Here is a 57,671-nt window from a genome sequence, read left to right on the forward strand (position 1 = left end):
CTATACCGAAGCGTTCGTACAAGAAACAGGTCAGTCAATAGAAAAAAATACAGCTGATCAAATATTGATACAGGGGACGCTCGTAAATGATACTTCAGCATCTGTACATATCCAAGGAGGGGTTTATCCTTCTTTTCAATTAGAAATTAGGGGCGAAAAGGGAGCATTTCGCTTAACACAGAAAAATTCCTATGGCCATATCCAATTTGGGAATCTTATCATTGAAAAAATGATCCATCCAAATAATTTGTTTAACTCTAAAGATATTTTAATTGAAGATGTAAAAATATCAGAACAAAATAATGACGCTATAAGTTATGTGAATCAAGCTTATACGATGTTGGCAAAAGATATTGTTGAGAGCAGAAAGCATATTCCCGATTTTAATGACGCTGTCAAACTGCATCGATTGTTAGATGTAGTTCGAAAATCTGCAAAGACTGGTAAACGAATATTCATAAAGCAACTATAAAAGAATATTTCACATTGTATAAAACATATACAGAAAAGGGAGTAAAAAAACATTAGTGGAGGAGATACAAATGAATCAATTAATAAACGATCATCTATGTGAAACAAGAAATAACTTAGTTGAGGAAATACAATTATTAAGTGATAGTCAATTCAATGCTAAGTCTGATGTTAATTGTTGGAGTATCGCCCAGGTTTGCCATCACTTAACTTTAACGGAAGAGTCTTTTATAAAAGTAATTGCATGGGGTTTAAAACAAGAGAATAGTCAGCAAAAGGAACGTAAAAATGTTCACCTTATATTAGATAGAACAACGAAAGTTCCAGCACCAGAATTTCTTGAACCTGCTAATGACTTTTTGACAGTTCAGCAAATCATTGCGCTGCTTGACGATTCTAGAAAGAAATTTACAACTTTCCTTGATACAATTGAAGATCCATCCCTATTAACAGAAAAAATCTTTAAACATCCTGTTCTGGGCGAATTACCCCTTGATCAATGGATAGAACTAGTTTATATTCATGAACAACGGCATATTGAACAAATAAAAGAAATCAAAGCACTCATCAAAGTTGAGCATTAATGACCTAATTGGAGATTGAATACAAAGAATGAAAAAAAGAAAAGCACGACATTATGTTAAAGAAATTATAATAGAAATTTTAAATTCAATCGTATTTGAAATAATTTGGAACATCTTAATTTTTATTCCTAGAATGAGTATTAGATTATTGAAGAATATATGATGAAGGTCCAATTTCTAGTGAGCAACAAAAGAGATTGATAAATAGACATAAAAAAGAAGGAAGGGGCAAAGAGCTTTCCTTCTTTTTGTATGCTTTATGGTATAATTATTATTATTTACTATTTTTAGGTAGGAGAAGTTATGAAGATTTATAAATCAATTTGTATATGATCGTTTATTTTACTCTTATCCGGGTGTAATGCATTTCAGCTAAAACAGCAGTATCCTCTTCAAAAGTAACGTCAGAGGCTGTAAAAAGTGAACCTGTTGTCCTAGATATCACTCAAAAAGAGAAAGGCCCAGAATCAGGAACCACTCACCCAATTGAGATTGATGAAGAGATAACGTCTTCATAGGTGAAAGTAAATCATACTTTACTTATGATGGAGATGTTCCATCACTGGTACTGAAAGCTTTATATACAAAATTCGAAATGTAGATAAAGAAACAAAAGTTGTAAATGGTATTTTAAAAAGCAACGAAAGATAAAGGTAGAGGTAGAATTACTTCCTTGAATTAATATGTGAAAATAGCGAGAGCCATTGTTTTGATCAATATCAAAACAATGGCTTGTGATATGTTTTTAATCAAACTATTTAGAAATACTTGACGAAATAAACCATCTGTTATATATTAAATAAAAATAAAAACAACTGTTATAAAACAGCTTGGTTTGGAGGAATTCTAATGTCAAAGTATCGTGATGGTTATGAATTTTATTGTGAGATGTGTGAGCGCTATGGTCTTGAGCCAATTTCATTCCGCTACTATTTGCTACAGTTATCACAGCAACAACTTTCAGCTTATAATATGCAAGCCAAACAATTAGGAATTTGAAAGGTTTGTAATTAAAGGATGTGGTTATAACGGAAGCCGACGTGAATATTTTATGAAATGCCCAGCCATACTAATTTAAATGGACTGGGCTTTTGTGCATTTGAAAGAAATATCAGAAAATTCATTGACGTGGCAAACCGTCTGTTATATATTATAATTAAAAATGTAATTCTGTTATACAACAAGATATGTCAATCAATTATCACAAGAACAATTAGAATATTATAATGAAACTGTACAATTGAAAGGAAGTTATTAATATGACAGATTATCGAAAAGGCTATGATTTTTACCGACAAGTGTGCGAGAAACATGGTTTAGAGCCAATAAATTTTTACTATTATATATTAAACTTATCTCAGGAACAATTAGATGCCTACAATGAACGAGCTAAAACATTGGGAGGTCAAATACAATATGAAATCTCTTAGCTTATAAAAATGCCTCACTGTCTTTATGTGACAGTAAGGCATTTTGACTTCATATCATAAATGAAGCAATTATTCAAGTGTAGTAAAATTACAGAAGATTCATATATTATAAAGATAACTAGGCTAAACATAACATATGAATAGCACTAAGGTAATTAAAGTAATCAAAAACTATCGTATTAAGTAAGTGAAAAGACCTTATTATTAGGGGCTATTTTATTGAAAACCATCAAATGTAGATTTGAATGGTTTGATATTTGGGTTGAATTAACTGCTTTTCTAAGACTATAATATAATTACATAAAAAAGGGCGATATCCCATAACCTTATACCCCGTGGAAATATAAAATAAAAGTACCAAACCCCTCTAATGAACGGAGAATGAAAATGATGAATATCACGCCTGATAGTATCAATCAAGTTAACTATAGTCTGAAAGAATTACAAGATATTTTTTCAGTAATGAATAGTTCAATCATTGTAGCAATTACAGATCGAACTGGGAAAATAACGTTTGTTAATGATCATTTTTGCAAAATATCTAAATACACCCGTGAAGAATTATTAGGGCAGGATCACCGTTTACTCAATTCAGGTTTCCATCCAAGATCCTTCTTTAGAGAGATGTGGAAAACTATAGGCAAGGGTGAGATGTGGAATGCCGAGGTGTGTAATCGAGCGAAGGATGGCAGCCTTTACTGGGTGAAGACAACGGTATTTCCTTTTCTTGATGACAATGGTAAACCGTATCAATATATTGCTATAAGGGTCGATATTACCGCACAAAAGGATATAAAAAAGATAACTCATATTGCTTATCATGATGAATTAACAGGGCTACCAAATCGTCGTAAGTTAGAACAACGTTTAGAAAATGAATTTCATCAATCTCGACGTACAGGAGAGAAGTTTGCGTTATTTTTCATTGATGTAAATCGTTTTAAAAACATTAACGATGGACTTGGTCATATCATCGGGGATATGTTCTTAGTAGAAATGGCGAATCGTCTACGCAACGTTGATTATACATCAAATTCTATTTACCGCCACAATAGTGATGAATTTGTTATTATACTAAACGACGTTGACTGTATTGAGGACAAGGCTGATGAAATAATTAGCGTCTTTAATGAGAGTTTTGTTGTTAATTCATATGAATTTTACGCAAGTATTAGTATTGGAATTAGTACTTTCCCAGATCATGCAAACTCTCCTGAGGAATTATTGAAAAATGCAGATATCGCCATGTATGCTGCAAAATCTTCACGGGGTAATCAATACCGCTTTTATCGTCCAAATATGGAGGAAATCAACGATAAATGGTTATTACTTGAAACAAAGTTACATCAAGCGTTAAAAAAAGATAGTTTAGAATTACATTATCAACCGAAAATCAATTTAAAAACGAATACAGTGATTGGCATGGAAGCATTGCTTCGCTGGCATGACCCTGAACTAGGTTATATGCCACCGGATCGCTTTATTCCATTTGCTGAGCAATGTGGGCTCATTAATGATATAGGGGTCTGGGTGTTAAGGAAAGCATCTGCCCAGGTACGCACTTGGAATGAAGTACATAATTCAAACTTACGTGTTGCCGTAAACATTTCTCCGATTCATATTAGTACATCAGGCTTTGTTGAAATGATACATGAAGTTATAGCAGAAACAAAAATTGATCCGCAGTTTTTAGAAATTGAAATAACAGAAATGAGTATGCTGGATTATACCGAGGACTTAATTAATACAATTAAGCAATTAAAAGCACTTGGTATTACGATTTCATTAGATGATTTCGGGACTGGTTATTCATCGTTAAATTATTTAAAAACGTTCCCAGTAGATGTTTTGAAAATCGATCGTGCATTCGTCCGTGATATTGTGCCTGAAAAATCAGGCATAGCCATGATTTCAGCTATGATCTCTCTAGCGCATGCCTTAAATCTTCAAGTAGTAGCTGAAGGTGTCGAGGAAGAGGCAGAATTAAACGTACTACGTGAACATGGCTGCGAGTACGTACAAGGCTATTATTTCAGTAAGCCATTATCGGTAGAGGACTTTACACAATTGATAGTAAAAAGTAGATAGTTCTAGGTAGTTCAATATGGAGGATCTTGTCTTTAGTTTGGACAAGATCCTCTAAGTGTTTATGTAAAGGAAGGTTTAGAATATCTCGATATTTCCTATGTGCGGAGCTAACGTTAAAGTTTGGATCATCACCAAAGCATGTGGTTGATTTCCGTTCCGACTGGGCGCTTTCCTGGGGGCGTCCGATGAGCCGCTTCGCTTCGCTGCAGGGTCTCGGGCCAACACGATGTTGGTCACGAAGGCGTTATCACAGGATGTGATGCTTTTAGCCTTCGTTCCTCTATCGCTGATCCCCGAGGAGTCGCCCAGTCTCCACTCCAATCAACTATTTACATAGTAGACGTTTTAACAAAAGTCATCCACAACTTTTGGTGATGAACCTAAGGTTTTGAATTTTGCCTATGCTAAAATTTCATTTTCTATAAAGGAGATAATAACATGGTCCATTTCTATTTATCTGATTTGTTAAAACGTTGCAACTATAAATTGAATAAAACATTACTTATTCGTCATTCGCTAAAACATGAGCGTTTCATCAATGCATATCGAGATGGTTTTTTACGTGAATATACGCAAAAACAGCCACCTCATTTTTTCGATGCCTTTGATCATATCATTGTCTTTTCCTCAGATGAAGGGACGACATCGAAATACTTAACATCGTATGAAGTAAGACATGGAGAGCAACCAAATGTTTCCCCATACTGTTCGCCATTTTTGCTAGAGCCTTATAAAGATGATATCATGCATCCTTTATTTGAAATTTCAAATGATCCTTTACGTACATATGAAAGTAAATTATTTATAGAATGGGGTAAAGCCGCTGTGAAATGGTATCAAAAAGGGACAAATGAGAAAATCATTACACAGCTTGTAAATACGAGTCAATTTGTCTTTCTTGGATACGAAAACGTCCTATTAACATTTAATGAGTTAAAACAAATCATCGATGACCCTCAAACATATGCAGATTGGCACATTGCCTTAAGTTCAATCAATGCGATTTACGCAATTACAGATTGTTCTAACGGTAAAATTTATATCGGATCCTCATACAATAAAAATGGTTTACTTGGACGGTGGTCAGATTATGCCACAACGATCCATGGAGGCAATGAAGCATTTAAGCAGTTACTTGCGAAAAATACAACAGCAAATTTACAATTCCAATATACAGTTTTAAAAGTGCTACCAAAAGATATAACAGCATTAGAAGCAATCGAAATTGAAAGTAGCTTTAAACGAAAGTTACAAACCATCCCTTTCGGCTATAATCGCAATTAACGGAGCAACAAATAATGAATTACAAATCAATTGCTAAAAAATACTATGTAATTGTGCTTGCTAGATGTAATTTCGTCTATAAGTAAAATAAATTTTCTAATATTTCCCGAAAAATAATCGTTTTAATATTTGAAATTATTGAACTGTTTTGCTAAAGTTATATAAAATATAAATTGTTGATGTGGCCAAGTAAGTAAGAATAGTGAAACAGAGAATATAGCAATTGCTGAGAGCTATATCACCGCTTCTTATCTGAACCCTACCACGGAGATGTTATGCAAACATAACCGAGTCGTTTTCGTTACAAAACGTTAGAGGGTTTTAAGGTTTTCTTAAAACTAAATCAAGGTGGTACCACGTTTAGTCTGCACAAAGACGTCCTTATTTGTAGGACAGCTTTGTGCTTTTTATTTTTTAGTGGCTAAAGTTGCAAAAATGGAGGAGAGAATATGACAACACAACAAAATGATTTTTCGAAATGGTACATCGAGACAATCCAAAAGGCAGACTTAATGGATTATACACCAGTACGTGGCTGTATCGCATTCAAACCAGACGGCTATGAAATTTGGGAATATATTCAGAAAGAAATGGACCGTCGTTTTAAAGAGACAGGTCATCGTAACGCTTATTTCCCGATGTTAATCCCTGAATCCTTCTTCCAAAAAGAAAAAGATCATATCGAAGGTTTCTCACCTGAGCTTCCTTGGGTAACAGAAGCAGCAGGCGAGAAATTAGAAGAACGTTTAGCACTTCGTCCAACTTCTGAAACGATGATTGGACATCTCTATTCGAATTGGATCAAAAGCTACCGTGATTTGCCGGTCTTAATTAATCAATGGGCAAATGTTTTTCGTTGGGAGAAAAAAACGCTTCCGTTCATTCGGACATCTGAATTTTTGTGGCAAGAGGGCCATACAGCCCATATTGATGAAGAAGATGCACGTCAAGAAACAATGCAAATGTTAACGATCTATAAGGAAGTAGTAGAGGGTTTACTTGCCATTCCTGTCTATGATGGACAAAAAACACCTTCAGAACGTTTTGCAGGGGCAGTCGATACATTTTCTATTGAAGCAATGATGAAAAATGGGAAGGCCGTACAAGCTGGTACCTCTCACTATTTAGGGACAAAGTTCGCTGAAGCTTTTGATATTAAATATTTAAACAAAGCTAATCAGCATGAATACGTACACACAACATCTTGGGGCACTTCCACACGTTTAATAGGTTCAGTAATTATGGTTCATGGTGATGAGCAGGGGCTTATTTTACCGCCACGAATCGCACCAACTCAAGTTGTCTTAATTCCTGTAGGACCATGGAAAAAGAACCCTGAAATTATAGAGAAACTAGATGACCTTTTTGCAGCCCTTAAAAAGAAGGGAATTCGAGTGCGTCTAGATGATTCGGACCAATCACCAGGCTACAAATTTAATGAATGGGAATTAAAAGGTGTACCAATTCGAATTGAATTAGGACCACGTGATTTAGAGAACAACCAGGCATTGTTAAAAGCACGAGATGAAGATGACAAGCAATCCATTGACCTGAATAACATTGTTGCAGCAATTGAGGCAGAATTAATAACAATGCAAACTCGTTTATTCGATAAAGCACGTAAATTCCGGGATGAAAACGCTCATATAAATATCGATACACTGAAGGATTTACAGCAGCATATTAACACTTCCAAAGAAAATGGATCTATTTCTGGGTGGATTCTTGCTGGATGGTGCGGAGATGATGCATGCGAGGAAAAAGTGAAAGAAGAGACAAAATATACTTCTCGTAACATTCCGTTTCATCCACCAACTACGAAATCTACTTGTATTTGTTGTGGAAATGAAGCAAAGCATACAGTTTGGTTTGCTCAGGCGTATTAAATAGTTGTCAAATTTGCTTTCAAACACAAGTATTCAACTATTGGAAATATGTCCATATTTCTAATCCATTATCTGACATCTTTTCTAACTCTTATTGTTTCGTTCTAACTGTTTCGATTTCGTCTGAACGATAGGCTGTTTTTTTATTTCATTGATGAAGGTGGTCATATCATCGACAAATATTATTTGCACGTGAATGGCTCGTCATACAACTTCTTGCTATTAGCCAAGAACCATTGTAACTTTCACTATCCTTTCGCTACAGGAAAATTAGTTACAATTAGATGTTTCTACGACGAGTAATCGATTGTCACTATCCTCGTCATAAAGGAGATGTCTCAAAATAGCTTTTCAGACATCTCTTTTTGTATTTTAGACTAGTTTGAATAGGAATGTTTGTTCTATAATAGATTTAACTTGAATCTAGACATTACAGTTTCCACAAGAATTTATGAAAAATCGTTCAATTATTGAACAACTTTGAAAGCAAGTTCGAAGGCAATCCCTATTTCCGATTAACAATGGAATGTCTTAAAAATGAAAAAGTATAGCCACTAAAGCTTATAGATGGAGACATGGAGTACTTGCTACAAATTTTCGTTTTATTGATTTCAACAAGGAACGTAGAGCAGTGGTGAACAGAAAATGAAAGCTTATGCTCCTTAGTACTAGGGGCATCTAACTCCAGTAGTGCGGATAGTTGGTTTCGGTTTGGATGCTTGAGGAAACCGTAAAACATGATAAGGTCAGTTAACAAATAAGGAGACTAATACAATGACAAGTGATACTTTACAATTATCCCAGAAATGGCGAGAAGAGGGGTTACGTTATGCAAGTGAAATTAATGCCTACGTGCGCAGAGGATTAGAAACTAACTGGGAGGCACCAGGAGAGGAGCCAATTGAAGATTCACGCGGACAATTAGCTTCGCAAGTTTACCAGTTTATTAAACAGGCGAATAGAACAAAGGAACAGGAAACGCTCCGTGAACAGTTTCCAGCTGCTTCTTGGCCATTTCAGGAAACGCACAGCCAACTGATGCGAGCTGTTTATCCAATTGCATTTCTCCATGATGGTGCATTACTTGTTGCAGCGCAAAATGAAGATTTTTCACGAACTGTCTATGTGATGGATAAACAGGAAGCAAACCGTATCGAGCACATACAAGCAGCAAGTTGTTCTGCGGATGGGCGCGACATTGCTTTGATGGATGAGCTAGGAGTTCGTATCGTACGCGAGCCCGATCGAGAGTTGAACGGCACTTTGCTGGCTACATACAAATGGGCGACAATCATCGACCAATTGCACGAAAAATACCCCGATATTGAGACCTTGCAGCCAGAAAGCTATCGAAGCGCAGATGTCATTCCATTCGCTGATGGCACGAAGTTGTTGGTGGTATCGCATGATGGCATTTATTTGATTGAGGAAACTGATGCCCTCTTGTTGCACCCGTCAGTGGAAAATATAAGGGAGTGGGCAGAGGAAGAGGATGACTTCACAGCAAGTTTAGCGATGCCACATGGAGCTGTTTCGCGAAGCAGCAGATGGCTGGCTTATGGAAGTCAAGACAGCGATCATATGTTGTTAGATATGGAAAAGTATGTTATGCATTCGTTTGAACCGATGTCGAGTTATCCGCATTACAGCTTGTTCAGTGCCGATAATGAGCATGTTTGGTTCAATGCATGTCATTTTTATAATGGATGTACACTTGGTATCTCACTCCATGATCTTAAACCGGACAATAATGAAGAGCCCCTTTCAATAGATGAAAGTATGCGTGTATATGCCGGTGTTGCAGTGCAAGGGGGCAACATTTTGGGTGACGCATATGGTTATTTACGAATGATTGATTTGGAGGGGAATGAACTTTGGCGTTACTTCGTATCTGGGACAATCAGTGGCATGGCATCAAACTCTGATGAGACAATATTGCTTGTCGGTACATACAATGGAATGCTACATATACTTGATTTAACAAGTACAGAGCCAAGTCCGTTTGAGATTAGCACAAGTTCAATACGTGAATCGTACCGCTGGATCATCTGGGATACTCAGCAACCACTGTACTGGTAGTTTTTATAGGCAGATTCTTTAAGGTTTATTTTATCAACATGAATGTATGAAAAAAGCTTTTACATATCAAGACGAAAAATCAAATAAAATTTGGACAATTGATTATTCTTCTTGTATCACTTTTCCGGAAATGCAACAGGCATACTAAAGTGACAAGGCGAAAATAATACTAAATGGAATAAAAGCTATAATAAAGGAATAGAAGTATCTACTTTCATGTCCGTAAACGCGGACGTCAAAGTGGGTACTTCTTTTTCAAGTAGAGGTAGTTTAAATAGGGACAAAAGAATTACTGATATGTCCAGGCTTATTTTTAAGATTTGAATTTAATACATCAAATTTTTTAAAAAAGCATCTTGAAATACAAGTACACGGTGGAGGAGAAGCTTAGCAAATTATATATTAGTATTATTGATTAGAGAATAAAACGAATGGAAGTATCCCAAAATAAAAATTGACTGGACACTAAATGGTGTCGTATAATTAAGACACCATTTAGTGTCCAATTTAAAAGGGAGAGGAGATTTTGAGCGAGAAAAATCAAGACCGTGATGTTTATGCTGCTATTGCTGACCCAACAAGACGTCAATTAATACGCTTGCTGGCGGATGCGGAAGAATTACCTCTTCACGAATTAACGTCTCAATTTCAAATGGGGCGTACAGCAGTTTCTAAGCATTTGGCGATCCTTAAAGATGCTGATCTCGTAATTGCTCGCAGGGTTGGTAGGGAAACGAGATATCGATTGAATGCCAAACCATTGCAAGAAATTCAAGATTGGGTATCGTATTACGAAGGATTCTGGAAAGAAAGAATGGCTAGATTAAATCTTTTATTGGAGGAAGAAAAATGAAAGCAGATGTATCTTTAGATTATCAATTTACAAGTTCAATCGAGAAAGTTTGGAACGCATTAACGGATTCGGACACTCTTGAAAAATGGATCTGGAAAAATGACTTTAAACCAATCGTAGGGCATAAATTTCAATTCCGAGCTGAGCCAAATGAATGGTGGGATGGAATTGTCAATTGTGAGGTGCTCAAAGTAGAAGAACCTCATACATTATCTTATACTTGGGCAAGTGCCGGAGAAACAACTACTGTGACATGGACGTTGACAGAAGGTTCAGATGGCACTACACATTTACATCTTGATCAAAGCGGATTCAGTGAAGCAACAAAAGCTCGTCAAGGAGCAATCGAAGGAGCTAAATACGCTTGGGTTAACAATGGTAATCAGCTCGAAAAAGTGTTAGCAGAACTGTAAACTATTTCTCCATTATGATACCTGCTTTTCTAAATAAAAAGCAGGTATCATATAAGAAATGAATAAAATAAACTGTTCTTCAACAATCGGACGCTTTCGGAACATAGAAAGCGTCATTTTTTTAACTTCTTTCAGCCTTTGCTGAAAGAAGTTAAAGCCTCCGGCGGATGTCACGGAATCGGAAAGGAGTACTTTGTGCTTGCACAAAGCCGATTCCGGACGCAATTATGCCGAGGCATAATTGATTGGATGTCATAAACATAACAAATGCAGTTGAAGTTGTGCTAACATGACAATACTAAATGGAATGGAGAGAATATCCGATGAAAATAAATCAATTAATTGCTAACAATATAAAACGCTTAGATGTCAACTTGTCGGAAGATCAATCTTTAGGAATTGCTGGATTGTCGGGCTCTGGTAAAACTACATTTTGCCAAACAATTGGTGAAGAATCTAAGAAGCGTCTTGTTTCTTTATTGCCAAAGGCAGAATATCAGTATTTGTTTCCTAATATTATGGAAACGAATTTCAGTGCCATCAAGATGGAAGAAATGCCTTTAGTCCTTTTTCTCGGGAAATCATCCATTTCTGCCAATCCACGTTCGACAGTTGGTACTCATACAGGTGTTTTTAAAGAGATACGTGAAAAGTTGGCAGATAAGTTTGATCTTTCTCCTGAAGTTTTTTCCTTTAATAATGCACTGGGTTGGTGTCCTGCTTGTAAAGGGCGTGGTACGACTAAAAATGTCGAATGTAAAAAGTGTAAGGGCAAGCGCTATAATCCGGAAGTTGAGCAATATAAGTTTGAATTATGGAATCAACCACATAGTATTTCCGATATAAACAATTTAAGCATAGAAGCGATTTATTCCCTTTCAGAGGAATTGGCGATTAGCGAAGAAAGACAACGTATTCTTACAAATATTATCCATATGAATATTGGTTACTTAACGTTAAATCGAATTATGGGTACCTTGTCTGGTGGAGAATTAACTCGACTGTACTTGGCAGAATTTATGGCAGCTAGTGAAAATACGGTCATTATTATAGATGAAATTTCTGTTGGTCTTGATCATCAAACGCTGTTGAAAATTTTAGAGCAAATTAAACAATTGGGCTATAAAAACCAAATTTGGCTTATTGATCATTCTGATACAGTGCTCGATACAGCGGATGAGCAGCTGTTCTTTGGACCTGGCAGTGGGAAATACGGCGGTAAAATTGTCGAAGTATCACCACGTCCAGAACCAGTCTATTGGGAACGAAATCAGGCAATGCCTACAGACTATTATCAATTTCATGATCTTTACTGTCGTAATATTGAAATGGCTAACATTCAGATTCCAAAAAATAGACTCGTAACAGTTACAGGTGAATCTGGCTGTGGGAAATCAACACTTGTCAATGAGTGCATCTCTAAGGACTTCCTAAAACGATATCCAAAAGATAAACTAGTCATGGTAGGACAAGACCGCAACCAATCAATTACAAGCCGATCAACGGTTGCAACGTTTCTTGATATTAAAAAGAAAATGACGAAATACAGTGATGACATTGACGATATTTTCCAACGTTCCATTGAAGACATTATCGAGGAGCTTCCCCATGAAGACATCGCTCATAAACGTTTAAGTTTACTAATCAAACTTGGGCTCGGTTACTTGACGTTGGAAAGAAAAACACAATCTTTATCGACAGGGGAATTCCAATGTGTTCATCTAGTGTCTGAGCTGTTTTCGAACGCAAGAAATCCCCATACGCTGTTTATTTTTGACGAGCCTTCAAAAGGTTTATCACAAAATATTTTAAACCAATTTATTGATAGTGTTAGGGACATTCTCAAAGACGAATCCGTTTCTATCATGATGATTGAACATAATGCTTATATGATTGAGAGCTCTGATTTTATCGTTGATTTTGGAAAAAGACAGCAGGAGCCAGTTCAACACCTTGATGTTGTCGGCCATGATGATTATTTTAGTCAACTTAACAGTACAGATAGTGATGTTTCATTGCATATCTCTTCAACACTTGCTTCAAAAAGTGGCATCCATTACTTAGAAGACAATCATATTAGCTATTTTAAAAATGCCGAAAACATTTATAAAGGCGGTATTTTAAAAAGCTTGTCATCAATGGCCCGTTTAATTTATGGTGAGTATGAATCAGCAACAATCGCACCAGTCGTCGCCATCGATCTAGAAAGACACTTATATAGTCAGTATAGTTTTTTATATGAAATCGGTGGATTAATTAACCATATCGTGGCTGCACATCCGACGAATAAAGATACGAGAAGCTTCGATTTCTTTAGTCAAGAAAACCATTGTCCTAGCTGTTCTGGACGCCTGCAAATTGAAAAATTTGATTTCGATATCGTCATACAAGACAAAACAGTGTCGTTCTGGGATGGCTTATTACATCCAGACGTGATGGAAGTATTAAAATATTATCAATATCCGAAATTACAATTCCTTTTTGATGAGCTCAAGAATGAACTGGGTCAAGATATTAGTAAAAGCTACAATGAAATGACAGAGGAAGAAAGACATACATTCCTCTATGGTTATTGGGAAAAATCATTTTATGATAAAGCTAGTAAGTCCTCAAAAAAATGGGAAGGTTTTAATTTTATCCTTGGACGTTATATCGTTATTTCGAAATCAAACATTAAAGAGCAAATGAAAGAATCAAAAGAAATGATTGCCTGTCCAATTTGTCAAGGAGCGGTGCTAAACCATAAGAAAAAACTAACGTTTGGCGACACTGATATTCGCGAGATAATACATCAACCTATCGAACAGGTCATAAAAACAGTAGGGAACTTACCAGAGCTTGAAAAACTAAAAGCAATTGTAGGCGGCGATATGACTCTTACGGAAGATGTCTCCTTACTTCCTAGAGAAACACAAGTATCGTTAAAAATGCTTGAATTAGATCTAGCAAGCTTTGCTGGTTATGAAATAGTACTAAATAATGTTTTACCGTTTTGGGACAAAATTAAAGACAATATCGATGCAATCAGCAGCAAAAATTTAATAACAATTTGTGATTTTGCCAACATTGACGAAACGAGAGAAACCATCATTGATAAGTATTTCACAAATGGAAAATACAAAAAACTAACGTATGTCTATGAAGCATTTGGCTACAAAAAAATTGTGACACAAATGAATAAAATTAAAGCAAGTCATAAATGTCCATTCTGTAATGGGAAGAAAGTCATTTCAGAAGATAATCTCCACGATGGCGTCTATAAATTATCCGTACCATGTGTTAGTTGCTCTGCAAGTGGTATCAATGATGAAGGACGTAAGGAAATTGTCGATGGTGTAGACGTGCAAACATGGTTAACTGGCAAAGTAAGTGACGTTGTGGAAGAAAGCTTACGAACAGAGGCTGTTGCAGATATTCCAATTTTTAACCGTATTCGCGAGTTGAATAAACGAGATATGATGGCAATTTACCAATGCCTAGAGCAAAACAATTAGATTAACGAAAGTTACTTCAGATAGACTCATTTGCAATAATAAAATTGCAAATGAGTTTTTATGATATTCTGAAGATGAGCTTCTAAAAAGTCATTAGAAATTAAAGGGGAAAGATATGTATGACAGAATTAAAGGATTGGAAAAATAATGCTCGAGGGCAGAAATTCATCGCTTCTTTTAGCGGTGGAAAGGATAGTGTCTTAGCTTTATATAAAGCAATGAAAGTTGGAGAAGCGCTTGGATTAATCGTCATGTTGGAGGAAGAAGGAAATCGTTCCAGATCCCACGGAATGCCTCCGGAACTTATACATGCTCAAGCGAAATCTATAGGTTTACCTGTTTTTACTGCCGCAGCCAGCTGGACAGAATACGAAAAAGTATTTATGCGCCTTTTAGAAAAAGCTAAAAATCAAGGGGCAGAAGTTTTAGTAACAGGAGATTTAGATATGCCTGAACATGGCTGCTGGCATGACAAGGTTACGAAAAATGCTGGGTTAAAGCTAGGCATGCCTTTATGGGAGATGGATCATCGTGATGCTGTTGAAGAGTTCATAAACCTAGGATTTGTTACAATTATTGTAACTGTTAATTTATCTTTGGGTATGCGCGAGGAAGATTTAGGGCGGACGTTAACCTATGAATACATAAAGGAGCTTGAAGCTCGGGGTATTGACCCTTGCGGAGAAGGTGGAGAGTTCCATACTACAGTATTAGATGGGCCAATTTTCAAACAACCTATTCCAGTTCGTAAATGTGCTGTTATTAAAAACGGTGAATATGCGTTTTTACCTTTAGAACTAGATGAATAACTAATCTTATAGATAAGTGAACAAGAGTATAGTTGTAAATAGTGTAATAAATATTTCTCTTTAAATACGGTGAATAACATGGGACATCATCTATCTATTTGAGGAATCGTTTTAGTTTTGGACTAACTATATGTAGATTGGTATGTCGGTATCCTACGTGTTATGGACATATTTACATATATGAAGTAGTATGCGATTTCTCCAGCACTTGTGCACGTCATTAATTGAATAAAACACGTATATAAAGTGTTTTTTACTATCTCCAAAGCGAAACTTAGTGCCTCTCCAGATGCGACTGAATAATATACTTTTCTTTATAAAATATATAAAGGGTCACCGGAGGATAATGACCCTTTTTAAATATTCGAAGGGAAAGGATAACCTTATATTATCCTAAAAATTATGGGATAGATGGCGGTATTGGGTATTAATAGAATCCGATGAAGCTAGTGCCGACAATAATCAATAGAATGAATAGTACAACGATTAGCGCAAATGCTGAACCAGTACCATAACCACTACCGCTACCGCAATATTCAGACATAGTTATTACCTCCTTTCTACAATCTATAATATGAATAGTTGTTAAAAGGAACTGCGATATTTATCTACTCCTTGAATATAAATTTTAAAAAAACTTCCCATAGCAGTTGTTCTGTCAATTTTATCTTGCAGAAATACAATATGAATATCCTTTGCTTCAAAATCTTCCACGATTGCAACTAAACGCAAAGTCCTTCGACAATTACATTAAATTGAAGTGATAACGACTGATCTTGCGTATTAACACGCGCATACCTAAATTTCAAATCTTCCTTTCTTTATACCTTAACGATGTCAAAAAGGGGAACTTAACGTATAATTTGGGTATATTTTTGATTATATTAGTAAATTAACAATACTTAAACAATTGCGCAAATAACACTCGCTAATGTTCCATGATGTGATAAGATGGGAATGTACGTTTGATTATTGCTGAATAGTTTAAGGGGGAGAAATGATTGGGCGAAACAAAGTATAGGCAAATATGGAACTTAGATAGTTTGTTCCAAGGTGGAAGTAAATCATCACAATTACATGAACATATAAGATATTTGGAACAAGAAATTTCTGAATTTGAAGAAAAAGCAAATTCCTTTAATGTTCCACAAAAAATAAATGAATCAATTAATATTGTGGTTTTAGTTGAATACATAGGAGATATTCGAACTAATATATCTCAAGCAAATTCTTTTATAACTTGCCTTCTTGCTCAAAGTCCAAAAGATCAGGAGGCTATAATTCTCCAAGGGATCATTACGACAATAAATACTCGTTTTGAATCGGCATTGAAAAAAGTAAAAAATACTCTGTTGAAAATTGATTATCATTTGTGGCAGGGTCTACTGAATACTGATGTTTTAGCAAATTTTAAGTTTATACTGAATGAATGGCGTGAAGACGGTGAGACAACCCTTTCAGATGGAGAACAAAATTTAGTTTCAGACCTCATGGTAGATGGATATCATGCTTGGGGGCAATTTTATAGTTCTTTTATAAATAATTTTACGATTAAAGTTCAAATAAATGGAGAACAAAAAAATGTATCCGTCGGTCAAGCTATCAACTTACGTTCACATCCTAATGAAGATGTTCGTAAAGAATCCCATTATGCTTTAGAAGATACGTGGAAAGAGAATGAAGAACTATTTGCGAAAATATTAAATCATATTGCAGGCTTTCGATTACAAGTTTACAAGAAGTGTGGCTTAGATAATGTAATACAAGAATCTTTAATTAAAAATCGTATGAAGGAGGAAACGCTTCATGCGATGTGGTCTGTCGTTAATAAATTTAAAAAACCCTTCACTGACTACCTAAATCAAAAAGCAAAAATAAATGGCTATAAAAAGATGCAATCATTTAACTTTTGGGCACCTATTACAACAAAAAAACAAAAAATTGAATACGAAGATGCTGTTAATTTTATTTTGGAGCATTTTAGTGAATTCGGAACAGAATTAGAAAATTTCTCTAAAAAGGCATTTAGTGAAGGATGGATAGAAGCTGAAGATCGTGCAAATAAGTCCGCTGTTGCATTTTGTTCAGGTTTTCCACTTTCGAAAGAATCAAGAATTTTCATGACATTTGGCGGTACAATTACAGATGTATTAACACTTGCTCATGAATTAGGACATGCCTTCCATAACGATGCAATGAAATCTATTAATGGCGTGAATAAACAATATCCAATGAGCATTGCTGAAACTGCTTCAACGTTTTCAGAGATGATTATATTAGATGCGGCAATGCAAAAAGCTGAATCTACTAATGAAAAATTATTTTTGCTTGATGAGAAATTAAAGCGTAGTGTCATGAATTTAATGAATATTCATTCTCGGTTTTTATTTGAAAAGAAATTTTATGAAGAACGTAAAGAAGGAATTGTTTCATCATCACGCTTAAACGAAATTATGCAAGAAGCAATAGATGAAGGCTATGATGGTTCTCTTGATAATCCTTCACTGCATTCATGGATATGGACACCACATTATTATATGACACAATCTCCTTTTTATAATTTTCCATATTCATTCGGATATTTGTTTGCATTGAGTTTATTTGCAAAGGCAAAAGAAGAAGGTAAAGAATTCGAAAGATGTTATTTAGATTTGCTTCGCGATTCAGGGAGTATGTGCACAGAGGAATTAGTGATGAAACATTTAGGTGATGATATCACTTCGGAAGCTTTTTGGAAAAAAGGAATAGAATTATGCATTAAAGATGTGGATGAATTTATCAAATTAAGTAGAGAGTGTATCATTATTTAAAGATGACGAACCTTAATGATAAAAGAAAATAATCCAACCGCCATTTGTAAGTGGACTTTCCCAGTAGCCTTAAACTAAAGGTGCAGATGAGGTGAGGTAATGGTGTTAAAAAAATATTTAAGTATTATTTCATTGTTATTGTTTTCTTTGTTCATTATTTTCGTCTTTATTACACCAATTGAAGTGAACGGAAACTCGGAAATTGGGGACATTGTGGTTATTTCTTTAATAATCGCTTCATTTCTAACTGCATTTTTAGCCAAAAGGGGAAGTTGAGAATTTTTGCGTTAATTGTTTCCGCGATGCCGCTGCTTTTTCTACTAGGATTGATAGTACTACCGATATTTTATTTATTAGAGCAATAAGCGGGTACGTTCTTTGAAGATGGTGAAGTTATTAATATTCAATTCACGAATATCAAAACAAAAAGACAGAGTTCATTAGGTGAATCTGAAACTTTAACACCAAAATTCTTTTTAATCCTACCGATATGGGCTATTGGGGTACTATTGATGTGGAAATTTCTTACCAAAAACAAATTGGAAAATGCTTCTTGTTTCAGAATAATATTGAGCAACTCTCTGCTTTGGTTAACTATTCTTATCGGTTTAAAGTTTGCGTTTCAATTTATATAAGAAGATCGAGGAGAAGATATATTTGTTGTTTGATCACCTAAATGGGTTTGAAAATTGATAAATAGAGTGGTGATAAAGTGGACAATGCAAATCAAAATAAGTCAATTCTTTATGCCGTTTTCGAGAATGATATTCAATTGCCGATTTTGGATATTACACATCCCCTTTTCAACGCAAGTATTGATGAACAAGCGTATCATTTGAGCTGTCTCAAGTCAGCCAAGAGCATTGAATCATTAAAAAAGATGCCTGGCTTTATCCGCAACATCTTTGTGGAAATGTCGAATTTTGACAATTCCTATCTTAGCGGCATGCGTACTTTGCTGTACAAACTTGGCCCCGACTTAACCACCGGGATAAAATTAGGTTTCCGGGACAAGTGGGCGGTGAAGCAAACTTCTTTCACGGGACTTCGGATCAGGCTGAGGGATCTTTGCCGGCGCCAGTCGGAAATTTTGCTCCCCCAGCTCAAGCAATTCCCTGAACGGAACCTTTGTTTCTTCAATATCGCTGGGGGAGCCGCTACCGACAGTATTAACACCTTAATTCTCATTCAAGAATCGGACCCAGAATTATTAAAGGAACGCAAGATTGAAATCAATATTTTAGATATCGATACTTACGGCCCCAATTTTGCCAAACGATGCATCGACGTTTTGAAGAAGCCAGGGGAACGCTTTCAAGACCTGGACATTACCCTCAATATTATTCATTATGACTGGAATCAACCAGAGGCATTATTAAAGATGTGTTTAGAACGTTTCGACTGGATTCAGCTCTGTTCATCGGAGGGCGGTCTATTTGAGTACGGTTCGGATTCAGATATTATTGAAAATCTAAACCATTTCTATACTAACTCTCCGGAGGACGCTAGGGTCACGGGTTCATTAATTTTTGACCGAGCGCATGTAAATCCGGGATACTTGGGATTTACAGAGTTTGTTGGCGTGCAAATCCAATATCTTGGGCTAGAGGGATTGCAGCGGATTTTAAGCCAAACCTCGTGGGTTTTGGAAGAATCCCATGAAATTGATACGATCTATCTTCTGTTTTCATTGAAGAAGCGTGACTAAAAATAAAAAGTAGTTATACGAGGTCAGGGTTAAGATACCTAGCCTTGTTATGTTAGTCATAATATATAAGATTTTTATTATATTCAGAAAATGAAATTGACGTGAACATTAGAGCATGTTATGTTTAAACCTGTTATGTTTAATACTAATTTCATAGCAACCATTACAAGTTTGAGTGAAATAAGCTTTCATTCAATTAAAAGGAAAATGGGTGTAAATCCCATGCTGTCCCGCAGCTGTAAATGAGGAGTTTTGTTTCGATAACCACTGAGTAATTACTTGGGAAGGTGAAGCAAAATCATGATTCATGAGCCAGAATGCCTGCTTGTAAAGAGATTCATTGATGATCTACGAAAGATAGGGAGATGGATAGAGGCTTACTTAAAGTAAGTTATTCTGTCCTTATTCTTTTGGAATAAGGTTTTTTTATGCCTTCTTTCAATCTTTAAATTCTTTATTTAGTGCACCACAAACAAAGAAGGAGACAGAAAATGAGATTGACAAAGTATTTACTTCCTTTCACGCTTATTTTGATGTTCAGTTTACTCACGGGCTGTACAAGCAATGGAAAGGGAGAGACAGCATCGAAACAACAGACAGACGAAAAAATGATCACGATTGGGTGGCCATTAGATGTAGGTCCATTAAATCCCCATACATATTTACCAAATCAAATGACAGCACAAGCAATGGTCTATGAATCATTGGTTGAATATAACGATGATGGAACAATTACGCCGAAACTAGCAGAAAGTTGGGACATCTCTAATGATAAAACTGCTTATACTTTTCATTTAAGAAAAGATGTTAAGTATTCAGACGGAACAGCTTTTAATGCAGATAATGTAATACGAAACTTTGATGCCGTTTTAGCAAATCGTGATATGCATTCTTGGATGGGTATGATAAACCATATAAAAGAGGTTGTGAAAGTGGATGAATTTACAATTCGTTTGCAACTGGATGAACCGTATTATCCTGTTTTAAACGAGCTTGCCTTTGTAAGACCTTTCCGTTTTTTAGGTGATAATGGATTCCCTAAAGGTGATGCGACCCAAGATGCAATTAATGCGCCAATTGGGACAGGCCCATGGGTTTTAACAGATTACAAAAAGGATGAGTACGCTCTATTCAGTCGCAACGAAAACTACTGGGGGGAAAAACCTCTTGTAGAACAAATAAAAGTAAAAATCATCCCTGATTCAGAATCTATTTCATTGGCCTTTGAAAACGAAGAATTAGATTTAATATATGGTCGAGGCATTATTAGTTTAGATAATTATACGTATTTAAAAGATAGTGGTAAATATAAAACCGCTACGTCTGAACCTTTGTCTACAAAAGCGCTACTGTTCAATACACAGTCTGGCCCGTTAGCAGAATTGAAGGTTCGCCAAGCGATTCAATATGCAATCAATAAGGAACAAATGGTTGATAGTATTACACATGGTACAGAAAAGGTTGCCAATACACTATTTTGGGATGCTATTCCATATGCCAATATTGATTTAGTGCCAATTTTATATAATCCCAAAAAAGCGCAACAATTGTTAGAGGAAGCGGGATGGAAGCTTCAGAAGGGTGAAAAAATTCGCTCTAAAAACGGACAGCCACTAACGTTAGATTTAATCTACATTGCTACAGATGCGATTCAAAAGCCAATGGCGGAGCTAATGCAAGGTGAACTAGCAAAAATAGGGGTACAGTTGAATTTAGAAGGCGCAGATGTGATTGTAGGTCTGCAAAAATTAATGGATAATCAAGTTGATATTAATTTCTGGCGTACAAATGGACCACCAACAGATCCACATAGCTTTGCTAATGAATCAGCTACACCAAACGCTAATGGTGTCTATGAAGCAAAATTAGGCTTACCAAATGCTAAAGAAATCGATACTAAAATTCATCAATTATTAGTAGGTACAGATGAAAAAGAGCGCGTGCAACTTTATACGGATATTTTAACAAAGTTCCATGACCAAGCACTATTCTATCCTATATCTTACGAAACAAATAACGTGATTTATCAGCCATATATGAAAGATTTTGCTCCACGTGCATCTGAATATGATATTCCATATGCACAAATGGAAAAAGAAAAATAACTGTAAAAGAGAGAGTATGTCGATCAAAGACAGCTCTCTCTTTATCATAGGATTGATTAGGAAGTGACAGCATGTATGAATCAACATGGATGTTTTGTTTAAAAAGAATTTTGACATTGCCTTTTGTATTATTGGGCGTATCAATCCTGACCTTTGTATTTATTCGTTTCGTTCCAGTAGAGCCTGCTGAGGTCATTCTTAGATTGGCAAGAGTTGCGCCAACAGCGGAAGCCATTCAAGCATTGCGTGAAGAACTTGGAACTGACAAACCTTTTCTTATTCAATATTTGTTATGGATAAAAGGCATTTTACATTTAGATTTTGGGACATCTTTTGTTAGTAAATTACCAGTAGCGCATGAGCTATTCGCAAAATTACCAGCAACTATCGAATTAGCTGTTGCTGCATTTGTGTTGATTTTAGGAATAAGTATGCCATTAGGGATCATAAGTGCCTTGTATAAGCATTCCATCATCGATAAAATAATTAGACTATTGACTATCATGAGTGTATCGATTCCAACATTTTGGTTAGGTTTTTTACTACTATATGTATTTAGTCTGAAATTAGGGATCTTCCCGACAAATGGAAAGGGCACACTAGCACATCTAGCTTTACCCGCACTCGCACTATCTTTACCAACAATTGGGTTATTCGTTCAATTTATCCGTACAACCATCATTGAAGAATTACAACAGCATTATGTTCAATATGCACAGCTAAGGGGATTAAAAAACTCAGTGATCCTCGTACGTCATGTTTTAAGAAATGCTGTTATTCCGTTGACTACTGTATTAGGTATGACACTTGGTAATTTACTTGGTGGTGCAGTAATTGTGGAGCAGGTTTTTAGTTGGCCTGGACTCGGAAGGTTTTTAATCGAATCCATTATTAACAGGGATTACCCGGTTGTACAATGCTATGTATTGATTATTGCTGTCATCTATGTGCTTGCAAATTTATGCACAGATGTGTTGCATCGGCTATTGGATCCTCATCTGATGATGAAGGACAGGAGAGATTGAAGTGAGTCTATTACATAAAAAACGTGCAAATGTTAAAAGATTATTTAGTCTAACGATACTGCTGGTCATTGGCTTGTTGGGACTGTTTGCGCCAATTTTAATGCCCCATGATCCTTTAGCGGTCGATATATCAAAGAAATTTTTAGGTCCAACAGGGGACTATCCATTAGGTACAGACCATCTAGGAAGATGTGTTTTCTCACGATTACTTTTAGGTATTCGCTATTCTTTAGGATCTGCGCTCGTCATTCAAATAGTAGCCATTCTTTTAGCGATCTTACTAGGTGCATTTGTTGCGCTAAAAAGAGGGATGATAGATTATCTATTTATTCGAATATGTGATATTTTATTAGCTTTTCCTACACTTGTCCTTGCATTTGGACTTTTAGGTTTATTAGGGCCTAGCTTAAAAAATGTGTTAATCGCACTTATTTTTACGCAATTTATTTATTATTCAAGATTGATAAGAAGTTTGTTTATTGGGATGAATGAAAAAGATTTTATTCAAGCAGCAAAAATCAGTGGTACTTCAGGAATCAAATTAATCATACGCCATTATATCCCCAATTTACTGCCTCCTATCGTAACAATTGTCGTATTAGATATAGGAAAGGTTATTTTAGAAATCGCAGGTTTTTCTTTTATTGGACTTGGCGTGCAAGCCCCCATTCCTGAATGGGGAATGATGGTGAATGAAGGAAAACAATATATCCGTCAACATCCTGAATTAATGCTTTATCCTGGACTTGCCATCGTTTTTGTTGTGCTATTATTGAATTATTTGGTAAGTAGTTTCAAGAAGCTTGACCAATAAAGGGGGATTTATGGAGAAAGTTTTAGAATTGCAAGACTTAACGGTAAAAATCGGTGAGAAAAAGATAGTAACCTCAATTAATTTGACAGCCTATAAAGGGCGTGTTTTAGGGATTATAGGGGAAAGTGGTAGTGGAAAGACGATGCTGTGCCACGCCATCATGCAATCATTACCGGCTTCGGCGCAGATTACCCAAGGCCAAATTATCTACCGACAAGAAAATTTATTGAATGTATCAGCCACTAAATTGCGAACGTATCGTGGTAGGCATCTGTCGATGATTATGCAAAATCCGTCTATAGCTTTTGATCGTATTCAAACAATCGAAAGCCATTTTCGAGAATCATTAAAAGCTCACTTTGTAATGACTAAAAAAGAAATGAGACAGATTGCCCTTGATGCTATGTATAAAGTCAATTTACCTAATCCAGAACAGCTTTTGCACTATTATCCTTTCCAATTAAGTGGCGGAATGTTACAACGAATGATGATTGCTTTGTCGTTGGCGATACAAGCTTCTGTCTATATTGCAGATGAGCCAACGACAGCCCTTGACACAGTCAATCAAAAACAAGTATTAACACTATTTCATCGTATTCGCTCGGAAACGGAAGCCGCTATTATTCTTGTAACGCACGAAATTGGTGTTATTGCTGAACTAGCTGACGATGTGGCCGTGATGTATCAAGGAGAAATAATAGAGCACACGGATGTCTATAATTTTTTTGATGCACCTCAGCATCCCTATACAAAAAAACTTTTACAATCAAGAATTATGTTTTAGAGGTGAAAAAATATGACGCTGCTAGAAGTGAACAATATAGAGATGCATTATGGTCACAAACCATTCATGTTCAAACGAGGACGGAAAGACCCTGTATTACAAGAGGTGACATTTTCGCTTCAGGAGGGTGAATGTTTAGGAATCGTCGGGCAGAGTGGTTCAGGCAAAAGTACTTTAGGCCGCATTATTTTAGGAATTGAACGACCAACAAAAGGTGAGGTTCTATTTCAAGGTATTAATCTTTACGAAGCAACAAGTAAGCACAAAAAAATAATACGTAGAGATTTACAGGCAGTCTTTCAAAATAGCTATCATTCATTTAATCCGAAGCAAACGATTTTTGAGATAATAGAAGAACCCCTCCTTAATTTCGAATGTTTCAGTAAAACAGATAGACAACATAAAGTAAAGGAATTACTAGACTGCGTGGAGTTAGAAAGTACAATTGCTCAAAACTATCCTTCACAACTTAGTGGCGGGCAACAGCAACGTGTCAACATCGCAAGAGCTCTTGCTTTAAATCCAAAATTGATTGTCTTAGATGAAGCCATTAGTAGTCTTGATATGATCTTGCAGAAGCATATTATACAATTACTACAAACACTTCAAAAAGATATGCAACTTGCTTACATTTTCATTTCTCATGACTTACAAGCAACACGTTTTATGTCAGACCGAATCCTCGTGATGCAACATGGTCAGCTAGTTGAGGAGATTGGGAAAGATGGAGCATACAAGCATCCCGCATCTCTAGAACTATACAATGCTATTTTGCCATCGCATCCTCGAGAACGAACTATCAAAAATACGTAAACTATTACGGTAGCAACTATTCGCACACTTACCGCCATTTTTGGGTCAAGTGATGCCTAATTGTTTTATGATAATCTTAGCCATCATCGCATGTATCTTAATGCTATTTTGTTCCAAATCAAACAAGCTAAATTTTTTAAGTCAGTACAATTGTACTGGCTTTTTTTATACGTCTAGTGTGGGGGAGTGTAAAATGATAGTGCCTAGAAGCAAAAGAACGAAAAAAAGGCATCTCATCCATAGATGAAACACCTTTTCTTGAAGTTATTGAGCTAATCGTTGGAGGAAGGTATCTAATTGTACGAGTGTGACATTGTCTTCCACGCCGAACATATTGTTACCTTTACCAATTGTAATTTTATTGGAAGAGAGAATGGCTACATAATTGTAAGCCCAATGCGAACTTGGAACATCAACAAATTGTAACGCTGTTCCTTGTTGTTTTAAATGGAATGCTTCCACTAAAACTTTCGATAATTGTCCACGTGTTATAGGAGAACCTGCATTGAATTTTCCGTTTACATCACCCGTAAAAACGCCGAGTTTTTTTAGTGCTTCCGCAGCACCTGCATATTTAGACGATGGGCTTACATCAGGAAAACTTGAATTGCTATTACTAGTATCTAAATGTAATTGATTTGCTAGTTTAAGAGCTACCTCTCCACGCGATGCATATACGCTAAAGTCAACTTCAGTGCCTTTTACTTCTCCCAAATCATTTTCAGTGAAATTTGCAATGCGTTTTGCCCCTACGTAACGAGATCCCCAGTAATAAGGATCATTAATTTTATCGATTTTAACCCCAGAACTTGTAGTAGCTGAAATAAAATTGCTGTCACCTATGTATATGCCAACATGGGAAACACCGCTTCCCGAAGTATTAAAAAATACAAGATCCCCAGTCTTCAACTGATTTTTAGCAATCGAAGTACCTTGCTGATATTGAGCTGTAGATGTACGTTGTAGTGAAATCCCTAACTTAGAAAAAACAATTTGTGTATATGCTGAACAGTCTATACCTGTCTTAATATCTGTTCCTCCATATTGATAAGGAACACCTATATATGCTTTTGCTGTACTTGTTAAATCTGCTATCGTTGCCGCTTGTGCATCATGCACACCCACACCTGTGAAGAACATAAACGATGCGAAAATCGGTAATAACCATCTTTTCTTCAATTAAACCTACTCCTTTCAAAAAGCTTTCGCAATTGAATAAAGTAAGAATAGCATGAAACAGGCATGAGTTATTTTTCATTAATATTACCGATTCCCCTTAAACAGCAAAATTGAAACCTTAATTTTAATTGTGTAAAACTTCTGCAACAATCATGGGCAATTTTACTAAAAATAGTTAGAATAATTGGATGAAAAGGAGTTAAAGTGTTTATTTGGATGTTTATAACAGTTAATAAACTAAAAATGAAAAACTGTATTATTGCTATCAAAATAGAAATATAACGTCTACGCCTAGAACAACCTTACCCGGTGGCAATTCTTTAGGGGGAGAAGGGAATAAAATAATAAAGGAAAGAAGATGGATTTTTAATAATATTAAATAACTAATTAAGATTATTGATTTAATGTATTGTAAAAATTAATTTTATGATTCACATTTTTAATTATTTGTTATATAATCAAATCAACTAAAAGGAAAGGACTTCATTATGGCTTATAAAGTAATCACAAATTGTCCTGTTTGTAGTAAAACGTTGAAAATTACAAAGTTACAGTGCTCTCATTGTCACACGACGATTGAAAATGAGTTTGAATTATCTAAGCTGGCATCCTTATCAAAGGATCAGCTTCATTTTGTGGAAGTATTTTTAACATGCAGAGGGAATATCAAAGAAGTTGAAAAGGAACTAGGGATTTCGTATCCAACAGTCCGAGGAAAGCTAACAGACATCATTTCATCCCTTGGATATGTGCAGAAGAAGAAAAATGAAGTAGACGAGAAAAAAGTTGTCACTATGTTGGAAAATGGCGAAATCACACCAGAAGAAGCCATCAAACTCTTAAAAGAAGAATAAGGAGGAATTTACTATGAAAGAGGAAATCTCAAGAGTGTTAACAATGGTTCAAGAAGGTAAGATTGATGCAGAGAAGGCATCGGAACTAATTCAAGTATTAAAAGAGAAAGCAGAAACGGATGACAATCTTTTAGAAAAACCGACTAAATACTTAGATAAGACTTTAAAAATTCGCGTTGTATCAGCCGAAAATGATAACGTCACGGTCAATTTACCTTTAAAGCTTGTCAAGGTTGTATTAATGGCTGGACACAGTATCGCAGCGAGTATTCCTCAATCGGAAAAATACGTTAAAGATATAGACATAAACCTTATTATCGAAGCAATCGAAAATGAACTAGATGGCCAAATTGTTGATATTAAATCGGCTAACGGGGATACCGTTTCGGTCATTATTGAATAGTGATTTGCTTATGATGTATGTAAAAGTGAAAGCAAAAGACGTTCGGTTCACCATCCCGGTTCCATATGCTTTTTTAAACTTTGTTATTTCAATTTTGTCTTCAAAATTTGTTCAACAAAAAGCAAACAAATGGACAAAAGAGCACTTCGAAAGAAAAAAGCTGGACTTTACCTTTCCGCTAATTGACAAAGATGCGCTAAAGCCTATTGTCAAGGAACTGAAAAATTATAAAGGAATCGTGCTAGTTGATGTCAAAGCTAAAGACGGTACTGAGGTTAAAGTTAAACTATAATTACAATAGACCGTTCCGTTCAACTGACTGGTATTTTGAAGATAAATATAATTTTCTCGCTTACATCACCGAGGAAAATGGCCGAAATTTACTTTATTATTATTTGAATTGAATATAAGCAATAAAATAAATAAAAGAATTCTATTGATGGCATTCGGTATTCAGAAATTTTGCATCAAAAGAATTTTTTTATTTTCATTTTTTCATATCTTTCCATCTGAGAAGGTCTAAATGAGTATCAATTGTTGCTGTCGCTTCGCTTTCGCACAATAAACAATGCGTCTGGAATCAGTATTGTGCTTAAGTTAAAAAACGAGTAAAAACTGAAAACAGCCACCTCTTCGTCTAATGGGTTAGTGTTTACAGACAATAAAGTTGTATACTAGGAGGCGTTCTAAACTGCATGGAACAACCCACTCACAAAAAATAGTGACAATATAGTTGTATACTTTAGTAAAGCCCCCAAATGCATTCGATTCAGTGCCAAGAGGGTTCGAGTGCAGTGAGGGTTTGCTCCTTATCCTCCCTTCGGTCCGGTACCGCAAATTTAGATTGACAACCGCCACGTAGCGCCCACCGCACCGCAAAAAAAAGAGCAGACACATTTGTCTACTCTTTTTCAACGCTCTCCAGCCAAGAAGAATCGTCGCAGGTAAATCGAGATCGGATTTACCTTTTTAAATTATTTAATGAGTTACTATAAAAATTCATTTTTTATTCTTTCTAGATATAAAATCATTTTATAACATTTTCACATTATTTCTTAATTAAAGAATTGAGTGCACGCATACATACCTGTAACACCTGTAATTTCTGCTGCTAAACTACGTAATGCTGATCCACCCACACGTAATTTTTCTTCCCAAGATGTAGCACCCGCAATTAATTTTGCAGTTTCTTTAAAACCACCTAAAGCTTGAACATACTTTTTCACTTTGAGAATTTTAGCTGCTACAAATAAATTTGAACCAACAAACCATACCAAAGCTGCACTACATGCTCCTATCGCAACCCAATCTGGATCTGCCAATACAGGAAATGCAGTATTCTCATTAAAATTCACGGTTTGAATTAAAGTATTATCAACTACTTCATAATTAGTCGGGACATCTGCACCATTAGCATCAACTGCCCAAGCTTTACCAAAAACACTTTGAACAATATTATTTTCATCTACAATAAAGACTTCTTCTGTATCTAACTCACTTCCAGGAACATCTCCAAAATAATCTGCAGAAGAAATAACCTTGTGTCCTTCCGGTATATCCAACTCAAATTTATATTCCTTTGGTGCACTCGAATCTTTAATATTCACAACACTTCTAACACCAAACTCCGTCGGTTGTAAAATCAAATCTACTGGACCGTCATTTTTATACTCATAGCTCCCCGATTCTGTAATTATAGGTTTACTTAAATTCATATTATTCGGGACACCGATTTTTAAATCTTCTCCGGTTTCCTTATTTTTCACAAGAATCCCATCATCAAACTGACTAGGTAGATTTACAATATTAAAATCATTTTCCGCAACACCATTTTCGTTAGCTTTAATTAAATCATTAGTACCTGTGATTTCTTCTGTCATTATAGCCGCTGAAGGAACCAATGAATCTGCATTTGCACTCCCTAAAGTTGCACTCAATAAAAGAAAAGTTGCAAATAAACTAGTTAATTTCTTCGTTAATTTCATACCACGCACCCCCATTTATGTTATAATATACCATGTTAGACTAAAGTGACAGATAAATCAAATGATTTCGAAAAAAAGAGAGGGTGAATCATATGTCCAACAAATATAATAAATATGTAAGCTTTATTACTGTAATAACAATCCTTGTACTACTTTTATTAACTACTAATAAAATAAAACAAGAGGTGTTTTTACTCTTATTTATACCTCTAGCTATAGCAATGCTAATCTTTGGATTTTTAGAGCTTAAAAAAACTTTGAAAAATAAAAAAAATATCGATTTACATGCATCAGAAATAAAAAACGAATTAAAAAATAGAATTAAAACTAAGTAGTTTGTGCGCTTCATTATAAAAAAGAGTAGCGAAAGCTAATATGGTACCTGTAGTTAGGACACTAGAAAAAGGAGTGTTTTATCTACGGGTATTTTTTTATATATTTGAAATTCAAGATACAGGGATAGGGGACAATAGGAGTAAGATAACATTTTCAACTAATGAGATAAAAATACTTCAAAAGAATCCTAATGTAAAACGTGTTAGCGAAAGAGCTATTACATATACTGATGCTTTTAAAAATAAATTTATGGATGAGTATCTCTCCGGTAAACTCCCTCGACAAATTTTTATGGAGAACAACTTTGATGTGGATGTTATAGGGATGAAACGAATCGAACAATCAGCTTATAGGTGGGAAAAAGCCTATGAAAAGAATGGAATAATTGGGCTCACAAATTCAAGGAAAATGGGTTCTGGCAGACCATTAAAACGAGAACTGACGCCATCTAATTACCTGTGACAGTATTAGTTAGAACTCACAAATATACATCGTTATTGTAACTGAACAGTTTGTTCTTTAGTTAATTCTAAATTATATTTATGTAAACTAGTTATGGAGGAAAAATTGTTTTTCTTATTTAACACTGGTATAATTTGGGTGACTTTTATTTTGAAGAATCGTTACATTTTGGAGGGAAAATTTGTTTAAAAGAAAAATCTGGAGTAGCATTTTATGTTTCGTGTTAGCCGTCATGATTTTGATTACATGGTCATTAAAAGAAGATGAAAATAAAGAAATTGAACCCAAAGAGAGCGTTTCACTAGAATTACCAAACTCCGCACAATTACATTTGGAAGCCAATGGTTTACTACTGCAAAAAACCAATAGTTCAAATAAATCATATATTCGTTCAACAGATCAAACAACTATTTATAATTTATTTGAAGATGGGGAAAACATGGGTTTCATCAAGGTCACTGTTCGAGAAATCGATAATGGGGATTTCTTCATTTTCACTCAATTACAAAACAAAAGCAGTAAAGGTTATAGTGCCTCAATATCGTACCCTATAAGCGGAAATATAAAGTATGATTTGACAGATTTCGAACGCCAGGAAATTCAACATGAGCACGATCATGTATACGGTGTAGATCCAACCACCTATCCTATCGGCCTGTTAACAGTAAAGGAACACGAAAACTTAGTGACCAATATGATGATAAGCCGAAACTACATATCGAAAGAACTAAAAACCAACTATGAGAACGGGGACAAAAGTGTCGTCCGAGAATTGACGAGTGAAAATAAGGACTTGAAATTAATGCATGATGATAATGGCCTTACTGTAACGCTTCCACTTCAATCAGTTGGAAATGATGTATCTGAAAACTGGTTGTTACTATCTAAAGAGCCTCTATTTAAGAAAGAAGAAGCGCTCGATGAATGGATTAGCCAAAGTACTAAACAATACAAAGAAACGAACAAATGGTATACAGCAGAAGGGCCTTATTCAAAACTTCCATGGTCGATCGAACCGGAAACAAAATTAGGATATGGACGAAACCTAGTGAGGGTCCAAGATAAAAAAGCGTTAAATTACTATGAAACTACACAGGAGCGATACTTCTACGATTTGCTACTAAATTCTGTTGCGAACTTATTTATTTTTCAAGGAGATAACAAAGGGTTATGGGAAACGGAGTATACGAGTACGTGGTTGAAAAAAGATTACGGAATCCAAGCTCCCTATACCGATACTAGGCATAACGAGAATGTCGCGCTATTCCTAAAAAAAACAGGGGACATGCTTGACATCAAAGAACTCAAAAACTCGACGATCACCTATGCAGACTTTTTGGTCGATCAGACGAAAAATGGCAACATAATCGAAGTTCCCGAAGGTGGTTACCTTGTGACCGATTATTATTCTCTCCAGCAGACAAAGAAGACACATACATCTTTAAATCATGCTTTAGGAGAAATGAATTTCTTACTGGAATCCTATCAACAAACAAAGGAAGAATCCTATTTAGACGTAGCCAGAAATATGAGACGGGGTATTGAAAACATCGGAGAAAAATGGTTACGAGAGAATGGAGATGTCTGGTATCAAGTGAATGGTGATTTCACTTTTGACGGAATTGATTATCCTCTCTTGACGTTAGGAGATTTACTGAAGTCTCAACAATCTTGGGAAGCTGTTGGAGAAAAACGAAGTGAAATGTTTGATCAACTCATTCGCTCAAAAGCACAATATCTCGTGGAAAGTAAACAGGAAATTCTTCGACCGGTAGCGGACCTTCTCATCAACCAAGGATTTGGGTATATCATCGAAGGATACAATAATATTCCTAAGTTTTAATAAACCTCATTATGTAAGAAGCAAAGAAGCTATTTTGATTATCTTTTTCAAAATAGCTTCTTTTCATTTAACCAGCCGCCATTTGACAGTGTTTACACCAGCGACGTGTCCGCTGTGCATAGAAACAAGCTGCTATGCACAGCATAATGCCCCAAAATAAGAAGCATGTATAAATGATGGTGAATAGAGGGAAAATCAGTCCACCCAAAGCAGTTGGAAGGTGTGTTGTGTTCCCTATTTGAAACAGTACTGTCGCAAGACCAACGATTCCTCCAATTGTCAACATTGTACACGCTACAAAGGCGATAAAAAGTACAAGCAAGCGACCCCAGGGTTGAATCAATGCTAGAGCAAGAACCACTGCTACCTGACTCTCTGAAATACAATATATACCAAATGCAAAGCCTAACGTAAAAGTTTGCAATTACACGTTAATAAAGAATCCATTTGAAAGATATTCCGAAAGAGAAAAGAACAGTAAATACGAGTTGTTAAATTTGGTCTGAGGCAACTTATTTTTATGATCTAAATTTATTTAGTAATGGTAAAAAAGGTTGTTGTAGACCCACTCGATATTCGTCTGATATCATAGTTGAGTATGAATTGAATGAAGTAGGTTAAGGGTATTCGAGGAGAATTTCTTCCTTCATTTTTTAGTTTTAAAACTCTTAATCGGAGGAGAAATAAATGGTTAGTGAGAGAGAACAAATTAGCAAAAAAGTTGCATGGATTGCACTTGTATCGAACCTAATGCTAATGATAGGTAAAATCTTCTTTGGTCTTTTTGGAGGTAGTGAGGCTGTATTTGCAGACGGAATCCATTCTGGGGCAGATGTAGTAGCTTCGATTGCTGTGCTAGCAGTTGTAGGTATCTCTAATAAACCACCCGATAAGGATCATCCCTTTGGGCATGGTAAGGCAGAGGTGATTAGTGAAGCGATCGTTGGCATTATTTTAATATTAGTTTCACTCTATATATTCGTAGAAGCAATTTTAGCATTTTTTGATAAACCCGGTGTACCACAGTACAGTGCATTGATTGTAGCTATAATTTCTTACATAGCGAAAGAAATATTATATAGATACTCCATAAAACAGGGGAAAAAGTGGAATAGTAAGGCTATAATAGCGATTGCTTATGATCATAAAGGTGATATTATTGCTTCCCTTGCAGCATTTATAGGAGTCCTCTTAGCGATTATAGGAAATGCAATTGGATGGACATATTTGTTATACGCGGATGCAATCGCAAGTGCTTTAGTAGCCTATTTTGTTTTTAGAATCGCAATGGAATTAGTTAGACCTTCTGTTGATATTTTAATGGAAAAAAGCGTGGATCAGTATCTTTTAGACGGTTATGAAGCCACTATTCATGAATTTTATCAAGTAAAACGAATAGACAAAATCCGTGCAAGAGAACACGGTCACTATAAGATTCTAGACGTTCGACTTTCACTTAATCATGATTTAACAATTAAACAAGGACATGATATAGCTCGTGATATAAAAAATGAAATATTAAATAAATACCCAGATGTAGGGGAAGTCCTTATTCATATAAATCCTTACTATATAGAACCTGATCAAAACTAATTTACAAAAAAGTGATGGTAATAAAGTATCTGAATGCTATCGATGAAATAGCTAAGGAGCATACTGACGAAATCCAATAATAATAAACGTAAATCAGACTTTTATTACAATATAAAAATAATTACTTAAAGAGCATGCTTTTTACTACATAAAGTAAAGAACATGCTCTTTTTACTCTATTACCTCTTCCATAATCGTCGATATATCCCCATATATTTACTTCTGCACTCTGTAAAAATACATCTTCTTATTCTACTAAGTCAACATCAAAGAGCAACAATCTATATTAAACAATCATTGAGAAAGATCCTTTGAAAAAAGAGGATTGAAGTAATATATAGGTTAGAAAGAAGAAGGTTATCGCCTTCATTTAAACTTATTGTATTTAAGCGCAGAGAGTCGCTGCAGCAAGGGCTTTGATTTCATATCCAAACATTATAAATAATATTAGCTTCAGGAAAACAGGTTCCAGATGGATAAATTTGATTTAATCTTAAACAACTTTGAAAGGATGCCAGAAGCGGGATTAAATGCGGGTGAAGGGGCAATATCCGTTCTTTTTCCCATTTCCATCTATTCGATTCGCTAAATCTTCTTGTACCTATGTTAAAGAAAACGAGTTCAGATCGTCTCAGACTTGAAGTTTAATATTGTCATAACTCTTCAAATTATCGGATGGTGCTCCTAATTTATCGTTCAAAAAGGGATTATTCGTATAAATCGTGGTAATTACTATTTAAAGTATATTTAACCAATATTTTCAATATATGTAATACATACATTAGTTGCAAACATTGTGTTAACTTTCGGTTTGGGATTTTAAATGAGGAATCCTTGACATAAAAATAAAGAAACGAAGTTATTATCTGAAATTGAAATTTTACAGTAAAGAGAACATTTAGATGACCATAAATCGGGAAGGGTGATGATCAATTATTGGAGTAGACATTAAGAAAATTTTATTGCTGGTTGTATTAATGATGCTACTTGGTGCTTGTGCAAATGAAAAAAAAACAAGTCAGTCAGAATTTAAAAAACAATATTTTGAAGGAAAAAGTGATAATTGGTATGTAAAAATGGTAAGCGAAATGGATAGCAATAGGCGCTATATCATCTCTTATATTGGACAAGAAAATAAACCATTAAATTTTAAATACGAAATATATGAATCTTCTCACAACCCAACATTTGGCGATGGCGAATTTAATAACCAAGAGGAATTTGAAATTCATGTAAAGTGCGGCGGTCCGTGTAATGCCCTTCCTAATAATGTACCTATTCTAATTCAATGGGAAGGAGAAGAAGAAAAAGTAGTAATTCGTAATAAAAAATAGAATGTTGTCGGTAACATCGATCTACCCTAAAAATTATTTTCCATTACATTGAATCTCGGCAGAAATACAAGTTAGACTATCTACCAAACTGATGGAACGAATGCTCTACAAGCGTATGATATTGAAAATCCAGCAGTTTGGACTACATAGAACAGCTATACAAACAAGTACGTTTCCATCTCTTACTATGGTGGGTATAGATAAGATGGAGTGAGATATAAATCTGCACCTTATTTTGTATATGAGGTACAGATTTATAATAATATTTTAGATTAATTAGCGGTTCTCGTTTACGCTTAAATTCTAGTGTGCTGTCACACGCTTGTATTCAAGCCAAAGGATGCTTTGACAATGCTGTGACAAGCTTTAATAGAACATTGTAAAATCCATAGAGGAAACATAAGAAAAGGGCTTATGTGTAAATGCTTCATAATTACGACCGTCTTGCTTGAATTAAGGTAAACCAATCATTTCCATTATACTTTCCAGAAACTCTATATATTGGCTGATAGAAATCTTTCGTATCATACATATAAGAAAGCTCGATTAATTCTATAGCAAGTTGATCTCCTTTTTTTATAATAAGATCTTCTTCATTCACCAATGCATTATATTTTATTTGGGGAAATTCTCCATTTTTTATTCGCTCATACACTTCTGCAGGAGACAGTATGTTCACTTCTCGTTTAAATTGATTCATATGAATATTATATGCTAACGAAGAAACACTGCCATCTTGTTTAAGATCAAGCATTATATCTCCAGTCCAATAATCAGCGTTTAAATTAGTACTATTCTTAAGATTCCATGCAAATTCTCCAGTATCCAATATAGTCATTTCAGCGTCTTGGGGTAGTATGGCAAATTCGTCCATCATTGCCTTTGCCATGTCAAGCATTGACTTTTGCCCCGAAAAAGTAGTTTGCCCTGGCGTATAATTATTCTCTTTTAATGACCAGTATCCCTCTGAACCTATAAACAACGTGTATTGGGAACCTGCTTTGTTCTCCAATAGAATCTCACGATCACCACTATAAACATGTTCATTCAACGCTGATAATCCTAATTTCTGTTGCAATAGGGCCTCAACTCCATCATTTTTAATGACTTTCCTATATACTGGGGCAACTGTTGGTAATGTGCTTAATTCCAGTGAAGTTGATATATGCACATCTGACATATTCGATTTTGTATAAGCGTTTATTGCTAAATGACCAAACTCCTGTTGGGCGTAGACAATATTCATCCCAACAAAAATCAAACCCATCAATAGAGGTATGGCAAGGTTTCCGACTAGACTTTTTATTTTTACTTTTTTGTGATGAACAATGGAAGCCCCTAGTCTGTATAACTGATATCCAATAATACCACCAAGTGAGTTGTTCATTAAATCATCAAGCTCAAAAATTCCGGCTCCTGAAAGTGTCTGATACGTTTCTATAGATACCGTAGCACTTATAACGATTAGAAGAAGCCACTTAAATTTTTTGAATTTAGAGCTAATTAAAGGTAAAAAAATGCCTAGAGGAACAAACATTAAAATATTAAAAATACAATTTTGAAGATCACGTAAAGAGTATTTTTTCCATGCATCAATATAACCACTAAACGGCTGAAGGTTCATCTGCAGGTAATGGGAAGTGCCACGACCAAAAATAGTTAACTCCAACACAAAAATAATATATCCGATGAAGACTGCACCAAGAACAAGTTTCTTTATAGGAACCTGTTTTTTTCGATCTGACGGCTGTTTTCGATAATAAAAAAAATAATATAGTGCGATAAGTATGAACTCAATTCCAATAATTATTAATACAGGCAACATTAAATACCGAATATTATTAAAAATTTCTGTCATTCCCAAAGTGAGACTCTCCTAACTGATTTAATCTGATATTGTGCGGTTTTACACAAAAAAAGAGACCATCTAATAATTGATTACTTCCATTAGCTTAAATTGAGGTAATATTGTCGACCTTTCTAATTGTAAATGGAAATTATTAATATTTAGAAAGGTTATTTATGAAGAAATTCTTAAGAACTTGCTATGCTTTAAATCATAAAGAAAGGAAAGACTAGGGGGCTCAAATAACGAAAGGAACAGCTACAGGCGTTGAACAAGTGACAGCAATAACCAAACCATCTAACAGCTCTATGAATGAAGTAGGAAATAATGCAAAATTGTTAAAGACAACAATTTATATTTTGGTAATATTCCAGGAAAAAAAGAAAGGAATCACCGTTGTAAGATGATTCCTTTCGAAATAAACTAATTAACTTGATGGAGACATTCCGGTTTAAGTGATAATTATTCAGTATAGGACACGCCATAAATAAAAGGTAGCGTATGATTCCCAGTTTTTCCATGGAAACGATATTTTTAAGATTTCATCTTTCGTCGGCTTTCGGTCCATATTACGTAAAATTTTTATCGAATTAATAAGACCCACATCATCGATTGGGAAAGCTGTCTGGAACCTGAGGCAGCGCATGAGAACATAATTGGCTGTCCAAGGGCCGATTCCTCGTATTTTAATTAAGCTCTTCTCAGCATCTTTGAAGTTCATTTTCATTAATGTTTCCCTCGATAATTCTCCACTTGCCATTAATTTGGCAATTCCAATAATATATTCACTTTTTTTCACCGTCATTTTAATATCTGCTAGGTCGGTAGGTGTTAACTGTGCAATTCGTTCGTACGATGGGAACACCCAATACTTTTTACCATTCCATTCGATTGAATCGCCAAATCCTTCTACAAATTGCCTCTTTAAGGCGTACGCGAAGGTTAAGTTAATTTGTTGCCCTAAAACTCCCCAACATAAAGCTTCAAATAAATCAGGAATGCCTATAACTCGCATTCCATAGAATTTTTGGGCGGGCATTTTAAGTAATGGGTCTGCCTTTGCCATTTCATAAAATGGCGTTAAATCGTTATCAAGATCAAACCATTCATGAATATATTTGACAATCTCTTCCCGCTGCCACTTGTCAATAGGTCTACAATCATTTAGGAATTGAACAACCATTTGTTTATTATTGATTACGCTGATCTGTACTAAGGACCGAATTTCTCCAATGGCAATAACTTTTGTAATTTTATCGTTCTCTATTTCATACATACATTCATTTTTTTCCCTTGTTAGATAGCCTAGGTTAGCATTCATGTCGAAATTTCCAGGTAATGTGATTACAATAACATCATTGACTTCGTTCCATGTCACTTTTTCATTCTCCTCATCTAAATACGATTTTCTATTGTACTTTTACTTTATCACATAATAATCTTACCTAATTTTGTTATCTTGCTATTACATTCTAAACACCTTATTTTTTTCTATTTATGAGGTTATAGTGTTATTTATCAAGAATGCTAAAGGAGTGGATAACAATGGTCCAAGATTTAAAAACACGCATCGAGAACTTAAATTGGGATTCAATTCAAAATGAATTAGATGAGCAAGGATTTGCAAAGCTTCCAGCGATTTTAACAAAAGAGGAATGTGAATTGTTCATAGCATTGTATTATGAGGAAGAGTCATACAGAACGACAATCAATATGACGAGATATCGCTTTGGGAATGGGGAGTACAAATATTTTTCCTATCCATTACCTGAAATCATCCAACGTTTAAGAGAGTCCTTTTATTTAGAATTGGCCAAAACAGCTAATCGATGGTTGGATTATTTAAAGAAAACCGAACAATTTCCAAATCATCTTCAAGATTTTTTGAACACCTGTGAAGAATATGAACAAACGAGACCGACACCTTTACTATTAAAGTATGAAACAGGCGGGTTTAATTGTTTGCATCAAGATTTATATGGCGACATATTTTTCCCGTTTCAAGTAGTATTTGTATTAAATCAACGAGATAAAGACTTTCGCGGTGGAGAATCGCTAATAGTGGAACAAATTCCTCGTGCTCAGAGTAGGGGACACGTCATTACTTTAGAACAAGGCAGTGCGTTGATCTTTCCTACAAACTATAGACCTGTTCTAGGTAAAAAAGGATATTATAAAAATACGGTTCGTCACGGTGTAAGCACGGTTACTTTTGGAGAACGATACGGTCTTGGAATCATTTTTCACGACTCTAAATAAAAATTAAACTTCAATATCTTGCTATTCTATTCCCAGAATTGTACATTCTGAATTTAATGAGAGTATATTGTAAGGAGAGGTGAGATAAATGCCGGATAGAATTAATAACGGACATAAAGAAAACCATGGTTATAGAATTTTGAATGATGTAGAAATGATAACAGATGAAAAGTGGCAAGCAATACTAAATAATGATGCAGCGTACAATCATCAATTTTTCTATGCTGTAAAGTCGACAGGGATATTCTGTAAACCATCCTGTAAATCTCGCGTTCCGAAAAAAGAAAATGTATGCATTTTTTCAAACGCAGAACAAGCCCTCCGCGCAAATTTTCGCCCTTGTAAACGGTGCAAGCCTACTAATGAAAATCTACCTGATAGCGAGTGGGTTAATTTAATTACTGAATACATTGATAAAAATTTCACAGAAAAATTAACGCTAGAATCGTTAGCAACTATTTGTCACGGGAGTCCGTATCATATGCATCGAACATTTAAAAAGATTAAAGGCGTTACGCCGGTTGAGTATATACAACAAGTGAGAGTACACGCGGCTAAAAAGTATTTAATTCAGACAAATAAAGCGATTGGAGATATCGCCATATGTGTGGGTATGACTAACGCGGCTTATTTTATTACTTTATTTAAAAAGAAAACTGGACAGACACCAGCACAATTTCGTCAAATGAGTAAAATGGGGGAAAAGTACAATGGAAACAAAGAATAAACCAACCCTTTATTGGTCTTTACTTAAGTTTAAGAATTGGCATTTTTATATTGCTTCAACTTCAAAGGGGCTTGTGTTTGTAGGTTCACCGAACAAACCATTCGAGGAATTGTTCGAATGGGCTAAGAAACGCTTTCCAGGAAGTCCTCTTGTTGACGATGATGAAAAGCTTGAACCTTATGTCGTTGAAATCACTCAGTATTTAGAAGGAAAGCGCAAAACCTTTACTGTTCCATTTGAGTACGTAGGTACGCCATTTCAACTAGCAGTCTGGAATGCCCTTTGTGAAATTCCTTATGGACGGACGACATCCTATTCCGACATTGCAAACAATATAAATAAGCCAGCAGCTGTTCGTGCTGTAGGCGCGGCTATTGGGGCTAATCCGGTATTAATTACTGTACCGTGCCATCGTGTAATAGGAAAGAATGGCTCATTAACTGGTTATCGGGGCGGTTTAGAAATGAAGACACTGCTCCTGGATCTAGAAAAGCGAGCTTCATCTAGCAATGAGTAAATATTGCCGTTTAACTTGATTCAGCAGAAGTCCCCCACTTCTATAAATGGAGGGATGAATACGAAGATACATATAAATCAGAGGGGGTCCAAACTCCCTGCTGATTCAAGTTAAGCCTCCGGCGGATGTCACAAATTTTGAAGGGAGTTAATTGCGCAAGCGCAATTCAAAATTTGGACGCAATTACGCCGAGGCGTAATTGATTGAATGGAGGTTCATCATGAAAAGTGAATTATTTTATAAAAGTCCGAAAACCATTCTGAATAAAGGGACTGGCTTTCTTTCTGGATATACTCATTCCCTAAATCCTTATACAGGCTGTTCATTTGGGTGTTCCTATTGTTATGTACGCGAAATGCCTGTATCTCTTTTTCGAGAAGGGGAATGGGGAAATTGGGTCGATGTTAAAAACGGAGCTGCGAATTTATTAAAAAAGGAGCTCCATCGCGCCAAATCTAAAGGGAATGTAACCATTTTTATGTCATCAAGTACAGATCCATATCAACCAATTGAGTATCAGGAAAAAGTGACGCGATCTTTACTAGAAGTTATGGTAGAAGATCCACCTGACTTCCTATTAGTACAGACTAGAAGCCCACTGGTAAGTCGAGATATCGATTTACTGCAACATTTTAAAGATAAAGTTCGGGTAAGTATGACAGTAGAGACAGATAGGGAAGATATTCGTAAACATTTTTCGCCCTATGCTCCTCCTATTCCGGCAAGGCTTAAAACACTCCAACAGCTTGCTAAATTCGGTATTCCTACACAGGTTGCCATCGCTCCCGTATTACCAAGTAGCGAGGGATTTGCAGAAATATTACGTCCATTGGTTAACCGAGTATGTATTGATGATTATTTTATGGGGGACGGCAGTGGTGGTAAACGCACACACAGGATGGGCTTACAAGCGTTATATAGAAATCTGGAAATGGAAGAATGGTATCATCCATCCGTCTATCAAATGGTTTATAAACGAATGCGGCAGTATTTTTCGGAAGATGAACTTTTCATTAGCCAGAAGGGATTCGAACCTTAGCGTTATAAAAGTACTCATCAAGTCTTCATTTTGGAACTAAAATCACTTTTATAACAGGTTTCGAATTTGTATGTGGTACAGACATTAGATGAAAGATAGGTTTCACCTGATCTTACTTATATCGTAAACACTTGGGTAATTTATAAATATGAATGAATAGGGGTGTGTTATGAAAAATAACAAGCAATTAAATTTTTACAAACTTTGGCTAGGACAGTCTATAAGTTTGTTAGGTACCCAGTTTACAGTAGTAGCTTTGCCTCTTTTTGCATTAGAGGTGCTAGAAACAAGTGAGTCGAATGCGGCATTACTTCGTGGGATTGTATTCATACCCTACCTAATTTTTGGATTAGTAGCCGGTGCTTTAATAGACATCCTTCATAGAAAAAAGGTTTTGTTAATTTGTAGTATATGTCAAGGCGTTTTATTTTTATCAGTATTCATACTGACTGTAACAAATATAATAACGTTCCCTCTATTGGTGTTACTCATGTTTTTAAATGGGATATTTACTACGTTTTACAACATTGCAATTCCTTCTTTCTTACCGGAAGTATTAACAGATAAAGACAACTTAAAAAAAGGAAATGCTCAACTAGCCCTTTCGGAGTCTCTTTCTATTGTAATTGGTCCTATGCTAGCAGGAATCGTAATTACTCTAGTAGGATTAACAGGCTTATTCACTGTTGACGCAGTAACATATTTTGTTTGTTTTTTGTGTGTACTATTTATTTCAAGGTTTAAACCGCATACAGAAGGCTCTTTAAAAAACGTAAATATAAAATCGATCTATAAAAACATACATGAAGGTTTGATATATTTCAAAAGTCACCCTGTATTAGAACCAATTGTGAGCTGTGGCGCAGTTTACGGTTTTTTTAAATACATATTAAATAGCATTTTAGTTATATTCCTCTATAGGGTAATGGGTCTATCTGAACTTGAAATAGGCTTTGTTGTAGGTTCGGCAGCAGTAGGATTTTTAATAGGCAATACGATTCTCGTAAAAAAAAGTCAACAAATTAATAATACAAAAATGCTTATTTATAGCGCTACTGTATCAGTGATCGGTCTGTCCTTTATACCGATAATGGGCTATTTGGGAACCGTTTACGGTATAGTAGCTGCAAGTATCATACATGGTATGGGAGAAGGTGTATTTGGCCCTTATGCTGCAACCATACGACAACTTGCTTCACCAAGTCACATGCTAGGAAGAGTAAATGCTGTACAACGTACCCTTAATTGGGGAGCTTGGGCATTAGGAAGTTTTGCTAGTGCATTATTAGTTTCTATATTTGGGCTTCAAACTACGTTATTTATAGGGGGCTTCGGAACAACATTGTGTTTAATAGTGTTGTTAAGGCGAGGCGTATTAAATGGAGCCAACATTGAAAATACGAGTTCAATTTAGAGGAGATGATTATGATGCATAAAGTATCAAAAGGAACTGAAAATACACTACACGTTTTATTTATAGGGGGATGGAAAAAGCCTATACAAGATGCTTTAGACAGGGGGTTTACTGTTTCGTATATAGGATCTTACACTAAACATATATATTTCGATGGAACTATCTTAGAAAAATGTTTCTATAAAAAAGAAATAGACACAACAAACATACCTGTGTGTGTGTACTATGCTGAAGAATTGTACAAAGATAAACCGTTTGATGTGGTTGTATCTTTCAACGAAGTAGCCTTAGATACGGCTTCCATAATTGCAAAGATTTTTAATGTTAAAGGATTTTCTTACAACGCTAATATGATAACCCGCAATAAAGACATGATGCGTGAAATTCTAACAGGAAAAGACTTTTCTATAGATTCAATAGTTTGCAACAACATAAAAGACATCAATGAATTTTTGAAGAAAAAAGATAGTATTATAATAAAGCCCCCGATTGGCGCAGGTGGTAAAGGAGTATCTAAGCTAGATATTGGAGATGACGTAGAAGAATTTATTAAAGATAACGGTATTCAACTACCTATTTTAGTGGAAGAGTACGTTGAAGGAGACGTAGTTTATACGGTCGAAGCCGTTTCTTATAACAAAAAACATTCTATATTAGCTATATCAGCTGAAATATTTAAAGAAGATACGTTTTTAATAAACTATACTATAATGCCAGCACCTATAGATGAATTTCAAAAAAAATTAATCATTGAGAAAGTAATGCTATTTTTGGATGAGATGCAACTAAAAGACGGCATTACTCATACAGAGGTAAAAATCGACAAACAAAATAAGCCAATAATCATAGAGTCTCAAGTCAGGATAGGTGGAGGCAACATTTGGAAAATGGTAGAACTTACAACCGGCATTTCTCAATTTGGATACTATTATGATGCGTTAGCTACACAGACTATAGATGAATTTAGATGTGTGCCTTCAAAATGTCAAGCTATGTCATTAAGCTTGATACCAAAACCAGGTTGCTTAAAAGAAATTAAGTATGAAGGGTTCGCTAACATATCCGAGATCGTATTAATTGATCTATTAGTAAAAGAGGGCGACACCATACCAACTATTGTAGACAGTACAGGGCGCAAAGGATATATATTATTTACGGCTAATGATATAAAACATATGTACGAAGTTGCAGATAACATATGTGACAATATAACGTTTGTTTATCAGGATTTGTCAGAATGGAAACCTTCTTTTAAAAAAATTTAAAAAGGAATGTAGCACATGAAGGGTCTATTTGAGGATTTTCCAATTGCTACTATTTATCTATTAAATACATGTGAATCACGTTTGAAGAATGAAATGTAAAATGATGTACGATAATGTCATATTAACTGATTGGAATCTCGCAACGTTTAATAATCCTGAATATTCCGAACTAGATGGTGTGGGGTCATTTGTACCTGGAGGTAAAACCTTAACAAACTTAATTTAGCAAGCCATAAATAACGCGACTAAATTTGGCATAGCTAATAAAAAATCGATACTATATACAATGTTGATTTGTAAGCCTCTTTTTTTAATTCATGTCTTCCGTAAAAAACGGATGGCTTTTATTTTTACGCTGTGAGAGCGATCGAAATGGGCAACGGTAAGTGTTACTGAATCTCGATCGCTCTCACAGCGTTTTTTTATTGTTTTAGTAAGCTCATTTAAACGGGTTGAACATCTATAAAGGTTAAGAAGAGCTGCAAATCGTAATTTTAAAATTCCAAGCATCTTCATTTAGTTACTATGGACAAATCTAAGAGATCAAGAATTTGGTAAAAAAAAATTTCTTTAGCCTTTTAGGTGTTTCTTATTATCTAACGAAAGAAGAAATTTCAAGTTTAATAGACAGTTTATTCGCCAAAGTCCCATCAGGAAATTCAATAGTTTTGGATTATGCAGACGAAAAACTCTTTGAAGAAGAAGGAATCTTTAATCGATTTGAAAATATGGTATAAATGGCTTCAGCAAGCATTACATTCATAAAACATAAAAAAAGATACTTAATACACTTTATAGGATGTTCCTATTAGTGACCAAAATGTACAACAGAACAATTACCAGGGTAAGCTCTGCAATGCCAAATATATCATAAGATAGAGGAACTTATTTTACCAAATGGGTAGAGGTCGAAAGAATGTTGTCGATCCATGTTAAGCCGAAAGAAGTTGCCTTTCATTCTTTATTCAAGTAGAAAACTATCGGAGACAATGTAATGTTACTGAATAATTTGAGAAAAAATTATAAAAGGGTCACTGAGTTAAGGTGACCCTAAATGAGGGAGGATGTGACGGTCAACCAACGCCACAACCGAATAAGTGTGTGCGGTACACTCAATATTAATTTGTGCAAGTAGTTGTTATTTATACATAGAAAAACGCATCGTCGTCATACGCTACAGCAAACTAATGAATATTATTAGGATAAAAAATCAAAAGATATTGTTCAGAAAGGAAGTTTGGCTAATAAATGTGATGTTGTAATAAAAAGTTTAACAAGGATTATGAATGGAATGTCCATTTTGCTATGATACTTTGTTCAATTTGCATTTTAACTACCATTGGTATACTGATATGTACGTTGTAATGGAGCAGCCGTTAGAGTGTGTCAATTTATAATATTGTAATTAACATCAATTGCAAAACATACTTTTTGAAGAATTTTATTATTTTTTGAATTACTTGACTTTAGTATTACTTAACATGTGAGCTAACAATAATAAGTGTAATTCCCGTAAATAGGCAAATGATTCTCGTCACAGGAATTTTATCAGCTAGTCCAAATAATGCAATTGCTGTCGTTACGATTAAAACTGTTGGACCAACCAATGCAAGCATTGTATTAATATAGAATGCTTTTTCTAAATTATTCAACTTTAGCATCAACAATCCAGCACTTACTTCAATACTTCCAGACAATACACGTAAAATAACCATAGCAAGAACCGATTTTTCAATAACTGTCATCATCCAATCTTTATTGATAATTTTTGAGGTGAAAATGAATTCTCTTATATTATATTTCCATCTTTAGGATAATTGTAGACTTCTGTTTTAATATGAAATACTAAAATCAATATATGTATGATTCCTGTTAATTATTCTTGTTATATTATGCTTTATAGTGTTCATTTAATAAGTGATTTTCTAGTTAAAAGTTCAAAAAATTTATTTCTAAAGCCCTTTAATTTAGACTACAATTCCTTTGATGGTGATGAAAAATTAATACTAACGATTTTTTTAAGAATATAACTTCTTTGTCAAAGTAGAACGCGTTATATCTTTAGGTAAAAATTCAACAATTTAATCCATGGAAAGTTAGTTGAAACTAGGATTTTACATTCCTGATTTTTAAAAAATAATTGATGACAAGGAGCAATTTCACTAGTGTAAAGGGCTGCGTATAAAGACCGATTATTTGTGTTATATTGAAATTATTATTAAAATTCAATTGTGGAGGTTAAATTAAAAGTCAGTTATAACAGGCTATGGAAGCTACTAATAGATCGAGGTATGCAAAAAAAGCCAACTTATGTAGTTGTCGGTGCAAGTAAAAGCACCTTTGCAAAACTTGGGGAAAATGAAAATGTTACGCTTCCTATCTTACTTGGCATATGTCAAGTTCTTGAATGCGACTTTGGTGATATTATGGAGGCGATCTTCGATAACAAGGAAGGAAAAATGCAAGTATGAATGAACATATTTTAATTGTTGACGACGAAAAAGAGATTGCCGATTTGCTTGAGGTTTATCTTAAAAATGATGGATATACGGTATATAAATTTTACAATGGTATGGATGCTCTAAAATGTATAGAGTCCACCAAACTAGATATGGCTATTTTAGATGTTATGCTCCCTGATATTGAAGGGTTTCAAATTTGCCAGAAAATCAGAGAAAAGTACTTCTATCCCATTATTATGCTGACAGCAAAGATTGAAGATGGCGATAAAATAATGGGACTTACTATTGGAGCTGATGATTACATAACAAAACCATTTAATCCGTTAGAAGTAGTAGCAAGAGTGAAGACCCAACTAAGACGCTATACAATGTATAACAATACATCTGAGAACAACACAGTGATCGTTAACGAATATGAATTAAAAGGATTACTAATTAATAGAGAAACGCATAAATGCTGTTTGTTTGGAAAGGAAATTTCGTTAACGCCCAAAGAGTTCTCTGTCCTTTGGTATTTATTTGAACGTCAAGGTAAAGTAGTTTCTTCGGAAGAATTATTTGAAGCTGTTTGGGGCGAAAAATATCTTGATAATAATAATACTGTTATGGCCCATATCGGAAGATTGCGTGAAAAGCTGAACGAACCTGCCAAAAAACCAAAGTTCATTAAAACAGTTTGGGGGGTAGGTTACACAATTGAAAAATAAAAAGATTGATTATAATAGGGAATATAAAGAGTTGCGGAATAAACTGTTTTCCAGAGCAGCCATTATCGTTTTCTCTGGCGCTGTTATTATCTTTTTACTCTTTAGTGTTGTGCTAGAAGGGCGATTTGCAAATGGTGTAGTTTGGTTTCTTAATCGTGTGCTAAAAATAGATTACGATGTTGCAATGACTGTATATCAGCAAATCTTTCGGAATAATGAAGAATTAATTATGTTAGCCGCATGCGCCGGTGTATTTATTATCCTTTTACGATTTTATCTTAATCAATTTACCAAGTACTTCATTGAGGTCAATCGTGGTATTGATGCGTTAATTAAAGAGGACATTGGAGATGTTATACTATCCCCGGAATTATCTGCTACTGAAAAAAAGATAAATCAGATTAAACATACCTTAGAAAAAAGGAAAATGGATACCCAGCTCGCAGAACAACGTAAAAATGACCTCATCGTTTATCTTGCTCACGATTTAAAAACACCACTCACATCTGTCATAGGGTATCTTACGCTACTCAGAGATGAAAACCAAATTTCTGAAGAATTACGAGAAAAATATTTATCTATTTCATTGGATAAGGCAGAGCGTCTTGAAGATTTGATCAATGAGTTCTTTGAAATCACCAGGTTTAATCTATCAAATATTACGCTTGAATACAGCAAAGTGAATGTAACACGAATGCTTGAACAATTAGTGTTTGAATTCCAAACGATGTTCGCAACGAAAAAATTGAAATGTACGTTGCAAACTGTACCGGATATAATACTAAAATGTGATGTGGATAAAATACAACGTGTCTTTGATAATCTTTTAAGCAATGCTGTTAATTACAGTTATGAGGACACGACGATCGAAGTATCCGCCAAACAGGATGATCATCATATAACATTAAAGTTCACGAACCATGGGAATACAATACCTGAAGAAAAACTTGAACGAATATTTGAGCAATTCTATCGTCTAGATACTGCCCGTAGTTCAAGCAATGGCGGAGCTGGGGTGGGACTTGCTATCGCAAAGGATATTGTTGAACTTCATCAAGGCACGATTATGGCATATAGCGAAAACGAATTGACTTGTTTTGAAGTGACCCTTCCTCTTTCGTAGGAAAATTGTAAGAAATTCGATAGAAAAATAGTATAAAGTCGTTGGAGTAAACAAATAAACGGCACTCTTGTTATGGATACAATTATCGTATCAAAACAAGAGTGCTTTTTGTTTTGAGTGGAATCAAACAAAGGAGTGTATGCAGTGTCACGGAAAAGAGTAACGCAGATGTTTCCGTTTCTGCTTCCTTTACGGAAATGGCAAAGGAAGCAATTCTTCTATATAAAGATGTATTTAGACGGCAACGAATATGCAAAGGAAACCGCCGTAATTAATTTGCCTTATGAGGTGTTTTCAACATCATCATTGATGCTGAATAAAAACAGCGGATTTGATATGAAGTACCAAGTAAACAAAGTACACAATTTGAAACTCGCCGCAAAAACGCTCGATAAGTTCATTATAAAACCAAATGAAACTTTTTCTTTTTGGCAACTTGTACGATATGCAGACCGCTTTCAACCATACAAGGATGGCTTAAACCTCGTGAATGGAAAAATTGTAGGTTCATATGGGGGAGGGATATGTCAGCTAAGTAACATGCTGTTCTGGATGTTCCTTCATACACCGTTAACGCTTGTAGAGCGACACGGGCATGCTGTTGAATCCTTTCCATCTACAACAGAGGAAATACCCTTTGGAACGGATGCAACTATTAATGAAGGTTGGTTAGATTTGAAAGTAAGAAATGAAACAGATAGTACGTTTCAGATCAACATCTCCTTTGACGAAGAATTTATGTACGGTCACATCCGTTCTGACAAGGAGCAAACCTATAAATATAAGATTTTTAATCAATCTGTTTCATATGGCAAAGTTGGTAGCCAACTGTTTCAAAAGGCTTCTGTTGATCGCATTAGAACAGATGTTACAACAGGGCAAAACGAACAAGCTTTTCTATATAACAATACTTGTGAAATAGGGTACGAGCTACCTAATGACATTGAAATCGACAAAATATGGAGGAAATAAAAATGAAACCTAATATTGCAGTGATTTTCGGAGGGAATTCTTCGGAGTATCCCGTATCGTTACAGTGTGCTTTCTCGATTTTGGAAAACTTAGATGCAAAGAAATATACAATTATTCCAATTGGTATTACAAGACAAGGTGATTGGTATCGTTATGATGGAGAATTCGATCATATTCTTAATAACTCGTGGCTTGATGACACCGATAACCTTACCCCTATTATTGTTTCTCAAAATTGTTCAGTAGGCGGTATTGTTGAACTTTCAGAGGGAGGTATCCATGTGACGAAACTTGATTTTGCTTTGCCTTTATTGCACGGAAAAAATGGTGAAGATGGAACAGTTCAAGGGTTATTTGAAATAGCAGGAATACAAGTTATTGGTTGTGATACCCTTTCTTCGGCTTTATGTATGGATAAGGATCGAGCACATAAACTTGTTCAAGCTGCAGGTATTGCTGCGCCAAAAGCAATAATAATGAGAAGATCCACAATGCAGGAAGCACTTAGCTTGTCAAAAGATTTAGCGTATCCGTTGTTTGTAAAGCCAGTCCGAGCAGGCTCATCGATTGGCATTTCAAAGATTTACGACCAATCCGAATTACAGGCAGCCGTTGCTTTGGCGTTTGAACACGATGGTGAGGTTATTATCGAGGAAGCGATTGAAGGATTTGAAGTTGGGTGTGCAGTTTTAGGAATAGATGACTTGCTTGTAGGCAGAGTAGACGAAATTGAATTATCGAACGGTTTCTTTGACTACACAGAGAAATATAGCCTAAAAACCTCGAAAATTCATATGCCAGCACGAATTGATGAAACTTGTGAAAAGAGAATACAGGAAACGGCAAAAACTATCTATCAAATACTTGGCTGTTCAGGTTTTGCAAGAGTAGATATGTTTTTGACACCATCGGGAGAGATCGTATTTAACGAGGTCAATACGATCCCTGGCTTCACTTCTCATAGTCGTTATCCAAATATGATGAAAGGCATCGGTCTGTCCTATGAGGAAATTTTGGACAAGCTGATTGGTTTATACACAGTAAAATGAAAACGATCATTCTAAATAAAGCTCAAATTTATACAGGGGACTTGATCCTTGTGAATGCCCACTATCCGGTTCACTCTCATAGCGTGGAAGGATTTTCAGCCGTTGATGAAAAGTATCCGGATGTGCGTATGAAGCGTAATGCTGTAAATGCATTGCAGTGCATTTTTGACAAAATCGGCTGTGCGGATCAAATTGTTGCAGTGAGTGGACACCGATCGTTAGCTGAACAAGAAGATATATATAATGGTTCAATGCGTGACAATGGTCGAAGCTTTACTGAAAGCTATGTTGCTTTGCCTAACCATAGTGAGCATCATACAGGACTTGCCATTGACTTAGGATTAAAACAAGAGGTGATAGATTTCATTCGACCAGATTTTCCGTATGAGGGTATCTGCAATGAATTTCGCAAAACAGCACCTTATTACGGCTTTATTGAGCGTTATCAATCAGACAAAGAAACGATAACAGGGATTTCTCATGAACCATGGCATTTTCGCTATGTTGGGTATCCTCATTCCGAAGTGATGGCTAAAGAACATCTGTCATTTGAGGAATACATTGAATATATGAGGAATTTCACTTATAACAAAGAACATCTTCGTATATTGGGCAATGACGGAAAAGAAATCGAACTATTTTTCGTGCCTTGTCATACAGAAAGGGTGGAAATTACTATACCGGAGCATTCAATTTATCAAGTATCTGGCAATAATGTAGACGGTTTTATTGTGACGATTTGGAGGTGACAAAATGAACAGGAATAGAGCATATGCAGGCATTGACTATTTTAGATTTGCTGCCGCATTACTAGTTATTGCCGTCCATACATCTCCGTTATTCTCATACAGTGAAACAGGCGATTTCATCTTAACTCGGATTATTGCACGTATTGCCGTACCTTTCTTTTTTATGACATCAGGCTTTTTTCTGATTTCCCGGTACAATGACAATTCCGATAAATTGAAAATCTTTCTCAAAAAGACGTCTATTATATATGTAATAGCCATCTTGCTGTATGTACCTTTAAACATTTACAACGGCTATTTTTCGATGGATAACCTACTTCCAAACATCATGAAAGATATTGTTTTCGATGGTACCTTATATCATTTGTGGTACCTGCCTGCATCGATCATCGGTGCTGCAATTGCATGGTATCTGTTGAAAAGAGTTGGGGTGAGTTTCGCACTCATTGTTACTATGATTCTCTATGTAGTGGGTATGCTTGGCGATAGCTATTACGGCTTTGCAGAAAAAATACCGTTTCTTAAAAAGATGTTCGAGCTGATGTTTGAGGTAGCTGATTACACACGAAATGGACTTTTCTTTGCCCCACTATTTTTTGTCCTTGGTGGCATAATAGCGGATAAAGCAATAAAAGTGAGCCTCAAAAAAAGTGTTATTGGATTTGTCATATCTTTAGCACTTTTGTTTGGCGAGGGGATGGCACTTCATCAGTGGGGAGTACAACGACACGACAGTATGTATATGATGCTTCTGCCATGTATGTTCTTTTTATTTAATGCCCTTACCTACTGGAAGGGAAAAAGAATTAAGGCACTCAGCTCGTTAACTTTAATTGTTTATATTATTCATCCAATGATCATTGTCTTAGTACGAATGCTTGCCACAATCCTGCGTATGCAGCCGCTTTTAGTAGAGAATAGTCTTATTCACTATGTTGTTGTATCTGTCCTTTCTATCGTTGCATCTATTGTTATTTTGCGGCTTTATAGTCGCCTGAAATTGCGTTACAGGAAAAAGGTACAAAATAGTATGAACAGATCGTGGATTGAGGTTGATTTGAACAATCTTGAGCATAATGTACGTATCTTACAGGAATCAATGCCAAAAGATTGCGAACTGATGGCTGTCGTAAAAGCAGACGCATATGGGCATCGTACCTTTGAAGTTTCGACATTCATAAATCAAATAGGTGTAAAAGCCTTTGCGGTAGCAACCATAGATGAAGGTATTAAATTGCGTAAATATGGAGTTAAAGGTGAAATACTGATTTTGGGCTATACCTGTCCAACCAGAGCGAAAGAACTTCATAAATACAGCCTTATACAAAGCCTTATTGATTATAATTATGCCGTTGCTTTAAGTCATCAAGGATACAATCTTAAATCACATATTAAGATTGATACTGGTATGAAACGCCTTGGGTTTGATGTTGATGATATAGCTGAGATAATCGAGATATTTAAAACAAAGCAATTAGGTGTTTGTGGAATTTATACGCATTTATGTGTTTCAGATAGTCTTTTACCTAAGGATGTAGAATTTACACAGATTCAAATAAGCCGTTTTTATAGTTTAATAGGTATGTTGTTGGAAAACGGGGTTAACCCGAATAAAGTGCATATACAGAGCAGCTATGGATTACTGAATTATCCAGAACTCCAATGTGATTATGTAAGAGCTGGTATAGCTTTATATGGAGTTCTTAGTTCGCCAACTGACCAAACCAAATTAAAATTAGACTTAAAGCCAGTTTTATCACTGAAATCCAAGGTTATTCTTATCCGAGCGATAAAGGAAGGCGAGACGGTTGGTTATGGAAGAGCATTTACTGCAAGCAGAAATAGTTTAATTGCCATATTACCCATTGGTTATGCTGATGGAGTACCAAGAAATTTATCTTGTGGGAAAGGTAATGTATTAATAGATGGATATCAAGCACCAATAGTTGGGAGAATTTGTATGGATCACCTAGCAATTGATGTAACGGATATACCTCATGTGGCAGTTGACGATATTGCTACGATAATTGGTAGAGATGGTGAAATGGAACTAACTGCACCAGAGGTCGCCAACAATTCTGGCAGCCTATCGAATGAACTGCTGAGCAGATTGGGAACAAGATTGATGAGTAAGACAAAGTGATTTTGATAGCCTTATCTGTTATTATAATGTTTTTTAGTTAAATATAAATTTGGTAATTATGGTACACGCTAAATTAGTATAAAAATAACTCTAGGATACTTATTTATTTTATTAAAAGTCAATAATTAAAGTAATGAACTTAATATTTCTGGATCTATATACAATGTGCAACATTATAATATGCTATTTTTTAAGCTGAACTAATTTGATATTAGTTCAGCTTTTATGTGTGTTTTAAGATATAGTTTGAGTATAATTAATAGAAGTATAGTCTCAGGAACTTTTTCTACCTGTTATTCAACTCCCATGAAAGAACTTAATCATCTTTCATTTTCTGTGGTGAAGAGATTATTTTCGCGCTTCATGGAGGGCTAACGGGGCAGCCTCTTATTATAATCTTATTGTGTTACTAAGGGTATAATTTTTCTTCCGCAATAGAGTGCATATATTTACTCAATACCGTTATTATGAATCAAATTTGTGGGCCTTTTTGGAGAGACAGCCATGAATATGGCCATGACCGATGTTATGAGAGACTTTGGCGTCAGTGCAACTAGTGCTCAATGGTTAATAACAGGCTATTTATTAGTATTGGGAATTTTAGTACCCATTTCTGCCCTTATTATTCAATGGATTTCAACACGTTGGATTATTATAATCGCAATTTTATTCTCAATTATTGGTGCATTAGCGCCAACATTTTCAATTTTATTATTATCACGGGATTTAAGCAGTTGGTACAGGGTTAATTTTACCCCTTATGATTAATGTAATTTTCATGGTTGTACCAATCGCAAAACGTAGTGCAACAATGGGAATGGTCATTACACTTGCTCCAGCAACTGGGCCAACAATCGCTGGTATTATCGTCGATATATCTAGCTGGCATTATATTTTCTGGATAAGCATTGCCCTATATATCATTATTTTCTTCACTTTTATGCCAAAAGTGTACAATGTCTCAACGCTAACAAAACCGAAAATCGATTATTTATCTATCGTTCTTTCAACAATTGCATTTGGTAGTATTATTTATGGACTAAGTACTATTTCAGAAAGATTCTACATTGGCAACAATCATAATAGTAGTGGGCATTGTAGCTCTTTTATTTTTCATATGGCGTCAATTTACAAGTAAGCATCCGATGATTGATTTACATGTTTTCAAATATCGTAATTTCGCTATTGGTTCAGTTTTAATATTTATTGTATTCGCATTACTGTTAGCCATTGCGATTCTTATGCCACTGTATTTAAAAGGATCATTATTACTTTCAGCAACGAATGCTGGGTTTGCGATGTTATTAGGAAACATATTAAATGCCGTCTTTGCTCCAATTGTCGGAAAAACGTTTGATCGTGTTGGTCCAAAATTTTACTTACGTTTTGGTTTCTTATGCTTAGTTATTTCAACGAGTATATTATCCTTTGTCATTAGTGCCACAACACCACTTTGGTTAATCATAGTTTCATGTATGATTTTCTACGTAGGTGTCTCAACAACTATTATACCGGCGCAAACAAACTCACTTAATGATTTACCAAAACAGTTGTATTCTCATGGTTCCGCTGTCATAAACACACTTCAGCAAATTGCAGGTGCAGCAGGTACCGCATTAGCCATTACACTTATGACAACAGGACAACACCGCTTTACAGTAGAGCATTCAAAAGCAAGCCCTGAAACTCTAGTTGCAGTAGGTACACAATTTACATTCGGCACTATTGTGATTGTGGCAGTAATCGGTCTGTATTAGCATTATTTGTAAAACGAACAACAAATCATTTGCACTAGTTTTCAAATGAAAGAATAACTTAATATATTCATCCATCTAGTGAACAACTTTCTAACTTACTTATTCATAAGAGAGATAAAAAAATGAATAAACTAATAGCATTCATAACAATTCCTATTTTCTTTAAATGATGTATCGCAAGCTAGTCGTCCATATAGGAACAATAAACGAAGTTGCTGAACACAAATATAAAACCGGCATAGGTCAATAGAAAAACGAAACGCCAGGATCATTGGTAAATCATTGATCCTGGCGTTTTTAGTAACCAAACAGGAAGAGAACTCACAATATCACTAAAACAAATTGATACTTCCTCAATAGTTTGTTTAGGCCTTCAGATAACCCCTGATTCGTTATATCAAGAGAATTTGCCTTTCATCATTCAGCACAAGAATCGTTGCTCCAACACTTATAATCGGACTACTGCCTATAAATTTTCGTAATTCCTAAATGTACCCAAATTTCTCACGATTAATAAAGCTCAAATTTAAAAGAGATCGCCTTTCTTTTAAAGTAACCTCTCTAATGCCGGTTCGGCGGGATCCTTTTAAAAATCTTTTTTATACGAAATATTGCTAAAAAATGTAGAATAGTTCACCAAAAAAGAAAAATAGTTAATGATAGTCTGTCTCTTCCGAATTTTACCTATATTGCTTGTTTTAAAAACTCTATGTTAAGGTAAAATGACAAATTGAATATGCTAAATTTTGGTGGTTCAAATGGAGTTGTTTCCATTTGATTAAAAGGGAAGTTGGTGAGAGTCCAACACTGTCCCGCAACTGTATTTAGGAGTTCAATAACAAGGCCACTGTTTTGTTTGTCAAAATGGGAAGGTGTTATTGTAGCGTTGATCATAAGTCAGGAGACCTGCCACTAAATAAGCATCAATTGACCTACGAGGATAGGGAGGTGTTAGCTACTACATGATCTTTGTGAATTCATGTAAATTCACTGTTTATTTGCTCTATCATGCTTTTGTAGATTAACAACTTCTCAAAGGGGTAGAAGTTGTTTTTTTGTTGTTCTTTCGTGTTTTAATGGTAACGCTTACAAGAATAATTAAACAAAGGGGTTGTAATGAATGGAGTTAAATTATTCACCAGGTCTCGATGGAATCATTGCCGCTGAAACAAAGCTATCTTTTTTAGACACTGTAGGAAGTCAGATTGTGATTCGAGGCTATGATTTGATTGAGCTATCACAAAGATATTCGTATTTAGACATTGTCTACTTAATGTTGCATGGAGAAATACCAACTACCGAGCAACGAGCTAATTTACAGGTTAAATTGAAATCCAATTACCAGGTTCCACAAGAAATTTTTCAAATTTTCAAGTTATTACCTGATGGGACGCATGCTATGGATGGGCTTAGAACAGGCATTTCGGTGTTAGCAGGCTATGATCAGCAAATCAATGATCGTTCTACTGAAATGAATTTGTCGCGAGCATATAGACTTTTAGGTGGTATGCCAAATATTGTAGCGAATAGCTACCGTGTATTAAATGGTCAAGATGTCGTGGAGCCTGATAACCAGCTTTCCTATAGTGCTAATTTTTATTACATGATAACTGGCAGAAAACCAACTGCTTTAGAAGAAGAAATTTTTGATCAATCACTCGTTTTATATAGTGAACATGAGATGCCAAATTCGACGTTTACGGCTCGTGTTATTGCCTCAACACAATCTGATTTGTATGGTGCTTTAACTGGCGCGGTCGCATCATTGAAAGGTAATTTACATGGTGGGGCAAACGAGGCAGTGATGTATATGCTTCTTGAAGCCAAAACAGTAGAAGGCTTTGAAACATTGCTGAAATACAAACTGCAAAATAAAGAAAAGATTATGGGCTTTGGCCATCGTGTTTATATGAAAAAAATGGACCCAAGAGCGCAAATTATGAAAGAGGCTTTACACAAATTCTGTTTGCAGCAAGGAGATCATCGCTTATATCACATGTGTGAAGCTGGTGAAAAAGTGATGGTACAGGAAAAAGGGTTATACCCAAATTTAGATTATTATGCGGCACCAGTGTACTACATGCTTGGATTGCCAATTGAAATATATACGCCAATCTTTTTTGGCTCACGAACGATCGGCTTATGTGCTCATGTAATTGAACAGCATGACAATAATAGATTATTTAGACCTCGTGTCAATTAT

General features: G+C 35.3%; 53 protein-coding genes, 1 pseudogene, 2 riboswitches and 1 other annotated feature (2 of these 57 cut by a window edge). Of the genes and pseudogenes, 46 read left to right on the forward strand and 8 right to left on the reverse strand.

All coding sequences use genetic code 11. The annotated features are described in order from the left end of the window. The 12 genes from ACIPKN_RS17030 to ACIPKN_RS17085 form a co-directional block, all read left to right on the forward strand. A protein-coding gene (locus ACIPKN_RS17030; protein ID WP_400938125.1) for a Gfo/Idh/MocA family protein crosses the window boundary here: on the forward strand, positions 1–472 show its 3' portion. 638 nt of this gene lie to the left of the window's left edge; only the last 472 of its 1,110 coding nucleotides appear in the window; its start codon lies beyond the left edge, outside the window; it ends in the stop codon at positions 470–472. 70 nt (positions 473–542) lie between these two features. Continuing rightward, the gene (locus tag ACIPKN_RS17035) at positions 543–1,055 is read left to right on the forward strand and encodes a DinB family protein (protein ID WP_400938127.1); all 513 of its coding nucleotides are present in this window, start codon (positions 543–545) and stop codon (positions 1,053–1,055) included. Positions 1,056–1,904: 849 nt separating this feature from the next. Continuing rightward, a complete protein-coding gene (locus ACIPKN_RS17040) occupies positions 1,905–2,054 on the forward strand; it encodes a hypothetical protein (protein WP_049665318.1) in 150 nt (49 codons plus the stop codon). A 260-nt stretch (positions 2,055–2,314) separates the two neighbouring features. Then, complete coding sequence (locus ACIPKN_RS17045; RefSeq protein WP_400938129.1) at positions 2,315–2,485, forward strand: transcriptional regulator; 171 nt, start codon at positions 2,315–2,317, stop codon at positions 2,483–2,485. Between the two features lie 387 nt (positions 2,486–2,872). After that, positions 2,873–4,573, forward strand: coding sequence for a putative bifunctional diguanylate cyclase/phosphodiesterase (locus ACIPKN_RS17050; RefSeq protein ID WP_400938131.1), 1,701 nt, complete (start codon positions 2,873–2,875; stop codon positions 4,571–4,573). 438 nt (positions 4,574–5,011) lie between these two features. Beyond that, positions 5,012–5,857 (forward strand): GIY-YIG nuclease family protein, encoded by an 846-nt coding sequence (locus tag ACIPKN_RS17055; RefSeq protein ID WP_400938133.1) that lies wholly within the window; start codon positions 5,012–5,014, stop codon positions 5,855–5,857. Between the two features lie 167 nt (positions 5,858–6,024). After that, positions 6,025–6,243, forward strand: a binding site (T-box leader). Between the two features lie 63 nt (positions 6,244–6,306). Beyond that, positions 6,307–7,743, forward strand: coding sequence for a proline--tRNA ligase (gene proS, locus ACIPKN_RS17060; RefSeq protein WP_400938136.1), 1,437 nt, complete (start codon positions 6,307–6,309; stop codon positions 7,741–7,743). Positions 7,744–8,517: 774 nt separating this feature from the next. After that, the gene (locus tag ACIPKN_RS17065; RefSeq protein WP_400938138.1) at positions 8,518–9,822 is read left to right on the forward strand and encodes a PQQ-binding-like beta-propeller repeat protein; all 1,305 of its coding nucleotides are present in this window, start codon (positions 8,518–8,520) and stop codon (positions 9,820–9,822) included. 526 nt (positions 9,823–10,348) lie between these two features. Further along, a complete protein-coding gene (locus ACIPKN_RS17070; protein ID WP_400938141.1) occupies positions 10,349–10,675 on the forward strand; it encodes an ArsR/SmtB family transcription factor in 327 nt (108 codons plus the stop codon). After that, positions 10,672–11,088 carry an SRPBCC family protein gene (locus ACIPKN_RS17075; protein ID WP_400938143.1) on the forward strand — a complete coding sequence of 139 codons (417 nt, stop codon included), beginning with the start codon at positions 10,672–10,674 and terminating at the stop codon, positions 11,086–11,088. The genes ACIPKN_RS17070 and ACIPKN_RS17075 overlap by 4 nt, the downstream gene beginning before the upstream one ends. A gap of 323 nt (positions 11,089–11,411) precedes the next feature. Next, complete coding sequence (locus ACIPKN_RS17080) at positions 11,412–14,582, forward strand: ATP-binding cassette domain-containing protein (protein WP_400938145.1); 3,171 nt, start codon at positions 11,412–11,414, stop codon at positions 14,580–14,582. Between the two features lie 119 nt (positions 14,583–14,701). After that, positions 14,702–15,391: a Dph6-related ATP pyrophosphatase gene (locus ACIPKN_RS17085; RefSeq protein ID WP_400938147.1), complete on the forward strand. Its 690-nt coding sequence runs from the start codon at positions 14,702–14,704 to the stop codon at positions 15,389–15,391. A gap of 427 nt (positions 15,392–15,818) precedes the next feature. On the opposite strand, the gene ACIPKN_RS17090 is transcribed toward ACIPKN_RS17085, so the two are convergent. Both ACIPKN_RS17090 and ACIPKN_RS17095 read right to left on the reverse strand, forming a co-directional pair. Beyond that, positions 15,819–15,935 (reverse strand): YjcZ family sporulation protein, encoded by a 117-nt coding sequence (locus ACIPKN_RS17090; protein ID WP_132362314.1) that lies wholly within the window; start codon positions 15,933–15,935, stop codon positions 15,819–15,821. A 41-nt stretch (positions 15,936–15,976) separates the two neighbouring features. Next, entirely contained in the window at positions 15,977–16,105 is a 129-nt protein-coding gene (locus ACIPKN_RS17095; protein WP_400938327.1) for a hypothetical protein, read from the reverse strand. 287 nt (positions 16,106–16,392) lie between these two features. Here ACIPKN_RS17095 and ACIPKN_RS17100 point away from each other — a divergent pair, with 287 nt between their 5' ends. The 8 genes from ACIPKN_RS17100 to ACIPKN_RS17135 all read left to right on the forward strand — a co-directional run bounded on the left by ACIPKN_RS17100 (position 16,393) and on the right by ACIPKN_RS17135 (position 25,450). After that, entirely contained in the window at positions 16,393–18,201 is a 1,809-nt protein-coding gene (locus ACIPKN_RS17100) for a M3 family oligoendopeptidase (protein WP_400938150.1), read from the forward strand. Between the two features lie 99 nt (positions 18,202–18,300). Further along, positions 18,301–18,477: a hypothetical protein gene (locus ACIPKN_RS17105; RefSeq protein ID WP_400938153.1), complete on the forward strand. Its 177-nt coding sequence runs from the start codon at positions 18,301–18,303 to the stop codon at positions 18,475–18,477. Positions 18,478–18,913: 436 nt separating this feature from the next. After that, positions 18,914–19,909, forward strand: a complete 996-nt coding sequence (locus ACIPKN_RS17110; protein WP_400938156.1) for a hypothetical protein — start codon at positions 18,914–18,916, stop codon at positions 19,907–19,909. Positions 19,910–20,059: 150 nt separating this feature from the next. Beyond that, positions 20,060–20,252, forward strand: a riboswitch (cobalamin riboswitch). Between the two features lie 148 nt (positions 20,253–20,400). Continuing rightward, positions 20,401–22,014, forward strand: a complete 1,614-nt coding sequence (gene nikA, locus ACIPKN_RS17115) for a nickel ABC transporter substrate-binding protein (RefSeq protein ID WP_400938158.1) — start codon at positions 20,401–20,403, stop codon at positions 22,012–22,014. 71 nt (positions 22,015–22,085) lie between these two features. Then, entirely contained in the window at positions 22,086–23,039 is a 954-nt protein-coding gene (nikB, locus tag ACIPKN_RS17120; protein WP_400938161.1) for a nickel ABC transporter permease, read from the forward strand. Between the two features lies 1 nt (position 23,040). Beyond that, positions 23,041–23,853, forward strand: coding sequence for an ABC transporter permease subunit (locus ACIPKN_RS17125; RefSeq protein ID WP_400938164.1), 813 nt, complete (start codon positions 23,041–23,043; stop codon positions 23,851–23,853). Between the two features lie 10 nt (positions 23,854–23,863). Then, on the forward strand, positions 23,864–24,637 hold the full coding sequence (locus ACIPKN_RS17130) for an ABC transporter ATP-binding protein (RefSeq protein WP_400938167.1): 774 nt from the start codon (positions 23,864–23,866) through the stop codon (positions 24,635–24,637). A gap of 12 nt (positions 24,638–24,649) precedes the next feature. Continuing rightward, the gene (locus tag ACIPKN_RS17135; protein WP_400938170.1) at positions 24,650–25,450 is read left to right on the forward strand and encodes an ABC transporter ATP-binding protein; all 801 of its coding nucleotides are present in this window, start codon (positions 24,650–24,652) and stop codon (positions 25,448–25,450) included. 264 nt (positions 25,451–25,714) lie between these two features. Here ACIPKN_RS17135 and ACIPKN_RS17140 read toward each other — a convergent pair whose 3' ends face one another. Next, positions 25,715–26,629, reverse strand: a complete 915-nt coding sequence (locus ACIPKN_RS17140) for a C40 family peptidase (RefSeq protein WP_400938173.1) — start codon at positions 26,627–26,629, stop codon at positions 25,715–25,717. 488 nt (positions 26,630–27,117) lie between these two features. On the opposite strand from ACIPKN_RS17140, the gene ACIPKN_RS17145 reads away from it, so the two are divergent. From ACIPKN_RS17145 to ACIPKN_RS17155, 3 genes are read left to right on the forward strand one after another with little or no spacing between them, the layout of a single operon-like run. Next, positions 27,118–27,483, forward strand: a complete 366-nt coding sequence (locus ACIPKN_RS17145) for a DUF2089 domain-containing protein (protein WP_018393054.1) — start codon at positions 27,118–27,120, stop codon at positions 27,481–27,483. A gap of 13 nt (positions 27,484–27,496) precedes the next feature. Next, positions 27,497–27,886, forward strand: coding sequence for an SHOCT-like domain-containing protein (locus ACIPKN_RS17150; protein ID WP_142508126.1), 390 nt, complete (start codon positions 27,497–27,499; stop codon positions 27,884–27,886). Between the two features lie 10 nt (positions 27,887–27,896). Continuing rightward, positions 27,897–28,178, forward strand: coding sequence for a hypothetical protein (locus tag ACIPKN_RS17155; protein WP_400938176.1), 282 nt, complete (start codon positions 27,897–27,899; stop codon positions 28,176–28,178). A gap of 763 nt (positions 28,179–28,941) precedes the next feature. On the opposite strand, the gene ACIPKN_RS17160 is transcribed toward ACIPKN_RS17155, so the two are convergent. Beyond that, complete coding sequence (locus tag ACIPKN_RS17160) at positions 28,942–29,871, reverse strand: hypothetical protein (RefSeq protein ID WP_400938178.1); 930 nt, start codon at positions 29,869–29,871, stop codon at positions 28,942–28,944. A gap of 92 nt (positions 29,872–29,963) precedes the next feature. Between ACIPKN_RS17160 and ACIPKN_RS17165 the strand changes: the two genes are divergently transcribed. The 3 genes from ACIPKN_RS17165 (at position 29,964) to ACIPKN_RS17175 (ending at position 32,512) form a co-directional block, all read left to right on the forward strand. Continuing rightward, positions 29,964–30,206, forward strand: a complete 243-nt coding sequence (locus tag ACIPKN_RS17165; protein WP_400938180.1) for a hypothetical protein — start codon at positions 29,964–29,966, stop codon at positions 30,204–30,206. Positions 30,207–30,246: 40 nt separating this feature from the next. Beyond that, complete coding sequence (locus tag ACIPKN_RS17170) at positions 30,247–30,669, forward strand: HTH domain-containing protein (RefSeq protein WP_400938183.1); 423 nt, start codon at positions 30,247–30,249, stop codon at positions 30,667–30,669. A gap of 181 nt (positions 30,670–30,850) precedes the next feature. Continuing rightward, entirely contained in the window at positions 30,851–32,512 is a 1,662-nt protein-coding gene (locus ACIPKN_RS17175) for a hypothetical protein (RefSeq protein ID WP_400938185.1), read from the forward strand. A gap of 67 nt (positions 32,513–32,579) precedes the next feature. On the opposite strand, the gene ACIPKN_RS17180 is transcribed toward ACIPKN_RS17175, so the two are convergent. Beyond that, positions 32,580–32,936: a hypothetical protein gene (locus tag ACIPKN_RS17180; RefSeq protein WP_400938188.1), complete on the reverse strand. Its 357-nt coding sequence runs from the start codon at positions 32,934–32,936 to the stop codon at positions 32,580–32,582. Between the two features lie 263 nt (positions 32,937–33,199). On the opposite strand from ACIPKN_RS17180, the gene ACIPKN_RS17185 reads away from it, so the two are divergent. Further along, positions 33,200–34,105 (forward strand): cation diffusion facilitator family transporter, encoded by a 906-nt coding sequence (locus ACIPKN_RS17185; RefSeq protein ID WP_400938191.1) that lies wholly within the window; start codon positions 33,200–33,202, stop codon positions 34,103–34,105. Positions 34,106–35,082: 977 nt separating this feature from the next. Then, positions 35,083–35,439, forward strand: coding sequence for a hypothetical protein (locus tag ACIPKN_RS17190; RefSeq protein WP_400938195.1), 357 nt, complete (start codon positions 35,083–35,085; stop codon positions 35,437–35,439). A 433-nt stretch (positions 35,440–35,872) separates the two neighbouring features. On the opposite strand, the gene ACIPKN_RS17195 is transcribed toward ACIPKN_RS17190, so the two are convergent. Then, positions 35,873–37,297: a VanZ family protein gene (locus ACIPKN_RS17195; protein ID WP_400938329.1), complete on the reverse strand. Its 1,425-nt coding sequence runs from the start codon at positions 37,295–37,297 to the stop codon at positions 35,873–35,875. Positions 37,298–37,751: 454 nt separating this feature from the next. After that, positions 37,752–38,663: a DNA glycosylase gene (locus ACIPKN_RS17200; RefSeq protein ID WP_400938197.1), complete on the reverse strand. Its 912-nt coding sequence runs from the start codon at positions 38,661–38,663 to the stop codon at positions 37,752–37,754. A 167-nt stretch (positions 38,664–38,830) separates the two neighbouring features. On the opposite strand from ACIPKN_RS17200, the gene ACIPKN_RS17205 reads away from it, so the two are divergent. The 7 genes and pseudogenes from ACIPKN_RS17205 to ACIPKN_RS17235 form a co-directional block, all read left to right on the forward strand. After that, positions 38,831–39,544 (forward strand): 2OG-Fe(II) oxygenase, encoded by a 714-nt coding sequence (locus tag ACIPKN_RS17205; protein ID WP_400938200.1) that lies wholly within the window; start codon positions 38,831–38,833, stop codon positions 39,542–39,544. Positions 39,545–39,632: 88 nt separating this feature from the next. Continuing rightward, a complete protein-coding gene (locus ACIPKN_RS17210) occupies positions 39,633–40,271 on the forward strand; it encodes a bifunctional transcriptional activator/DNA repair enzyme AdaA (RefSeq protein ID WP_400938202.1) in 639 nt (212 codons plus the stop codon). Next, positions 40,255–40,788, forward strand: a complete 534-nt coding sequence (gene adaB, locus ACIPKN_RS17215) for a methylated-DNA--[protein]-cysteine S-methyltransferase (RefSeq protein WP_400938205.1) — start codon at positions 40,255–40,257, stop codon at positions 40,786–40,788. Before ACIPKN_RS17210 ends, adaB begins: the two co-directional genes overlap by 17 nt. Before the next feature lie 220 nt (positions 40,789–41,008). Next, complete coding sequence (locus ACIPKN_RS17220; protein WP_400938208.1) at positions 41,009–41,827, forward strand: SPL family radical SAM protein; 819 nt, start codon at positions 41,009–41,011, stop codon at positions 41,825–41,827. Between the two features lie 169 nt (positions 41,828–41,996). After that, positions 41,997–43,241 carry an MFS transporter gene (locus tag ACIPKN_RS17225; RefSeq protein WP_400938211.1) on the forward strand — a complete coding sequence of 415 codons (1,245 nt, stop codon included), beginning with the start codon at positions 41,997–41,999 and terminating at the stop codon, positions 43,239–43,241. Between the two features lie 11 nt (positions 43,242–43,252). Then, entirely contained in the window at positions 43,253–44,506 is a 1,254-nt protein-coding gene (locus ACIPKN_RS17230; RefSeq protein ID WP_400938213.1) for an ATP-grasp domain-containing protein, read from the forward strand. A 557-nt stretch (positions 44,507–45,063) separates the two neighbouring features. Next, positions 45,064–45,240 (forward strand): annotated as a pseudogene (locus ACIPKN_RS17235) (class I SAM-dependent methyltransferase); the annotation flags it as partial. A 738-nt stretch (positions 45,241–45,978) separates the two neighbouring features. On the opposite strand, the gene ACIPKN_RS17240 reads toward ACIPKN_RS17235, so the two are convergent. Further along, complete coding sequence (locus ACIPKN_RS17240) at positions 45,979–46,254, reverse strand: YqhV family protein (RefSeq protein ID WP_400938216.1); 276 nt, start codon at positions 46,252–46,254, stop codon at positions 45,979–45,981. Between the two features lie 483 nt (positions 46,255–46,737). Here ACIPKN_RS17240 and ACIPKN_RS17245 point away from each other — a divergent pair, with 483 nt between their 5' ends. The 11 genes from ACIPKN_RS17245 to mmgD form a co-directional block, all read left to right on the forward strand. Next, positions 46,738–46,977, forward strand: coding sequence for a helix-turn-helix domain-containing protein (locus tag ACIPKN_RS17245; RefSeq protein ID WP_400938218.1), 240 nt, complete (start codon positions 46,738–46,740; stop codon positions 46,975–46,977). Next, positions 46,974–47,675 carry a VanR-ABDEGLN family response regulator transcription factor gene (gene vanR / locus ACIPKN_RS17250; RefSeq protein WP_400938221.1) on the forward strand — a complete coding sequence of 234 codons (702 nt, stop codon included), beginning with the start codon at positions 46,974–46,976 and terminating at the stop codon, positions 47,673–47,675. Before ACIPKN_RS17245 ends, vanR begins: the two co-directional genes overlap by 4 nt. Next, positions 47,665–48,798, forward strand: coding sequence for a vancomycin resistance histidine kinase VanS (vanS, locus tag ACIPKN_RS17255; RefSeq protein WP_400938224.1), 1,134 nt, complete (start codon positions 47,665–47,667; stop codon positions 48,796–48,798). The genes vanR and vanS overlap by 11 nt, the downstream gene beginning before the upstream one ends. A 144-nt stretch (positions 48,799–48,942) precedes the next feature. Then, complete coding sequence (vanW, locus tag ACIPKN_RS17260; protein WP_400938227.1) at positions 48,943–49,770, forward strand: glycopeptide resistance accessory protein VanW; 828 nt, start codon at positions 48,943–48,945, stop codon at positions 49,768–49,770. A 2-nt stretch (positions 49,771–49,772) separates the two neighbouring features. Beyond that, positions 49,773–50,819, forward strand: a complete 1,047-nt coding sequence (vanG, locus tag ACIPKN_RS17265; RefSeq protein WP_400938230.1) for a D-alanine--D-serine ligase VanG — start codon at positions 49,773–49,775, stop codon at positions 50,817–50,819. 50 nt (positions 50,820–50,869) lie between these two features. Then, positions 50,870–51,568, forward strand: a complete 699-nt coding sequence (locus ACIPKN_RS17270; protein WP_400938232.1) for a D-alanyl-D-alanine carboxypeptidase family protein — start codon at positions 50,870–50,872, stop codon at positions 51,566–51,568. A gap of 4 nt (positions 51,569–51,572) precedes the next feature. Next, the gene (gene vanT, locus ACIPKN_RS17275; protein ID WP_400938233.1) at positions 51,573–53,711 is read left to right on the forward strand and encodes a serine racemase VanT catalytic subunit; all 2,139 of its coding nucleotides are present in this window, start codon (positions 51,573–51,575) and stop codon (positions 53,709–53,711) included. A gap of 504 nt (positions 53,712–54,215) precedes the next feature. Then, positions 54,216–54,479: a hypothetical protein gene (locus tag ACIPKN_RS17280; protein WP_400938235.1), complete on the forward strand. Its 264-nt coding sequence runs from the start codon at positions 54,216–54,218 to the stop codon at positions 54,477–54,479. Continuing rightward, a complete protein-coding gene (locus ACIPKN_RS17285; RefSeq protein ID WP_400938238.1) occupies positions 54,472–54,849 on the forward strand; it encodes an efflux MFS transporter permease in 378 nt (125 codons plus the stop codon). The genes ACIPKN_RS17280 and ACIPKN_RS17285 overlap by 8 nt, the downstream gene beginning before the upstream one ends. Beyond that, positions 54,779–55,468, forward strand: a complete 690-nt coding sequence (locus ACIPKN_RS17290) for an MFS transporter (protein ID WP_400938241.1) — start codon at positions 54,779–54,781, stop codon at positions 55,466–55,468. Before ACIPKN_RS17285 ends, ACIPKN_RS17290 begins: the two co-directional genes overlap by 71 nt. A 733-nt stretch (positions 55,469–56,201) precedes the next feature. Beyond that, positions 56,202–56,396, forward strand: a riboswitch (cobalamin riboswitch). Positions 56,397–56,588: 192 nt separating this feature from the next. Next, positions 56,589–57,671, forward strand: partial view of a citrate synthase gene (gene mmgD / locus ACIPKN_RS17295; protein ID WP_400938243.1) — the 5' portion only. It continues 39 nt past the right edge of the window; only the first 1,083 of its 1,122 coding nucleotides appear in the window; the start codon lies at positions 56,589–56,591; its stop codon lies off the right edge, out of view.

Source organism: Lysinibacillus sp. NPDC086135 (genome assembly GCF_044746345.1).
Classification (GTDB): Bacteria; Bacillota; Bacilli; order Bacillales_A; family Planococcaceae; genus Lysinibacillus.

What these genes read in the sequence shown, in the direction of transcription:
- ACIPKN_RS17045 (WP_400938129.1), top strand. Translation starts at nt 2,315, where the DNA reads ATGACAGATTATCGAAAAGGCTATGATTTTTACCGACAAGTGTGCGAG.
- vanR (WP_400938221.1), top strand. Translation starts at nt 46,974, where the DNA reads ATGAATGAACATATTTTAATTGTTGACGACGAAAAAGAGATTGCCGAT.
- ACIPKN_RS17160 (WP_400938178.1), bottom strand. Translation starts at nt 29,871, where the DNA reads ATGAAATTAACGAAGAAATTAACTAGTTTATTTGCAACTTTTCTTTTA.
- ACIPKN_RS17230 (WP_400938213.1), top strand. Translation starts at nt 43,253, where the DNA reads ATGATGCATAAAGTATCAAAAGGAACTGAAAATACACTACACGTTTTA.
- ACIPKN_RS17080 (WP_400938145.1), top strand. Translation starts at nt 11,412, where the DNA reads ATGAAAATAAATCAATTAATTGCTAACAATATAAAACGCTTAGATGTC.
- ACIPKN_RS17090 (WP_132362314.1), bottom strand. Translation starts at nt 15,935, where the DNA reads ATGTCTGAATATTGCGGTAGCGGTAGTGGTTATGGTACTGGTTCAGCA.
- ACIPKN_RS17155 (WP_400938176.1), top strand. Translation starts at nt 27,897, where the DNA reads ATGATGTATGTAAAAGTGAAAGCAAAAGACGTTCGGTTCACCATCCCG.
- ACIPKN_RS17170 (WP_400938183.1), top strand. Translation starts at nt 30,247, where the DNA reads ATGGTACCTGTAGTTAGGACACTAGAAAAAGGAGTGTTTTATCTACGG.
- ACIPKN_RS17210 (WP_400938202.1), top strand. Translation starts at nt 39,633, where the DNA reads ATGCCGGATAGAATTAATAACGGACATAAAGAAAACCATGGTTATAGA.
- ACIPKN_RS17190 (WP_400938195.1), top strand. Translation starts at nt 35,083, where the DNA reads ATGATGCTACTTGGTGCTTGTGCAAATGAAAAAAAAACAAGTCAGTCA.
- ACIPKN_RS17105 (WP_400938153.1), top strand. Translation starts at nt 18,301, where the DNA reads ATGGTGTTAAAAAAATATTTAAGTATTATTTCATTGTTATTGTTTTCT.
- vanG (WP_400938230.1), top strand. Translation starts at nt 49,773, where the DNA reads ATGAAACCTAATATTGCAGTGATTTTCGGAGGGAATTCTTCGGAGTAT.
- ACIPKN_RS17035 (WP_400938127.1), top strand. Translation starts at nt 543, where the DNA reads ATGAATCAATTAATAAACGATCATCTATGTGAAACAAGAAATAACTTA.
- ACIPKN_RS17055 (WP_400938133.1), top strand. Translation starts at nt 5,012, where the DNA reads ATGGTCCATTTCTATTTATCTGATTTGTTAAAACGTTGCAACTATAAA.
- ACIPKN_RS17075 (WP_400938143.1), top strand. Translation starts at nt 10,672, where the DNA reads ATGAAAGCAGATGTATCTTTAGATTATCAATTTACAAGTTCAATCGAG.
- ACIPKN_RS17150 (WP_142508126.1), top strand. Translation starts at nt 27,497, where the DNA reads ATGAAAGAGGAAATCTCAAGAGTGTTAACAATGGTTCAAGAAGGTAAG.
- ACIPKN_RS17280 (WP_400938235.1), top strand. Translation starts at nt 54,216, where the DNA reads ATGAATATGGCCATGACCGATGTTATGAGAGACTTTGGCGTCAGTGCA.
- ACIPKN_RS17185 (WP_400938191.1), top strand. Translation starts at nt 33,200, where the DNA reads ATGGTTAGTGAGAGAGAACAAATTAGCAAAAAAGTTGCATGGATTGCA.
- ACIPKN_RS17040 (WP_049665318.1), top strand. Translation starts at nt 1,905, where the DNA reads ATGTCAAAGTATCGTGATGGTTATGAATTTTATTGTGAGATGTGTGAG.
- ACIPKN_RS17165 (WP_400938180.1), top strand. Translation starts at nt 29,964, where the DNA reads ATGTCCAACAAATATAATAAATATGTAAGCTTTATTACTGTAATAACA.
- ACIPKN_RS17135 (WP_400938170.1), top strand. Translation starts at nt 24,650, where the DNA reads ATGACGCTGCTAGAAGTGAACAATATAGAGATGCATTATGGTCACAAA.
- nikA (WP_400938158.1), top strand. Translation starts at nt 20,401, where the DNA reads ATGAGATTGACAAAGTATTTACTTCCTTTCACGCTTATTTTGATGTTC.
- proS (WP_400938136.1), top strand. Translation starts at nt 6,307, where the DNA reads ATGACAACACAACAAAATGATTTTTCGAAATGGTACATCGAGACAATC.
- ACIPKN_RS17145 (WP_018393054.1), top strand. Translation starts at nt 27,118, where the DNA reads ATGGCTTATAAAGTAATCACAAATTGTCCTGTTTGTAGTAAAACGTTG.
- ACIPKN_RS17225 (WP_400938211.1), top strand. Translation starts at nt 41,997, where the DNA reads ATGAAAAATAACAAGCAATTAAATTTTTACAAACTTTGGCTAGGACAG.
- ACIPKN_RS17285 (WP_400938238.1), top strand. Translation starts at nt 54,472, where the DNA reads ATGATTAATGTAATTTTCATGGTTGTACCAATCGCAAAACGTAGTGCA.
- nikB (WP_400938161.1), top strand. Translation starts at nt 22,086, where the DNA reads ATGTATGAATCAACATGGATGTTTTGTTTAAAAAGAATTTTGACATTG.
- ACIPKN_RS17065 (WP_400938138.1), top strand. Translation starts at nt 8,518, where the DNA reads ATGACAAGTGATACTTTACAATTATCCCAGAAATGGCGAGAAGAGGGG.
- ACIPKN_RS17220 (WP_400938208.1), top strand. Translation starts at nt 41,009, where the DNA reads ATGAAAAGTGAATTATTTTATAAAAGTCCGAAAACCATTCTGAATAAA.
- ACIPKN_RS17240 (WP_400938216.1), bottom strand. Translation starts at nt 46,254, where the DNA reads ATGATGACAGTTATTGAAAAATCGGTTCTTGCTATGGTTATTTTACGT.
- ACIPKN_RS17050 (WP_400938131.1), top strand. Translation starts at nt 2,873, where the DNA reads ATGATGAATATCACGCCTGATAGTATCAATCAAGTTAACTATAGTCTG.
- ACIPKN_RS17085 (WP_400938147.1), top strand. Translation starts at nt 14,702, where the DNA reads ATGACAGAATTAAAGGATTGGAAAAATAATGCTCGAGGGCAGAAATTC.
- vanT (WP_400938233.1), top strand. Translation starts at nt 51,573, where the DNA reads ATGAACAGGAATAGAGCATATGCAGGCATTGACTATTTTAGATTTGCT.
- ACIPKN_RS17205 (WP_400938200.1), top strand. Translation starts at nt 38,831, where the DNA reads ATGGTCCAAGATTTAAAAACACGCATCGAGAACTTAAATTGGGATTCA.
- ACIPKN_RS17195 (WP_400938329.1), bottom strand. Translation starts at nt 37,297, where the DNA reads ATGACAGAAATTTTTAATAATATTCGGTATTTAATGTTGCCTGTATTA.
- ACIPKN_RS17130 (WP_400938167.1), top strand. Translation starts at nt 23,864, where the DNA reads ATGGAGAAAGTTTTAGAATTGCAAGACTTAACGGTAAAAATCGGTGAG.
- adaB (WP_400938205.1), top strand. Translation starts at nt 40,255, where the DNA reads ATGGAAACAAAGAATAAACCAACCCTTTATTGGTCTTTACTTAAGTTT.